40 protein-coding genes, 4 pseudogenes, 1 riboswitch and 2 other annotated features (2 of these 47 running past the window's edge) are annotated in these 57,671 nt (G+C 38.5%); of the genes and pseudogenes, 16 read left to right on the top strand and 28 right to left on the bottom strand.

The window, feature by feature from the left end:
- Together GHT08_RS05260 and GHT08_RS05255 are read left to right on the top strand one after the other, a co-directional pair.
- On the top strand, nt 1-258 hold the final stretch of the coding sequence (locus GHT08_RS05260) for an ABC-F family ATP-binding cassette domain-containing protein (RefSeq protein ID WP_163580393.1). The gene continues 1,362 nt to the left of window position 1, outside the view; 258 of the gene's 1,620 nt are visible here — the last part of the coding sequence; its start codon lies off the left edge, out of view; it ends in the stop codon at nt 256-258.
- 346 nt (nt 259-604) lie between these two features.
- Nucleotides 605-1,213: a YesL family protein gene (locus tag GHT08_RS05255; RefSeq protein WP_163580392.1), complete on the top strand. Its 609-nt coding sequence runs from the start codon at nt 605-607 to the stop codon at nt 1,211-1,213.
- Between the two features lie 7 nt (nt 1,214-1,220).
- On the opposite strand, the gene GHT08_RS05250 is transcribed toward GHT08_RS05255, so the two are convergent.
- Together GHT08_RS05250 and GHT08_RS05245 are read right to left on the bottom strand one after the other, a co-directional pair.
- On the bottom strand, nt 1,221-2,135 hold the full coding sequence (locus GHT08_RS05250; RefSeq protein WP_163580391.1) for an NADP-dependent oxidoreductase: 915 nt from the start codon (nt 2,133-2,135) through the stop codon (nt 1,221-1,223).
- A gap of 42 nt (nt 2,136-2,177) precedes the next feature.
- Complete coding sequence (locus GHT08_RS05245; RefSeq protein ID WP_163580390.1) at nt 2,178-2,516, bottom strand: VOC family protein; 339 nt, start codon at nt 2,514-2,516, stop codon at nt 2,178-2,180.
- 148 nt (nt 2,517-2,664) lie between these two features.
- Here GHT08_RS05245 and GHT08_RS05240 point away from each other — a divergent pair, with 148 nt between their 5' ends.
- Nucleotides 2,665-3,546, top strand: a complete 882-nt coding sequence (locus GHT08_RS05240; protein WP_163580389.1) for a LysR family transcriptional regulator — start codon at nt 2,665-2,667, stop codon at nt 3,544-3,546.
- A 78-nt stretch (nt 3,547-3,624) separates the two neighbouring features.
- Here GHT08_RS05240 and GHT08_RS05235 read toward each other — a convergent pair whose 3' ends face one another.
- From GHT08_RS05235 to GHT08_RS05160, 15 genes are all read right to left on the bottom strand, one after another.
- Nucleotides 3,625-4,539, bottom strand: a complete 915-nt coding sequence (locus tag GHT08_RS05235) for a carbohydrate ABC transporter permease (RefSeq protein ID WP_163580388.1) — start codon at nt 4,537-4,539, stop codon at nt 3,625-3,627.
- Between the two features lie 33 nt (nt 4,540-4,572).
- The gene (locus GHT08_RS05230; RefSeq protein ID WP_163580387.1) at nt 4,573-5,523 is read right to left on the bottom strand and encodes an ABC transporter permease; all 951 of its coding nucleotides are present in this window, start codon (nt 5,521-5,523) and stop codon (nt 4,573-4,575) included.
- Nucleotides 5,524-5,587: 64 nt separating this feature from the next.
- The gene (locus tag GHT08_RS05225) at nt 5,588-7,201 is read right to left on the bottom strand and encodes an extracellular solute-binding protein (RefSeq protein ID WP_163580386.1); all 1,614 of its coding nucleotides are present in this window, start codon (nt 7,199-7,201) and stop codon (nt 5,588-5,590) included.
- A 675-nt stretch (nt 7,202-7,876) separates the two neighbouring features.
- Entirely contained in the window at nt 7,877-8,662 is a 786-nt protein-coding gene (gene trpA / locus GHT08_RS05220) for a tryptophan synthase subunit alpha (protein WP_163580385.1), read from the bottom strand.
- Nucleotides 8,655-9,860, bottom strand: coding sequence for a tryptophan synthase subunit beta (gene trpB, locus GHT08_RS05215; RefSeq protein WP_163580384.1), 1,206 nt, complete (start codon nt 9,858-9,860; stop codon nt 8,655-8,657). Before trpB ends, trpA begins: the two co-directional genes overlap by 8 nt.
- On the bottom strand, nt 9,835-10,473 hold the full coding sequence (locus GHT08_RS05210; RefSeq protein ID WP_163580383.1) for a phosphoribosylanthranilate isomerase: 639 nt from the start codon (nt 10,471-10,473) through the stop codon (nt 9,835-9,837). The genes trpB and GHT08_RS05210 overlap by 26 nt, the downstream gene beginning before the upstream one ends.
- Before the next feature lie 2 nt (nt 10,474-10,475).
- Entirely contained in the window at nt 10,476-11,255 is a 780-nt protein-coding gene (gene trpC / locus GHT08_RS05205; RefSeq protein WP_163580382.1) for an indole-3-glycerol phosphate synthase TrpC, read from the bottom strand.
- Nucleotide 11,256: 1 nt separating this feature from the next.
- The gene (gene trpD / locus GHT08_RS05200) at nt 11,257-12,282 is read right to left on the bottom strand and encodes an anthranilate phosphoribosyltransferase (RefSeq protein WP_163580381.1); all 1,026 of its coding nucleotides are present in this window, start codon (nt 12,280-12,282) and stop codon (nt 11,257-11,259) included.
- Entirely contained in the window at nt 12,279-12,866 is a 588-nt protein-coding gene (locus GHT08_RS05195; RefSeq protein ID WP_163580380.1) for an anthranilate synthase component II, read from the bottom strand. Before GHT08_RS05195 ends, trpD begins: the two co-directional genes overlap by 4 nt.
- Nucleotides 12,863-14,242 carry an anthranilate synthase component I gene (gene trpE, locus GHT08_RS05190; protein ID WP_163580379.1) on the bottom strand — a complete coding sequence of 460 codons (1,380 nt, stop codon included), beginning with the start codon at nt 14,240-14,242 and terminating at the stop codon, nt 12,863-12,865. Before trpE ends, GHT08_RS05195 begins: the two co-directional genes overlap by 4 nt.
- A 75-nt stretch (nt 14,243-14,317) precedes the next feature.
- Nucleotides 14,318-14,538: a binding site (T-box leader), on the bottom strand.
- Between the two features lie 163 nt (nt 14,539-14,701).
- Nucleotides 14,702-14,941 (bottom strand) — a binding site (T-box leader).
- Between the two features lie 85 nt (nt 14,942-15,026).
- Complete coding sequence (locus GHT08_RS05185; RefSeq protein ID WP_163580378.1) at nt 15,027-15,575, bottom strand: 3-dehydroquinate synthase II domain-containing protein; 549 nt, start codon at nt 15,573-15,575, stop codon at nt 15,027-15,029.
- A gap of 524 nt (nt 15,576-16,099) precedes the next feature.
- The gene (locus GHT08_RS05180; RefSeq protein WP_163580377.1) at nt 16,100-17,392 is read right to left on the bottom strand and encodes a Gfo/Idh/MocA family protein; all 1,293 of its coding nucleotides are present in this window, start codon (nt 17,390-17,392) and stop codon (nt 16,100-16,102) included.
- Between the two features lie 325 nt (nt 17,393-17,717).
- Nucleotides 17,718-18,497 (bottom strand): 3D domain-containing protein, encoded by a 780-nt coding sequence (locus tag GHT08_RS22370; protein WP_163580376.1) that lies wholly within the window; start codon nt 18,495-18,497, stop codon nt 17,718-17,720.
- Between the two features lie 201 nt (nt 18,498-18,698).
- Nucleotides 18,699-20,246, bottom strand: a complete 1,548-nt coding sequence (locus GHT08_RS05170) for a bifunctional metallophosphatase/5'-nucleotidase (protein WP_163580375.1) — start codon at nt 20,244-20,246, stop codon at nt 18,699-18,701.
- Nucleotides 20,247-20,850: 604 nt separating this feature from the next.
- The gene (locus GHT08_RS05160) at nt 20,851-21,417 is read right to left on the bottom strand and encodes a nitroreductase family protein (RefSeq protein ID WP_163580373.1); all 567 of its coding nucleotides are present in this window, start codon (nt 21,415-21,417) and stop codon (nt 20,851-20,853) included.
- Nucleotides 21,418-21,589: 172 nt separating this feature from the next.
- Nucleotides 21,590-21,695: riboswitch (SAM riboswitch) on the top strand.
- A 73-nt stretch (nt 21,696-21,768) separates the two neighbouring features.
- On the opposite strand from GHT08_RS05160, the gene GHT08_RS05155 reads away from it, so the two are divergent.
- On the top strand, nt 21,769-23,607 hold the full coding sequence (locus tag GHT08_RS05155; RefSeq protein ID WP_163580372.1) for a bifunctional homocysteine S-methyltransferase/methylenetetrahydrofolate reductase: 1,839 nt from the start codon (nt 21,769-21,771) through the stop codon (nt 23,605-23,607).
- Nucleotides 23,608-23,628: 21 nt separating this feature from the next.
- Complete coding sequence (gene metE, locus GHT08_RS05150; RefSeq protein ID WP_163580371.1) at nt 23,629-25,902, top strand: 5-methyltetrahydropteroyltriglutamate--homocysteine S-methyltransferase; 2,274 nt, start codon at nt 23,629-23,631, stop codon at nt 25,900-25,902.
- 298 nt (nt 25,903-26,200) lie between these two features.
- On the opposite strand, the gene GHT08_RS05145 is transcribed toward metE, so the two are convergent.
- A complete protein-coding gene (locus GHT08_RS05145; protein WP_163580370.1) occupies nt 26,201-30,937 on the bottom strand; it encodes a 5'-nucleotidase C-terminal domain-containing protein in 4,737 nt (1,578 codons plus the stop codon).
- A gap of 282 nt (nt 30,938-31,219) precedes the next feature.
- Here GHT08_RS05145 and GHT08_RS05140 point away from each other — a divergent pair, with 282 nt between their 5' ends.
- Nucleotides 31,220-32,392, top strand: a complete 1,173-nt coding sequence (locus tag GHT08_RS05140) for a galactokinase (protein ID WP_163580369.1) — start codon at nt 31,220-31,222, stop codon at nt 32,390-32,392.
- On the opposite strand, the gene GHT08_RS05135 is transcribed toward GHT08_RS05140, so the two are convergent.
- Nucleotides 32,389-32,649: a hypothetical protein gene (locus GHT08_RS05135; protein ID WP_163580368.1), complete on the bottom strand. Its 261-nt coding sequence runs from the start codon at nt 32,647-32,649 to the stop codon at nt 32,389-32,391. The two genes, GHT08_RS05140 and GHT08_RS05135, sit on opposite strands and share 4 nt — an antisense overlap.
- An 80-nt stretch (nt 32,650-32,729) precedes the next feature.
- On the opposite strand from GHT08_RS05135, the gene galE reads away from it, so the two are divergent.
- The 8 genes and pseudogenes from galE to GHT08_RS05095 all read left to right on the top strand — a co-directional run.
- Nucleotides 32,730-33,722, top strand: coding sequence for a UDP-glucose 4-epimerase GalE (gene galE, locus GHT08_RS05130; RefSeq protein ID WP_163580367.1), 993 nt, complete (start codon nt 32,730-32,732; stop codon nt 33,720-33,722).
- Between the two features lies 1 nt (nt 33,723).
- A complete protein-coding gene (gene galT / locus GHT08_RS05125) occupies nt 33,724-35,217 on the top strand; it encodes a UDP-glucose--hexose-1-phosphate uridylyltransferase (protein ID WP_163580366.1) in 1,494 nt (497 codons plus the stop codon).
- A gap of 17 nt (nt 35,218-35,234) precedes the next feature.
- The gene (locus GHT08_RS05120) at nt 35,235-36,281 is read left to right on the top strand and encodes an aldose epimerase family protein (protein ID WP_163580365.1); all 1,047 of its coding nucleotides are present in this window, start codon (nt 35,235-35,237) and stop codon (nt 36,279-36,281) included.
- Nucleotides 36,282-36,456: 175 nt separating this feature from the next.
- Nucleotides 36,457-37,251, top strand: a pseudogene (locus GHT08_RS05115) (ribonucleotide reductase N-terminal alpha domain-containing protein); the annotation flags it as partial.
- A gap of 103 nt (nt 37,252-37,354) precedes the next feature.
- A complete protein-coding gene (locus tag GHT08_RS05110; RefSeq protein WP_163580363.1) occupies nt 37,355-37,813 on the top strand; it encodes a hypothetical protein in 459 nt (152 codons plus the stop codon).
- On the top strand, nt 37,770-38,246 hold the full coding sequence (locus GHT08_RS05105; RefSeq protein ID WP_163580362.1) for a DUF559 domain-containing protein: 477 nt from the start codon (nt 37,770-37,772) through the stop codon (nt 38,244-38,246). The genes GHT08_RS05110 and GHT08_RS05105 overlap by 44 nt, the downstream gene beginning before the upstream one ends.
- A 240-nt stretch (nt 38,247-38,486) precedes the next feature.
- Nucleotides 38,487-39,131: pseudogene (locus GHT08_RS05100) on the top strand (ribonucleoside-diphosphate reductase); the annotation flags it as partial.
- Between the two features lie 310 nt (nt 39,132-39,441).
- Nucleotides 39,442-40,560 (top strand): annotated as a pseudogene (locus GHT08_RS05095) (ribonucleoside-diphosphate reductase); the annotation flags it as partial.
- A 159-nt stretch (nt 40,561-40,719) separates the two neighbouring features.
- Here GHT08_RS05095 and lacZ read toward each other — a convergent pair.
- The 5 genes from lacZ to GHT08_RS05070 are packed head-to-tail and all read right to left on the bottom strand — an operon-like array spanning nt 40,720 to nt 47,403.
- The gene (lacZ, locus tag GHT08_RS05090; RefSeq protein WP_163580359.1) at nt 40,720-43,842 is read right to left on the bottom strand and encodes a beta-galactosidase, LacZ type; all 3,123 of its coding nucleotides are present in this window, start codon (nt 43,840-43,842) and stop codon (nt 40,720-40,722) included.
- Nucleotides 43,843-43,860: 18 nt separating this feature from the next.
- Nucleotides 43,861-44,484 carry a bifunctional 4-hydroxy-2-oxoglutarate aldolase/2-dehydro-3-deoxy-phosphogluconate aldolase gene (locus GHT08_RS05085; RefSeq protein ID WP_163580358.1) on the bottom strand — a complete coding sequence of 208 codons (624 nt, stop codon included), beginning with the start codon at nt 44,482-44,484 and terminating at the stop codon, nt 43,861-43,863.
- A gap of 21 nt (nt 44,485-44,505) precedes the next feature.
- Nucleotides 44,506-45,459 carry a sugar kinase gene (locus GHT08_RS05080; RefSeq protein ID WP_163580357.1) on the bottom strand — a complete coding sequence of 318 codons (954 nt, stop codon included), beginning with the start codon at nt 45,457-45,459 and terminating at the stop codon, nt 44,506-44,508.
- A gap of 11 nt (nt 45,460-45,470) precedes the next feature.
- On the bottom strand, nt 45,471-46,619 hold the full coding sequence (gene dgoD, locus GHT08_RS05075) for a galactonate dehydratase (protein WP_163580356.1): 1,149 nt from the start codon (nt 46,617-46,619) through the stop codon (nt 45,471-45,473).
- A 19-nt stretch (nt 46,620-46,638) separates the two neighbouring features.
- Nucleotides 46,639-47,403 (bottom strand): IclR family transcriptional regulator, encoded by a 765-nt coding sequence (locus GHT08_RS05070; protein ID WP_163580355.1) that lies wholly within the window; start codon nt 47,401-47,403, stop codon nt 46,639-46,641.
- A gap of 478 nt (nt 47,404-47,881) precedes the next feature.
- Here GHT08_RS05070 and GHT08_RS05065 point away from each other — a divergent pair, with 478 nt between their 5' ends.
- Together GHT08_RS05065 and GHT08_RS05060 are read left to right on the top strand one after the other, a co-directional pair.
- The gene (locus tag GHT08_RS05065; RefSeq protein ID WP_238343504.1) at nt 47,882-48,697 is read left to right on the top strand and encodes an AraC family transcriptional regulator; all 816 of its coding nucleotides are present in this window, start codon (nt 47,882-47,884) and stop codon (nt 48,695-48,697) included.
- Between the two features lie 501 nt (nt 48,698-49,198).
- Complete coding sequence (locus GHT08_RS05060; RefSeq protein ID WP_163580353.1) at nt 49,199-51,331, top strand: glycosyl hydrolase 53 family protein; 2,133 nt, start codon at nt 49,199-49,201, stop codon at nt 51,329-51,331.
- Nucleotides 51,332-51,617: 286 nt separating this feature from the next.
- On the opposite strand, the gene GHT08_RS05055 is transcribed toward GHT08_RS05060, so the two are convergent.
- The 4 genes and pseudogenes from GHT08_RS05055 to GHT08_RS05040 all read right to left on the bottom strand — a co-directional run.
- On the bottom strand, nt 51,618-53,669 hold the full coding sequence (locus tag GHT08_RS05055) for a beta-galactosidase (protein WP_272953884.1): 2,052 nt from the start codon (nt 53,667-53,669) through the stop codon (nt 51,618-51,620).
- A gap of 309 nt (nt 53,670-53,978) precedes the next feature.
- Nucleotides 53,979-55,169, bottom strand: coding sequence for an ROK family transcriptional regulator (locus GHT08_RS05050; protein ID WP_163580352.1), 1,191 nt, complete (start codon nt 55,167-55,169; stop codon nt 53,979-53,981).
- 45 nt (nt 55,170-55,214) lie between these two features.
- Nucleotides 55,215-56,783 (bottom strand): FMN-binding glutamate synthase family protein, encoded by a 1,569-nt coding sequence (locus GHT08_RS05045; protein WP_163580351.1) that lies wholly within the window; start codon nt 56,781-56,783, stop codon nt 55,215-55,217.
- A gap of 233 nt (nt 56,784-57,016) precedes the next feature.
- A pseudogene (locus GHT08_RS05040) lies at nt 57,017-57,671 on the bottom strand (aldo/keto reductase); it runs 329 nt beyond the window's last position.

The following is a 57,671-nucleotide window of genomic DNA, read 5'->3' as shown; positions in this document are numbered from 1 at the left end:
TTATCGAATGCCAATGTGCTTGTATTAGATGAACCGACAAACCACTTAGATCTAGAATCCATTACTGCATTAAATAATGGTTTAATTAAATTTAAAGGTTCGATTCTGTTCACCTCACATGACCATCAGTTCATTAACAGTATCGCCAATCGCCTGATCGAAATCACACCAAAAGGTATTGTTGATAAGGAAATTAGCTATGATGAGTATGTAGCAGATCAGAAGTTACAAAAGGAAATTAGTGCGATGTATGCATAATATTTAGGCTATCTCTTTTTAAGAGGTAGCTTTTTTATTGCGGAAATTTAGTTTGATTATTGCGAATTAGATCTGATTTATTGCGAAATCCTGCTTGATTATTGCGAATAGGACCTCCTTTATTGCGAAATCCTGCTTGATTATTGCGAATAGGACCTCCTTTATTGCGAAATCCACTCTGATTATTGCGAAATTCGCTTTAATTATTGCGAAACCTCTTTGAACCTATTTATCCTAATTTTAGAATCTATATCTTTTCTTTTAAATTTCTCCTATAAAATTTACCATTCTAATATTTTTGTGTATGCTTAATAGATAGATATATGAGAATGGGAGGTTCCTTGCTATGAATAAAGGTATTTCAGTTTATATAACGGTTGGAGAGTGGATTTTTAAGATTCTGCTTTTAAACCTGTATTGGTTCATTTTTTCGGTACTCGGATTATTTATAGTTGGAATTTTCCCTGCTACCGCAGCCTTGTTTGCAACAATCAGGCAAGATATCAAATCAGAGGATGATATCAAACTTTTTCGCGAATTTATTCACTATTACAAACAGGAGTTTATCAAATCTAATATCCTTGGGTATATACTCGCTATCGCCACAGCTATTTTACTGTTGAACATTCAAATCTTAGGACAGTTAGACAGTTCACTATTAAACTCTACATTAATGGTGATGACCTATATTTTATTAGCTATTATTGCACTTGTTGCTGTGTTCATTTTCCCAATCTATGTGCATTATCAATTTTCCGTGCTTGGTTATCTTAAATATTCTGCTATATTGGTTATTGGTAAGCCACTGCATACGATTGCCATGCTCGTGTTAATTGCGGCGACTTTTTACCTTTATTATTTAGTACCAGGTTTTATACCTGCTTTAGGAGTTAGTTTACTAGCTTATATTATTATGCGGACGGCTTATTCTTTTTTTGCAACACCTGAACAATAGAATATGCTTAATCAATTGTAAGAACCACTTTTCCGTATCCGTGTCCTGTTTCGACTTCCCGGTGCGCCTCGACCACTTTGTCAAGCGGAAATGATTTTCTAACATGAATAGTTAATTTTCCTTTCATATAAAGGTTAACTAGTTCGGAAAGGCGCTCCGTTGAACGTTGACTTCTTATAGGGCGAACTCCAAGTTCCTCTACTAGGTCGAATGCAACAATTGTCCCAATACGGTCTTTGTGTGCGACAATGTCTATCGAAGCGATCAGAGCCTCGCTTCCCGCGGCATCAAGAGCTACGTCTACTCCATCAGGTGCGAGAGAACGGACTCTGTTAACAAGCCCATCTCCATAAGTGACAGGAACTACCCCAAGTGATCGCAGGTAATCATGGTTGTATTCACTTGCGGTGCCGATGACAGTTGCTCCCCATGCTTGAGCTATTTGTACTGCGAAGGTACCAACTCCCCCAGCTGCTGCGTGAATCAATATGGTGTCTCCCTTACCAACACCAAGTTCTTGTAACGCAGTGTGGGCTGTTTGACCTGATGCTGTTATGACACCTGCTTCTTCCCAAGTCATCTGCTGTGGCTTTTTCACGATTTGATCTGCTTTAACTACTACATATTCTGCATAACAAGCCATTAACTCCCAGCCTAAAACCTCGTCCCCCACTTCAAACCCTAAGACCTCTTTACCTACTTGATCAATCACTCCTGAAAACTCGTTACCAAGAACTTGCGGAAATTCCACCGTCAATCCTGGAGGTGTCCAGTCTCCCTTTCGCACAGCACAATCAAATGGTTGAATACCAGCGGATTTGACCCGAACGCGTACTTCATCGTTAGTTGCTTGTGGGTCATCAACTTCCATTACACGCAAAACCTCTGCAGGTCCATAATTAGAAAACGCTGCTACTTTCATATACCACTCATCCTTTGTTAGTGTTTATTTATATGACAATAATCATTTAAAAACCTCGACTGTAAAGCCTCCTGGTGCTTTCATATAAAATGTCCAACGATGTGCTCTTTTAGGAGCCTTTACATCAAATCCATCATTTTTCATACGTTGATTAATTTCATTTACCTGTTCTTCACTCTCCTGTTCAAAACCGATATGAAAGGAGTTAGGATAGTTGACCTTAGCCCCCTTCGTTAAAGCAAGCAATAGTCCATCATCATCTACCAACAAGGCAAAGGAATCTTTATAAGTGCTTCTAGTTTGTACATAGAAATATTTTTCTAAAAACAATCGGGTAGCGTTAACATCAGTAACAGTTAAGTTAATATGGTTTAACTTCATACATAACACTCCATTTCTAGGCTTCTGTTGTTCGTTATTTTTGTTGTCAACTTACAGTATTTATTTTAATATCATAATTAGATAAATGATAATATATATTTATTCATTAATATATATACTTGAGTATATGAATAATGGAGGGATATGGATGGAAATGTTGCAGTTATATTATTTCCGAACAGTTGCCAAACTTGAACATATGAGTAAAGCAGCAGAAGAAATTCGCATTGCGCAACCTGCTCTTAGTAAAACGATTGCCCGGTTAGAAGAGGATTTAGGCGTACCTTTATTCGAGCGCAAGGGAAGGAACATCAAACTGAATTCATTTGGGAAAGTATTTTTGAAGAAAGTCGAAATGGCACTGGGAGCTCTTGAAGAAGGGCGAAAAGAAATAGCAGACCTTGCAGGAATGGAACAGAGGCGAGTCTTTTTATCCACTTCCACTCATAAATGCTTTTCTGACATTATTGGCTCTTTCCTATCTAAGTATCCTGATATAAAACTTCAAATCAGCCAAGCCTCAACTCAAGAAAAGGTAAAACAATTAAGAAATCGTGAGATTGATTTTTGTATTACTTTCCCACCATTAGAAGAGGAGGGGATAAAAGGAAAATCCTTTCTCACTGAAGAAATATTATTAGCTGTTCCTTCTACACACCGATTTGCTAATCGAAAAAGTATCCATCTGAATGAACTGGCAGACGATTCATTTATAAATATAAAAGAAGGGAATCCTTTTCGAGCAATGACGGACTCTTTTTGTAAAGAAGCAGGTTTTACGCCGAATATAGTTTGTGAAGTTGACGAACTTTCTGCCATCAGTCATTTCCTTCGCACAGGTATTGGTGTTGCCTTATTACCGCAAACCTTCTTTGAAGATAATAATCCACCATTCCACTTGGTGCATATCGATGAACCCGTATGTCAGCGAACCTATCAAATCGCATGGCTTGAAGATCGTTATCTAGCCAAGGCAGCTTGTACATTTCGAGATTATGTAGTTGATTATTTTAACGATTTTTATAATTAAATATAAGATGTCATTTGCTGGCGAGATATCTAAACTTATCTCGCCAACAGATTAAATTATCTCATAAGTAGACTAGTTTTATCCTTTTACAGATCCAATTAATACTCCTTTCTCAAAATATTTCTGGATAAATGGATACAGGATTAATACAGGTAGGGAGGATACGATAATAACACCATATTTAACCTGATCGGCATAACGTTGTGCATAACCTCCACCTGTTCCACCGCTCCCCGCACCTTCGGCAAACACTTGATTAGATAACAAGATATCTCGCAACACAATCTGCAATGGCTGTAAATCGTAATTACGGATATAAATTAACCCAGTAAAGAAGTCATTCCAATGCCACACTAGATAATAAAGTCCGATTACAGCAGTTACAGCTTTGGACAATGGCAATACGATCGATGAGAAAAACTTAAAATGGGAGCAGCCATCCATTGTAGCAGCTTCAAACATTTCATGTGGTATGTTGTTCTCAAAGAATGTTCTCGTAATAATTAAATTAAATACATTTACAGTAAGTGGATTAAAGATAAATACCCATGGAGTATCTATTAAACTTAAATCTCTCATTAACATATAAGTAGGAATTAACCCACCATTAAAAAACATTGTGAAGATAAAGAAAAACATCAAAAATCTTCGAGCTTTAAACTCATGACGTGACAACACATATGCTGCCGGTAAAGTTAACAGCAAATTAACGAATGTCCCAAAAAGAGCATAAAACAATGTATTGCGATATCCAATCCAAACTCTCGAATCGGCAAAAATTTGTTCATATCCAAATAAACTAAAACCTTTCGGAACAAAAAGTACTCTTCCGGTAGAAACATAAGTAGGGTCACTAATCGATGCTATGATAATAAAATAAATCGGATAGGCCACAATAAAAAACATTAATATACATATCGCCACAACGGTAACATCAAATAGTAAATCGGTTGGTTTTTTATTTCTTATTCTATTCATTGTGATAGAAGGCATTTCGCTTCCTCCTTCAAATTGATTTGAGCTAACTTACCACAGACTAATGCGAGCCACTTTCTTTGCAATGGTATTGACAATAACTAGCATCATAAAATTAATCATCGTATTAAATAGACCAATCGCAGCGGCATAGCTAAATTGATTGGATACAATACCAGTTTTATAGACATACGTTTCAATCACTTCTGATATTGGTAAGTTGAGAGAATTTTGCATTAGGAATATTTTTTCAAATCCTGTACTAATAACTGTCCCCATGTTTAGTATTAATAAAATGATGATGGTCGGAATGATAGCCGGTATCTCTACATTTCTAATGATTTGCCATTTATTCGCTCCATCAATTTTGGCTGCATCATATAGCTGTGGATCAACAGCAGCCAATGCGGCTAGATAAATAATGCTGTTCCATCCGACATGCTGCCACACATCTGATAATACATAGATTGGAACAAATGCTTTTACAGACGCTAACAGGTTGCCTTCCACACCTAGTTTTGCTAATAATAAACCGATAACTCCAGTATTTGGAGATAACATTACATTTAATAACCCTACTAATACAACGATGGAAATAAAATGAGGCAAATAAACAGTCGTTTGTAAGATCCGTTTTCCTCTTTTCCATCTGATTTGGTTTACTAATAATGCGAGCGCAATTGGTGCCGGGAAACCAACAACAATCGTCGTGATACTGATGAGTAACGTATTACGAATCAGATCCCAAAAAAGGTGACTATTGATAAACTGTTCGAAATATTTAAGTCCTGCCCAATCTCCACCCGTCAAACCAGCCGTGAAATCATATTCCCGAAATGCTAATTGAATCCCATACATCGGAATATAATTAAATATAATTACACAGATGATTGCAGGTAAAATCATTAGCCACAATTGATAATCTCTTCTTAACGTATTAAGAATGGTTGCTTTTTTCGCCTTGGGCAAAGTCTCCGTATTCGTTCCTTGGATCAAGGCCATGATAAGACTCTCCTTTTTTATAGAGAGATATCAGCCTTTAGCTAATATCTCTCCTTCTAGTTTTCTAGTTTAATTGTTCGTTGTAATCATCATAGTAACCTTGGATAATCTCAATATTAGATGGTAAGCCCATCTGTTCTACTTGTTGCACATAGCTATCCCATTCATCTTCAATACCACCTGAGGTGATCCACTCGCCAAACTTGGAGATTGCAATATTCATAAAGTCTGTATTAACAAGCGTCATTTGGTTATGATCCTCTTCGGAATATTTCAGCATCATTCCCGGGAACACATCATTTTGACGATCCAATGATTCAAATACATCATTAAATGGTGCTTGTTGTTCATCTACTGCCTGCATATCCACAGGTAATTCAACATCTAATTGATCAGAGATAAACATTGGACCATTATCTGCCCAAGTAGAAGTCCATTTCCATGTACCTGGATCCATTTCTTCATCTTGAGGTTCGAGAATTTTGTAGGAGTTATCTCCAGTTTTTTCAATATTAGGACCTATAGATCCGAATAATACTTGTAGACTAACTTCAGGGTCGTAAAGTTCATTGATAAACTTCATGGCTGCTTCTTTATTACTTGTCGCTGATGACATTTGAATAAAGTTAACACCGAAGTTCAATTCATTATAGTCATAAGACCAGCTTACTTCCCCATCATAATCAGCCGAAACTTTCATCGGATCAAACGTTTCATATTGATCTGCAACACCTAAACCGAATCTGTCTGTTTTTTCCCAACCAAATGTATAACCTATTTTGGCATCTTCACCTTCACCACGTGCTAAAGCCTGATATTGTGAATAATCTTGTGTAAAAGCTTCATCATTTATTAAACCGTTTTCATATAGTTTGTTTAAAAAGGATACAAATGTTTTGTATCTTTCATCGACAAAGAAGTTTTTCACTTCGCCATCTTCTAGGAAGTAACCTTGGCCACCACCACCAGTTACTGTCATGCCCATGCTGCCAAGTAACACCGTTGGATGGAAATAACCAAATCCGGTTTCCGCAACTGGGGCAAAGTCCATTGGAATCTCATCATTTGGGTCACCATTACCATTGGCATCCTCTTCTTTAAAAGCCATTAATACGTCAAACAATTCATCCCAATTCGTTGGGATATCTAACCCTAGATTGTCTAGCCATTGTTGATTAATAAATTGCATGGTAGCTGTTTCTGGCCAAAACTGTTGATACTTCGATAAGCCATAAATTTCTCCATCCGTTTGTGTTGAAAGTAATTCTGTTTCTGGGTGCTCATCAAACATAGCTTGGATATTTGGTCCATGTTCTTCTATCAATGGTTTTAGGTCTTCAAATAAACCTGGAAACTGTGCAAAGTCTGCATCTGTGATCGCATTTGGACCGACGATAATATCAGGAATATCACCACCTGCTAACATCGCACCTTTCTTTTGATCCCAGTCAGCGGTAACTTCTTCCCATTTAATTTCTACACCTGCTCGTTCTTCCACTTCTGCTAACCATTCCATGTCTTCAAGGTCTTTGGTTAATGGGTGCTTTGTAATCAGCCCTGTTAAAACAACCTTTCCATCTTCGGTTTCTTCTGGCTCATTACTTGTCTCGTCATTACTACAAGCTGCTAATATAAGCATCAAACAAATTGTGATAAATAAAATTATTTTGTTCTTCACACCTAATTCCCCCTCATTCATTCTTCACTACTAAACTAATTGATACGCATATTTTTCAGGTCAAACTATGAATATATAAAACTAAAAATGAAGTATTTAAAGAGTTTACAAATGTACATAATGGAAAATCACAGAATATTATGGTTAGCTAAAACTCTTAAATATCCGCCACCTCCTCGATAAATCAAACCATTAATGATATCGCTTACAACTTTTGGATAATAAATAAGTTTCTTTATTTCTTGTTCGTACATATTTTCGATCTATTGCAATAGAACTTATTTACAGTATGCCATGATATACATAGTGTGTGAATTCACTTTTTTTATAAAAACATATCCTTTTTTTAGATTTAACTATATTTTTTCTTTAATATCAGTCCGTTTGATTAATGAATATACTAACTAAACACTAGGAATAGAGATAGACTAAAAAAGTTGTTTGGATAAGAAGATAAGATAATGTGAAAATTTGTGCTTACAAATTTTTATGCTTTACTGATTAGATTTCGGGGGTTTATTTGTAACTTGGGGATTTTATTTGCAACTTCGGGATTTTATTTGCAACTTCGGGATTTTATTTGCAACTTCGGGATTTTATTTGCAACTTCGGGATTTTATTTGCAACTGAAAAAAGCGCTTGAGGTGCGGGCACCTCAAGCGACTTTTTTCAGGGTTACTGCTTTGACAGGCGGGCGGAACCGATTAATTCACGAATTGCAGCTCGATCATTTTTATATAACGAATCAACAATTTTACTTCCGACTACGACTCCATCACAATGCTCGGTTAATGAGCGCACATGTTCTGGACTGGATACACCGAATCCTGCGAGAACAGGAACGTTACTTTTTGCTCGTAATGACTCTAAATGAGTTCCGAGATAGTCTTTGAAGGAAGATCGTGCACCAGTAGTTCCCGTTACTGTTACCGCATAGAGAAAGCCTTCCGTACGTTTAGCGATCTCTGCTAAGCGTTCTTCTGTACTGGTTAGGGCTGCTAATCGAATAAGAGCAATGTCGTTTTCCATTAAAGCTGGAACAATAATTCCTTCTTCTTCTAAAGGTAAGTCAGGAATAATTAAGCCGTCTACTCCTGCTTCTGTACAGGATTTAGCGAAGTTATCCACACCATATGCATGAATCGGATTTATATAGGTCATCAGTACAATTGGGATATTTCGCTCTTCTTTTCCTTCTTTTAATTTATCTAATACAGCATGAAGTGATACACCATTTGCTAATGCTCGAAGGCCCGATTCTTGAATAGTAGGGCCATCTGCTACTGGGTCGGAAAAGGCAATCCCTAATTCGATGACCGTTGCACCTGCTTCTTCTAAAAAGGCTAATTGCTCATCTAATTTGTCTAAACCGCCATCACCAGCCATAATATATGGTACAAAGGCTTTGTCTCCTCGTTCTAATACGTCATGAAATGCTTGATCTATTTTTTTCTTACCCATTTGCTTCACCACCTAATGCATCTCTCACTGTTTCCACATCTTTATCGCCACGGCCTGATAAACAAATAACCATAACCTCATCTTCGTTCATTTCCTTGGCAAGTTTCGTCGAATATGCAATCGCATGCGAGCTTTCCAATGCTGGAATAATTCCTTCTGTTCTTGATAATTCCTGTAATCCCTCGAGTGCTTCTTCGTCAGTAATATCCACATAGTTGACACGACCAATATCTCGTAAATGACTATGCTCTGGGCCTACTCCAGGATAATCAAGACCAGCTGAAATCGAGTGGGCTTCTTGAATCTGTCCGTTCTCGTCTTGTAATAAATAAGTCATCGTACCGTGTAAGATACCTTTTTTTCCATAACTTAATGTAACAGCATGCTGGTCAGTATCGACACCTTTTCCGCCTGCTTCTACTCCATAAAGCTTGACTTCTTCATCCTCGACAAATGGAAAGAACATGCCCATTGAGTTACTGCCGCCACCGATACAGGCAACTACAGCGTCTGGTAGGCTTCCTTCTTTTTCTTTTACTTGTTTCTTCGTTTCAGTACCAATCATGCTTTGAAAGTCTCTTACTATTTGCGGAAACGGATGCGGTCCTACTACAGAACCGATAATATAATGGGTATCTTCCACATTACTTACCCAGTAGCGCAATGCCTCGTTTACAGCATCCTTCAACGTACCGCTACCCTGATCAACACTTTCAACACGAGCACCTAATAACTCCATGCGGAAGACGTTCAATTTTTGACGACGCACATCTTCTTTCCCCATGAAAATCACACACTCTAAACCAAGCAATGCACATACCGTAGCTGTTGCCACACCATGTTGACCTGCCCCGGTTTCTGCGACAACTTTTTTCTTACCCATTCGTAATGTTAAAAGCGCCTGACCTAATGCATTATTAATTTTGTGAGCACCGGTATGATTTAAGTCTTCTCGCTTCAAGTAAATCTTTGGTCCTCCTAATTTTTTGGAAAAACGTTCAGCATAGTATAATGGTGTTTCTCTTCCTACATATTCTTTTAAATAATAATCGAATTCTGCTAAAAATTGCTCATCTTTAATAGCTTCTTGATATGCTTTTTCCAACTCTAAAACGGCTGGCATTAACGTTTCCGGTACAAAACGACCACCGTATTCACCATAATGGCCTGTTTCATTTGGCGCCTGATAGTTTGCCATTTCCATCACCTTTCTTTGCTGCATCTATAAATGCTTTTATTTTCTCTAAATCCTTTTCTCCACTTGTTTCGACTCCACTGGAAACATCAACACCTGCAGGCGCCACTTCTGCGATCGCTTCTTCAATGTTTTCGACTTTAAGTCCACCTGCAAGCAAGATCTTTTTATTTAAAAAGTCAAACTCTTTTGCTACTTGCCAGTCGAATGTTTCACCTGAGCCACCACGGTATTTACCACTCGGGCTATCCAGTAAATAGTACGCACAGTCATAAGAACCGATTTTATCCAGGTCACTCGCCCCGCGAACCTCAAATGCCTTAATTACCGGTAAGCCAATTTCCTGACAAAAAGTTGGCGATTCATCCCCGTGTAATTGCACATAATCTAAACCGACATCTTGAGCAATTTTCCGAATCACCTCGATATCTTCATTAACAAAAACACCGACTTTCTTCACATTGGACGGAACAAATTGTGCTAGATTTGTTGCCTGTTCTTTCGTTACTCGTCGTTTGCTTTTGGCAAAAACAAATCCGATAAAATCTGCACCTGCTTCTGCCGCAGTTTGAATTGCCTGTTTATTTTGTAACCCGCAAATTTTAACTTGAACCATATTTATTCTCCTAACGGTACTCGTAAACTATCGAATGTTTCTTTTAAATCGACAGAACGCATCATCGTTTCACCAACTAAAATTCCTCTTGCGCCAACTTTCTGCACCCGTTCCACATCTGATTTTTCCTTCATCCCACTTTCACTAATTAATAGCGTCTTCGTTGTATCGATTTTTTCTGCCAGCCTCTCCGTTGTAGCAAGATCGACTTCAAATGTTTTCAAATCACGGTTATTAATCCCGATAATTTGAGCACCGATTCTTTGAGCAACAGCTAATTCTGCTTCATTGTGTACTTCGAATAATATTTCCAGCCCTTTTTCACTTGCATACTGATATAATTCCGCTAATCTTCGTTCAGAAAGTGCGGCTGCGATTAATAAAATTAAATTTGCACCGGCATCATACGCACGATCAATTTGGATTTCATCAATAATGAAGTCCTTGTTTAAGACGGGAACGTCAACCACTTCTCTAACTTCTTGCATATCTTCCATTGTTCCTTGGAAAAAGGGTGTATCGGTTAACACCGAAATTGCACCTGCTCCACACGTTTCATAGATACGTCCTTGCGCACTAGGTTCGACCCCATCATTAATTAACCCTTTAGACGGAGACGCACGTTTCATTTCTGCTATAATACTCATTTTGTTTGCGTTCATAAAGCTATCATATAAGGAAACATTCACTCGTTTTGCTTGGATCTGCCCAGGCTGATAGCTTTCTTTTAAATTTGCTACTTCCTTTTCCTTCTCTGCTAAAATCTTATCTAGAATAGTCATATTACACCTCTTGTTTCAACTTATTGCTTATGGTAATAAGATTCTCCAATTTGGCTAAGGCAGCACCTGAATCAATCGACTCTCGTGCTAATTCTACTCCTTCTTGCACCGTGCCTGCCTTACCATTAGCGAAAATACCTAACCCTGCGTTTAATAAAACAGTGTCACGATGTGGTCCCTTATTTCCTTCTAATACACTGCGTAAAATCTCTGCATTTTCTTTCGCATCGCCACCTCTGATTGAATCATTTTCTACCATTGGCAAGTTCACTTCTTCTGGTTTAAGGGTGAATTTCATGATTTCTCCTCGATCTAATAATACCAAATGATTCTCACCTGCTAAAGATGCTTCATCCATATAACCAGCACCATTGATAATCAATGCTCGCCTGCGACCTAATTTATGCAGAACAGCTGCCATTTTTTCTAATGAATCACGACGATAAGTCCCCATCAATTGCGATGTTAGTTTTACAGGGTTCGTTAATGGCCCAATTACATTAAAAATGGTCGGCACACCTAATTCTCGTCTCACTTTCATCGCACGCTTCATTGCTGGATGTACATTCGGTGCAAATAAGAAAGCAATACCATTTTGTTTTAAGATCTCATATGTTTCCGGTCTTGTAAATTCTAATGGTACACCGAGATGCTCTAAAACATCTGCACTTCCTGTTTTACTAGAAATACTACGATTCCCATGTTTTGCGACGGTAATACCTGCACCTGCGATAACAAAAGCAGACGTTGTACTGATATTAAAACTTTGAGAACCATCGCCTCCTGTGCCACAGTTATCCATTGCCTCTGTCAGGTCATCTGGCAATGCAAGTGGAGATATTTCTAACAATACGTTGACTAATCCAGTAATTTCATCAACTGTTTCTCCTTTTGTCTTCAACGCTGATAAAAAGGCACCAATCGCTATATCACTTGTTTCTTCTGAAAAAATATACCTAGCTGCTTCTTCCATTTCCATTAATGTCAAATCTTCTTTTTCCATCACTTTTTTTAAAAATGTTTTCATGCTTGTTGCCCCTTTCTAATCGACTCAAAGAAATTGTTTAGTAATTGCTTTCCTTTTCCTGTTCCAATGGATTCTGGATGAAACTGCAAACCATAAACAGGTAAATAAGTATGTTTCACCGACATGATCTCCTGATCATCCATTGCCGTTGCTGTTATTAACAGCTGGTCAGGAAGTGTATCTTTTTCAATAACAAGAGAGTGATAACGCATCACCTCTAATGGTTGTTCCAAATAATTAAAGATTTCATCATTTTGATGACGAATCATCGAGGTTTTACCATGTTTGATCTGTCCGGCATGTGTGACAGTTGCTCCATACGCGGCACCTATTGCCTGATGCCCTAGACAAATTCCTAAAATCGGAAACTCACTTGATAAACTTTTGACTATATCGATACAAATCCCAGCTTGTTCTGGAATTCCAGGTCCAGGTGATAAAATAATCGCTTCCGGCTTTAATTGTCTGATTTCCTCAATGGTTATTTTGTCATTGCGGACGACTTTCACTTCTTTGCCAAGCTCTGACATATATTGAAACAAGTTGTAGGTGAAAGAATCATAGTTATCAATTAATAAAATCATTTTTTACTAACCTCCAATAGCGATTTTGCCTTATTTAATGTCTCCTGGTATTCTGATTGTGGATCAGAATCATAAACGATCCCCGCTCCTGCTTGCACATATGCTTGCCTTCCTTTAATGACCATCGTACGAATCGCTAACGCTAAATCTAGATCACCATTCATATTGATGTAACCGACAGCCCCTGCGTAGACGCCTCGCTTTTTGTCTTCGAGATCATTAATAATTTGCATCGCCCGAATTTTCGGTGCTCCTGAAACCGTTCCTGCCGGCAGGGTCGATACCAGGGCATCTAATCCAGTGTAATCTTGTGTTAATTCACCATGCACTTCAGAGACAATGTGCATAACATGTTGATAACGTTCAATCACCATGTATTTCGGAATGGTGATCGAACCAATTTCACAAACGCGACCTAGATCATTTCGACTTAAATCTACTAGCATTTTGTGTTCTGCTAATTCCTTGTCATCTGCTAATAATTCTGTTGCTAATTGCTGATCTTCTGCTTTTGTTTTCCCTCTTGGTCTTGTACCTGCAATCGGGTTTGTCACAACATTTCGTCCGGTTGTTTTAATTAAACTCTCTGGTGAGGCGCCAAGCACAATATAATCATCAAAATCGATAAAATACATATAAGGTGATGGATTCGCTACCCTCAACCTACGATAAAAGGTAAACGGGTCAGCATCGAAGCTTGCTTTCATCCGTTGTGATAAGACCACTTGGAATATATCGCCGTCTTTAATATGTTGTTTAGCTGTTTCGACCATGTTTAGGAATGTTTCTTTTTCAATTGATGGTTCGAAACTAACGAGTAACTCTTCATCAGGTATTGTCGGCTCTGGTGTTAAGATTTGATCTTGTAACTGAGCTAAGTTGGCCTCTAATTGGTCATCATCTCTTGAACCATCCAAATTGACTGTCATGATGGTAACTTTTTGTTTGATATGATCAAAAACGATAACATCCTGGTAAAACATCATGTGAACATCTGGCATATCCATTTCGTCATCTAATAGTTCACCAATGTATTCATATTGTCGAATCGCATCATAACCGATATATCCAATTGCTCCACTGTAAAAGGCGTATGATAATGGTAATTCTTCATTTGGAATATGTGCTTTAACAACTTCTAATGGCTTCTGCTGGACCGTTTCAGTTATTCCATCGGTATAGTTCGTAACGATTGTGTTGGTTGCTGATCCAATAATTTCTTTGTAAGGATTGAGTCCAATGAAAGAAAATCTCCCTTTTTCATCGTGACTGCCAGAACTCTCCAGTAAAAATTTCTTCTTACCTTTGACTCTGTTAAATATCGAAATCGGTGTGATCGTATCTCCATTTAGTTCCGTGCTTTTATAGTTAACCATTTCCCTCGACTCCTTTTTTTGAAAGTTGATGATCCGAATATAAAAAACCGTCCTTATACAAACTTTACAAGTCTGCATAAGGACGGTTTGGTTACCGCGGTGCCACCTTTTGTTGAGGGCTATTTTCTAGCCTTCCGCTCATTATCCGTTAACGGGGATCAGCCGTTGCCGTGTACTATCATTTCCAAGGCGCTCTCGAAGGTCCATTCCAATTTCCGTGTATACCGGATTCTCAGCATCTCCGGCTCTCTGTGATACAGCAGGGAAATTGTACTCTTCCTTTTCATCGATTTTTCTTTTATATTTTATTGGACACTTTTGTGGTTTTACTGGACACTTTTTTTCATTTATTGGACACTTTCGGGTGTTTTCTGGACACTTTACCTCAATTACTGGACACTTTTCGTCATTTACTGGACACTTTACTTTTCCAACAATACAAAAAGGGTTTCCACATCCGAAAAGGACGAGGAAACCCGTGGTACCACCTTTATTAGCTGCACATTCATACAACTCACTTATCACGTCTGATCAACGCTACCCTTTTGCAACGAGTGGGTATCTCGCCAAAGCCTACTAGATGATCGTTCGGTTTGGGGCTCAGAAGTCCATTCACCTACCTTGCACACTGATTCGCACCTACCATCAGCTCTCTTTAGTGCTTAAGTATAAGCTACTTCTCTTCGTCAATGCCATCACGTTTTTAAATGTTGTTACCATCATAGTACGCTCTTAATATTTTGTCAACTACTTTCTTTTGAGTTTTCGGAAAATTTACACAATATTAAAACTCAATTATCTCTTCCTCTATTTTCTCACCAAGATGCCGACCAGGTTGATCAAGTTTTACTAGAATTCGTTCACCTTCTTGGAGTGTGATGGCTGGTTTTTCCTTGTGTTCAGGAGTTAATAAATGAACACTGTCTGCTTCTTGAAGAGTCGCTGAAACCTCGGTGTCGCCAACTTTTGCTACCACACGCATAAGGGGGCGCTTTTCTATTTTTACTCGGCCGATGGCAATTTTTCGCATTTCCTCTTTTTCATTATATACCATGATGACATCACCCGGTTTCAGTTCCGCTAAATAAGCTGTCTTTTCATCCTCTTTAAGAACATAATGATGAATGGCTCCACTATTTATCCGAAATGGTCTGGCTGGATATGTATCGGTTGTCCGATTTTCCGCTAATATCAAAAAGTAGCCATGCCCTGTATTTCCCAACAATATTCCTTCAGTCGGGGCAAGATGATCCACTAAATCTAAACAGACCCGTGATCCTTCTCCTATACTCTCTATCCGGACTACCTCTGCTTCTTGCAGGTTATTTACCAATTTTTATCCTCCATTCATAATTTTGTGCGTTTTTCCACAGAAATTACATAGTTATTATACCGATTATCATATACAATATAGATTGGATTTACAAATTAGGAGGGATAACAGATGAGAAAATTATTAGTAGTGTTATTTCTTCTATTAATCGCATGCTTCGGTGTGATTGGATTTTCTACTAACGAGCAGTCTATAAATGATGATGTAATTGAAATGGAGCAAGATCAATAGAAGAAATATACAGTGAGACTTTGATCAGGTGTATCGATAAAAGAGGATGGGACAAAAGAGGAATTAGATAGAAGAAATCCGAACATTAAAGTCTGAGCACACATACCGCTTCGGCAAAATACTTCGCTTTCCGTAGGCACGGCCTCAGCTAACTGTGTGAAGAAAAACACGTCACACAGTGGATCTTCAGCTCGTGCTCTTCCCACAGGAGTCTACGTATTTTGCCTACGCTTAGTTCAGATTGTTCGGATTCTCGTTCTACCTATTAGTTATGTCCCAGCTCCTTTTGTCTATTATTTCCTTTTTAAATCTACTAGATCATCGACTTTTACTGCTTGCCCTGTTGCTAACGATTTATTTCCAGCAATTCCAGTTAAAATCGAAATGGCACCATCAATATGTGATGCAGCACGGTTAAATTCATCCTCTTTTGGTACCCCAAATAAATCATTTAATAATTCCGGATCGCCGCCACCATGGCCACCTTCTTTTTCTTCCACTTCTACTTCATATGGTTCGCCAAACATCGGTAATACTCGGATTGATTTACCGCTCAGTTTTCCCTCATCACTCTTATTACCACCTGAATTAATATAAGATTGCTCACGTACCTGTACTTCAATTCGTCCTTCTGTACCATTAAAGGCAATCTGGAAGCCTTCCCACGGTAAGTATGCATTTAAGGAATAAGTTAGAATCGCTTTGTTTTTGTAAGTCACATTTACACCTAATGTGTCTTCAATGTTAATTCCATCTCCAAACACACTTTGATCACGGTGATATCCGTCTTCTTTTTCAGCATCTAAATACATCGATTTCAAATGTTCATTAGATTCTAAGTCAATCGCAAAAGGGTCATCTTTAGCATACTCACTGCCATATGCTCGTTCATAGAATTTCGTCACGCCACGTTCTTCGGCATTTTCTTTTCCGTAAAAACGAAGTCCGCCTGTTGCATACACTACTTCTGGTTCTGTGTTGAGCCAGAAGTTAACCAGGTCAAAGTGGTGTGTGGATTTGTGAACGAGTAAACCACCACTGTTACGTTTATCACGGTGCCAACGACGAAAATAATCTGCTCCATGCTGTGTATCCAATGCCCACTCAAAATGAACAGAATTAACCTTACCAATTACACCATCGCGAATTAACTCACGGATCTTCGTGTTATGAGGTGCATAACGATAATTGAATGTAACACGTACATTTTGACCAGTGCGTTCAATTGCAGCAATAATTGCTTGTGTTTTCTCTTCATCGACTGTCATCGGTTTTTCCGTAATCGCATCACAGCCTAATTCCATTGCACGAATTATATATCGATGATGTGTTCTATCCATTGAGGTAACAATGACAATGTCTGGTTTTTCTGTTGCAATCATTTCATCAAATTGATCAGCTGTATACGTATTAATTTCTGAAACTCCATATTTGTCTTTTAATAGTTTGTTAGCATAGTCTAATCGTGTTTGATTGGAATCACAAAAAGCTACTAATTCGCATGTTTCCTGAAAATCACGCACCATTGCTCCATAGAAAAACTCTGCACGGCCACCGGTTCCAACTAAAACATATTTTTTCTTCACTTCGCACACTCCCAATGTTATTTTTTGTAATCGTTTGCAGTTTTATAATAACAACGTTGTTAAAATTATAAGATATTTACCTTGAAATAGCAACTCTTAATCTGTGGGTTTTTTTAATTGTTTTTGATTCTATTTGTTTTTGTGCAAATTTGTTAGAAAAGCGAACCGATGATAACTTATCGTAGGGCACTTTCGGGAAGTTGCCTAGTTTTTGGCGAATTGGAGCTAGACATCCAAGTTTAACACGGTCATTGTGCTGATTTTATACGTTCTTAACAACAAAAAACTCCCCCGCATCAAAACGAGAGAGTTTCCAATTACTTTACTAGTCTAATATTGTAACGTCGACAGTGCGGACGCCCCAGTCGTAGGCTTCGTCTTTCGTTGGAACATGAATGTCGATCTTGTTCCCTTTGATTGCTCCACCAGTATCTCCTGCAATTGCTTCTCCGTAACCTTCCACATGTACTCTAGTTCCAAGTGGAATAACGTTAGGATCTACTGCAATTACTTTCATGTTAGGATTTTCTAATAAATCAATCCCTGTAGAAGTGACACCTGAACAACCATCACATTCTGCAGTATATGCAGTTGCTGATACTGAGATGGTTTCACCAGTTTGGTCGTCAGAAGATTCTTCCTTTGCTGTATTCGCTTGTTTTTCGACCTTCGGCTCTGTAGCTTCTGGCGTTTCTTCTGTCTGATTTACTTCCTTTGTTTCCTCATCTTGATGTTCTTCAGACTGTTCTTTGTTTGCATCCTTGATGATTAATTCTTCATCAATAATAATTAAATCTGTTTCGAGGTTATTCCATTCTTTTAAATCGCTAACCGTTACTTCATACTCATTAGCGATTTCACTTAATGAATCACCTCTTTCGACAGTGTAATTAATTTCTCTATCTATCTCTAAAATTTGTTTTGGAAGAATTAAGTCTGAATCTAGCTCGTTAATCTCCTTTAAATCTGCAACTGTTGTGTTATGTTCTTGTGCAATTTCCCACAAACTATCTCCTTTTTCTACCTCGTATTCTGCTGCCGAAATTGGTAGCACAAAAAAGAAGCTAGTTGTAACAAAACCTACTGACACTAAAAACCTTCGCATCATAGTTGCCTCCTTTCAATGTTGACAAGCACCAATATAACACATCGAAATACCCTTTGTGGTTACAGTGAATTTAAGAGTCTGTAACAAAAATTACGATGTTACAAATGCTTGTCACATTTGTCATTATGGGGCAACAATGGCGTGTTTTATACGTCAATTCGTAATATTTTTCTATCTTTATACTATTTTTTTAATCTATCATTGTGCGATTATACGAAAATAACTAGTTTGATCAGGAACAAGTTCATCCCGTTTCAAAAGATCGTCAGTAATCAATTCTGTCATGTCTATTGGGATATCTTTCACCACTTCTTTATTTTTAAACATATAATAATCTCCGCCACCACTGGCACGATAATTGTTCATAACGACTTGAAATTCCTGATTTAAATCAAGTGGCTCACCTTGATATTCCAACCTTATCACTCGTTCACCAATTGGATTCGACAGCTTCACTTTGTAGTAAATACCTTGCCACATATCATAATTATAAGGTTGTGGTTTTGGTTTCAAATAAGCTGGATTAATCTCTATTTGATTATTTTCCACTTGAAAGAAACTAGCGGATTTCTCTAATGCATCTTTTATATCTTGCCCTGTTAGCTTCAGTACTTTTAACGTATTGGGATAAATATAATTCGATACAATATCTCTCATCGTTATTTGCTGAGGAAATCCTGGTGATAGATCATGAAATAAGGCGGTACACGAAATGTCTGCTTCCGCTACATCCATCTGCAATTGATTAATATAATTAATAAAAGGATGACCATGTAATCGTACTTTCATCGGATCACGTATTTCCATATCACCCTTTACCGTTGTAATGGTTTGATCTAGGAAAGCTTGAACTTGTCTTTCCTCTTCCCGTATACTATATTCCACTTCGCGATCTACTTCTGTCTGTTCATCTAAACGATGCAATGTAGATGTAACCGATTGGATCGTTTGATCGAATTCTACCTTTATTTCTGCGATCGCTTGACCATTATTGCCAGGTTGAACAACTGTTACTCCATTAATCTTCTCTGTTAAATAACGATGTTGATGACCTGTAATACAGATATCTATTCCTTCTACTTCCTGACAAATTTGATAACCTTGATTTTCTCCTGTGAGCTCTTCGGTCGGTTCACCTGTTTTTGGATCACGTTCTAATCCACCGTGATAACTGACAACCATCACATCTGGTACTTCTGTTTCACGAATTTTTGCTACCCATTTTTTTGCAGTCTTAACAGCATCGTCAAAAGTAAGGTTTTTAATATGGTTGGGATCCTCCCAATTTGGTATGTAATGTGTGGTTAACCCTAATATAGCAATACGTATTCCCGCTGTTTCTTTGATGATATAAGGCTTACCTAAAAAAGGTTGATTCGTACTATTATCTACTATATTAGCGGAGAGCCAAGGAAAGTCAGAAGCTTCGACAGCCTCTTGTAAATATGGCAATCCATAATTAAATTCATGATTTCCAATTACCGCTAGATCATAGTTTAGTTGGTTGGCAACTTTAATCATAGGACTAGGTTGATCTGCTTGCTTTTTGGCAAAATAATAGGTGAATGGACTTCCTTGAATAAAATCGCCATTATCTATTAAGATTGTATGGTTTTTCTCTCTTATTTTTTTCAAAATTGTAGCTGCTTTTGCTAGACCGAGCTGTTCTTCTTGATTGTTGCGATAATTCGTTGGCATGATATGACCATGCACATCACTTGTTACACAAATCGAAACTGTCTTCATGTTAACTCCTCCTCTAAAACTATTATCTACATTATAACGATTTATCGTAGATTCAGGAAAAACTTTACATGATCTTAACTAATACTTAACACCAGCTTTTCATTCATTTGATATATTAAAAGTGTTCCAAATTGAGCAATGCTGCAAAGATTGCTTTCTCACAAAATGATAGCCCCTTTTTCTTTTGGCCGATGAGATATGTCATCGGCTTTTCTTTTTGCATTTAATAGATATACTTACCCTAAACCAAACCAATCACCTTTCTAGATTTAATGATATATTACACAGTAGATACAAACTGCGAAGTAGCTTAGTTACAAAGTTAACAGGACTTCTCTTCCGGGGATATCTCTTTCTCTTCCGAGGATACCTCTTTCCCTTCCCTGGATATCCTTTGCTGTTCCGGGGATATGCCCTTCTCTTCCCTGGATATAGTCGTTTATCCTCGAAAGAGAAGATCTTTTCCCTGGAAGAGAAGCCTTTTTCCTCGGAACAGATCGGCGCTTCCGGGGATATCTCTTTTCCATATCCTAAGTTACTTCGCAGTTTATTAATACTGTGTTCTACAGCAAAAAACGCATCGGGATACGGCATCCGATGCGTTTTACTCTATAACGGTGATTCTTTCTTTTACTGATGTTCTCGGAACTGGAGATAGGTTTTTGGCTGGATAACCTACCTGAATTTGTCCAACTACTCTTTCATCTTCTTTTAAACCAATCAATTCTGCTGTTTCTTCACAGAAGGCCAGTTTTCCTGTTTTCCAAAAAGTACTTAACCCTTGTTCCCATGCTAGTAAACTAAAGTTCTGGATTAAGCAACTAGAAGACGCATAATCCTCTTCTCTTAACTTTTCTTGTGGGTGTAGGGTATTAACGACAAAAAAGATAAATGGTACATTCATAATTTTATGATAAGCATTATCGCTTACTATTTTTAATTCTTCATCTGAATTACTAGTTGTTTTGGAGATTGCTACTTGCCGGTTAATGTTTGCCAGTTTTTCTTTAGCCTCTCCTTGAATAAATACAAAGCGCCATGGTTCTGTCATTTTATGATTCGGAACCCAAATAGCTGTTTCTAATAGTTCTTCGATCAAACTTTGTGAAACCTCTTTATCTTGATAAACGGCTATCGATCGACGTTCTTTAATAAGCTGATGTAAGTTCATGGAGATACCCTCCTTGTTATTGATAATCATTTTCAACTAAGTTTTATCATATCATACTTATAAGATCCGTCAAGTTTTCCCGGGCACCTCATACCATTATTTTCAAAATGTACTTGAAATTGGTTTGTCATTGTTGTAAACTACTAACAAATGTTACTAACTAAATAGCTTTTTCTTATCCAGAGAGGTGGAGGGACTGGCCCTACGATGCCTCAGCAACCGTCATTCATTGACAAGGTGCTAATTCCAGCAAGCATGATGTGCTTGAAAGATGAGAGTCTTTTTCCAATAAATCTCCGTCTTTCTATAGCCGGAGATTTTTTATTTTGTGCAGAAGAGAGGTGAAATTTTATGTCCAACTTAATTAGTCATTTGCAAAACAGGTTAATGGTCGCTGATGGAGCAATGGGAACTTTACTTTACTCCCATGGCGTAGATCGATGTTTCGAATCTTACAACACTACCCATCCCAATGAAATCCTTCAAGTTCATCAAACCTATCTTGATGCTGGAGCAGAAATCATTCAAACCAACACATACGGGGCAAATTATATCAAATTAGCACGTTTTGGTTTAGAAGATCAAGTACATCAATTGAATACCAAAGCAGTTCAACTTGCCAATACTGCTGCCAAAGACCGGGCATTTGTGTTAGGAACGATTGGTGGAATTAGAGGAGTTCAAAAAATAGTAGCTTCTAAGAAAGAAATTATCCGCAGCTTTAAAGAACAACTCTTTTCACTATTACTAGAAGGTGTGGATGGCATATTACTAGAAACATACTATGACTTCGAAGAAATCAAACAAGTCTTAGAGATTGCTAGACAAGAAACAGATCTGCCTATCCTAGCGAATGTATCCATGCATGAACCCGGTGTGATGGAAAATGGCATCCAACTTCCCGTAGTACTTCAAACACTAGAAAATATTGGGGCGGATGTTGTAGGAGTGAATTGTCATTTAGGTCCTCACTATATGATCAAAGCATTAGAATCAGTTCCGCTTCTAGAAAAGGCATTTTTGGCAGCATACCCTAATGCAAGTCTTCCAGCTTATCAAAACGGGAAGCTAGTGTACAACCAGCATAGTCACTATTTTGAACGATGCGCGAAGGAATTCCGTGATCAAGGTGTCCGGTTAATAGGGGGATGTTGTGGTACAACACCGGAACACATTCGTGCCCTTAAAGATGGTGTTGCAGACTTAGAACCTATTACGGAAAAAGAAACCAAGCAAGTAACATTCACCAAAAACACAACAGAACAGCAACCCCCATTACGAACAACACTTGCAGATAAGGCTCGAAAACGACATACCGTTATTGTCGAATTAGACGCACCAAAACATTTGGATACAGCCCCATTCATGAATGGTGTATTTGCTTTAGAAAATGCTGGGGTTGACGCAATTACATTAGCAGATAATTCCTTAGCTACTCCACGTATTAGCAATCTAGCAATGGCTGTAAAAATGAAGCAAGCAGGTTGTCATGCAACACCACTTATCCACTTGACATGTCGTGACCGTAACTTAATCGGGCTTCAATCCCATCTAATGGGACTGCATACATTAGGACTGCATGAAATTCTAGCTATTACAGGGGATCCAACTCGTATCGGCGGTTTCCCGGGAGCATCATCGGTCTTTGATGTCACATCTTTGGAATTAACAAAACTGATTAAACAGTCTAATCAAGGTCTTTCATTTTCTGGTAGTTCTCTGAAAACAAACACTCAATTTCAGGTAGCTGCCGCATTTAATCCTAATGTAGCCAATCTCGAAAAAGCAGTAAAAAGGATGGAACGGAAAATAAAGCATGGTGCGGACTACTTTTTAACACAGCCGATATTCAACCATGAGCAAATTATCCAATTACATCGACTGACTAAACATATTGATCAACCTATTTTCATTGGTATCATGCCACTTACCTCTCACCGAAATGCAGAATTTCTTCATCATGAAGTGCCAGGCATGAAGCTGTCTGACGAAGTACGAACAAGAATGCAGCGCCATGATAACCGCCAAGACAGTTTACAAGAGGGAATACAAATTGCCAAGGAGTTAATTACAACGGCTATGAATTATTTTAATGGTATTTATATTATCACGCCATTTATGCATTATCCGTTAACAGTGGAACTCACGAAGTATGTTCATCAGCAAGCTAAGTTAGTAACAAAAATATAAGATTAAAGGAGTTTTTACACAATGACAACAATTCTTAGTGCCAATTTAGGTTATCCACGGATAGGGGAAAAAAGAGAATGGAAAAAAGCAATCGAAGCATTCTGGCAAGGAGACATTAGTGAACAATCATTGAAAGCACAAACCAAAGAATTACGACTTAACAACTTAAAAAAGCAAAAAGAACAAGGAATTGATCTTATTCCTGTAGGGGATTTTTCATTTTATGACCATGTATTAGATACAGCTGTTGCCTTTAATATTATTCCAGAGCGATTTCAGCATCATGACCCAACAGACTTGGCTAGTTATTTTGCGATTGCTCGTGGTGAAACAAATGCTGTGGCAGCAGAAATGACCAAATGGTTCAATACCAATTATCACTATATAGTGCCAGAACTAAGTGGAACATCACCAAAATTAATCGAGAACCGAGCATTATATTATTATCAGGAAGCAAAAGAGGAATTGGAAATTGACGGCAAGCCTGTCATTGTCGGACCAGTCACATTTGTCAAATTAGCAAAAGGCTATCAAGAAGATGAATTAGAAAGTTGGGTTAATCGCTTGCTTCCATTATACGAGCAAGTTCTTAACGAATTAGCAGCAGCGGGAGCAAGTTGGGTACAGATAGATGAACCAATTTTGGGTACTAACCTTTCTGAAAAGGAAATACAACTTGTGGAGCAAGTGTATCAATCGATCGACAACAATGTATCGGGAATTCAAATCATTTTACAAACCTACTTTGAGACGGTTCAACATTATCAACGTATTACTGCTCTACCAGTAAAAGGAATTGGATTGGATTTTGTACATGGTGACCACTTAGAGTTGATCCAAAAGTTTGGCTTCCCTTCTGATAAAGTTTTAGGTGCTGGTATTATTAATGGACGAAATGTTTGGCGTGCTAATTTAGAGGAAAAATATCAGTTCTTACAAAATATCCAACAGAAAGCAAACCCGGAAACGTTAATCGTGCAACCTTCCTGTTCCTTATTGCATGTGCCTGTCACGAAGCATTTAGAAAATAAGCTAGATGCTGTTGTCAAAGACGGATTAAGTTTCGCTAATGAAAAGTTAGAAGAACTGCAAACCTTAACAACCGCTTTACAAGCAGGGAAACAGTCTGTTGCTGACGGTTTTGAAGCAAGCCGACAAGCAATAGAAAAATTGGATCAATCGGAGTACCGCAGTCAAACACCTACTATTGCAAAACATAAAGCGAAACGGGAGATCTCTTTTGTGGAGAGAAAGAAACGTCAACAAGAATCGTTAAACCTACCGTTGTTACCGACAACAACAATTGGAAGTTTGCCGCAAACACCTCAAGTAAAGCGAACAAGAACAAAATGGCGTAAAGGTGAAATCTCTGATCAAGCGTATGAAGAATTTATTGAATCAGAGACGAGAAGGTGGATTCAAATTCAGGAAGACTTAGATCTAGATGTACTCGTTCACGGCGAATTTGAACGGAACGATATGGTTGAATATTTTGGTGAAAAATTAAAAGGCTTTGCGGTAACTGAATTTGGCTGGGTTCAATCTTATGGTTCACGGTGTGTTAAACCGCCTTTATTAGCTGGAAACGTTGAGTGGGAACAAGCGATTACCGTCAAAGAAATAGCCTATGCACAATCTTTAACTGATCGGCCTGTCAAAGGTATGTTAACGGGACCCGTTACGATTTTAAATTGGTCATTTGTTCATGAAGAATTACCTCGATTCACCGTCCAAGATCAAATTGCTTTAGCATTGGAAAAGGAAGTATTAGCACTTGAAGAAGCAGGAATAAACATCATTCAAGTAGATGAACCTGCATTACGGGAAGGGTTACCATTAGATCGTTTAAAATGGCCAGCCTATTTTGATGCAGCTGTCAATGCTTTTCAACTTGCAACGGCAACAGTCAAACCTGAAACCCAAATTCACACGCATATGTGCTATTCTGAATTCGGTGAAATATATGAAGCTATCGATGGATTAGACGTTGATGTGATTTCTATCGAAACTTCTCGGAGTCACGGAGAAATGGTGGAAACTTTTGAGAAAAATGATTATAAGAAGGATATTGGGCTTGGTGTTTATGACATTCATAGCCCACGTGTTCCAACATTACAGGAGCTTGAAGTAAACATTAAACGTGCCTTGGAAACCATTGATGTCGAACAATTCTGGATTAATCCAGACTGCGGGCTGAAAACAAGAAGAGAAACGGAAACCATCGCTGCTCTGGAAAAAATGGTGGAAGCAGCTAAGAAAATAAGAGAGCAGTATACTACTATTAAGCAACAGTAAGATTAAATAAGAAAAGCGCAGAGCGCCCGATTAGAAACGTAGCGACTGGAACGAATTAACTGAGATAAAGGAATCACGGTAAGCTTGCGAACCGATGATGACTTTCACCTAAAGGCATAAGTGCGACTAAGCCTCTGGTTTCACCAATCGGCAAGTCTTCTTTATCGTAGGGCAATTCGTGAAGTCGCCTAGTTTCTGGGCGCTCGGAGCTAGACAAATACCTGAATTTTATACTTTCTTACCTTACAGGAATAAAGGCTACATTCAAGATGCTGAATGTAGCCTTTTTTCAATTTCCTTATGAGTTTAATTTTCTTTTACGAATCAGCAATAATAATCCGAATGCGATTATGACGACACCTGCTACCACGTAGTTAAACATAGAGGTGGCGGTATCTGGCAGCTCATTCTTTTCTGTTGATGTGTCCTCTGATTTCTCTTGATCTTCTGATCCATTGGAGTTCTCATCGTTATCTTTTGAATCTCCATCGTTGTTATTGGTTTCACCATCGTCATTATTTCCAACATCGTTGTTGGTCTCGTCATCATCATTGTTTCCACCATTGTTATTGGTCTCATTACCATCATTATTTTCATCATTGTTATTGGACTCATCACCATCATTATTTTCATCATTGTTATTGGACTCATCACCATCATTATTTTCACCATTGTTATTGGTTTCATCATTATCATTATTTTCATCATCATCACTAGCTTCCATTACAGTAAAAATCGAGAAGTGAGTAGTTGTTGCTGTCACAATACCGTCTTGATACTCACCGCCAATTTCTACCCATTCATCTGTTTCCTCATTTAGGTAGAATACTTTCAAAAGGTCTGAGTTCTCCACATGTTCGTCATGGATATTAAAGGCTAATTGAACACCTTCTGTTTCAGAAAAGTCACTTATTACAGTTTCGCCTTCCACAAGGGTAAAATCATAAACAGCACTTTTCGCACCTTCTACATCTGCAAGCTTTTCGATAATAATCGTAGCATCCTGTTCCCCACTAAACAATGCTGCTGGAAATTCTAGTGTTACATCATTTTTTTTCACAGCTAAAACCGCATCTTTTTCTTTTAATTTACTTAATTGCGACTTTGTTACTGTAATTTCTAATGGTTTGCTTTCGTCAATATTTTCTACTTCGGTAAAGTCAACGGTAGCTTTACCCTTTGCTGCTACTTGATCAAAAATAACCTCTTTTACTTCCGCCTTATTATTTACAACATCTGGCAATGTCACTTTAGGTACAGTAGAGATACGACCCTCTGTACCATATAACAGTGGTCTTTCCTCTGTTGTTTCTAACGAAATAATATAATTCTCAAGCGCCTCTACATCGACAGGTCCTTCTTCTCGCTCAGAATCGATCGATGCGAATACACCTCTTGATGCTAAATAGCTATTTGTTGTTAAGGTATAGGTATCATTCTTTTTCACTTTCTTGCCGTTTGGAAGTGTTATAGATATCACTTTATTTGCAGCCTTATTATAGCGATATTGGAACCCAGATACACTATAATCAGAACCGTTATCAGAAAGCTGTGCATTTAAAATATCTTCTAATTCAGCACCTGTCACTTCCATTTTCACTAATGTATTGCCATGCGTTAGTATTTGTTCTAATGATGATGTCATGATCGGACCTGCTAATAATGAAGACCGAATCCCCCCACCATTTGTCACAGCAAAATCACTGTCCATTTCCACTCTCATACTATCTGTAATTAAATTACCTAGACCGTGATCGATACCATTTGTATAACTACCGACTAAATCCTGTGCATTATAGCCGATCGCCTCGCCTTGATCATCCATGTCTGGAATTTCATCTGTTTGCGCAATACGCCCCTCTGGTCCGATCACTAATGGATTTTCTTCAGACGTATCTAGATACTTGATGTAATCTACCGCAGCATCAACATCGACAGGACCCATGATCGGATTCTCACCTAGATTTTTAATTGGCCCATCCTGTGTACCAATATAATTGTTCGTTGCCAATACATATGTTTCATCTGGATCAATCGGAGATCCGTCCGGTAAGGTAATATCTACTACATGCTGATAATCATAATTGTAGGTGTAGTGTAATCCGGACACACTATAATCTGAACCGTAACTTGATAAATTGTCATTTAGAATAGGAATTAAATCTTTCCCTTTGATTTCCACTGACATCACATTATTAGCAAAAGGTAGAATGTTAAACACTTCACCCCAAGTTATTGGACCCACGTTTAGGGAGTCGCGGATACCACCACCATTGTGCATCGCAAAATCAGCATCCATTACCCATTTCATACCATCTGCAATTAAATTACCTAAACCATGATCGCCATCATTCGTATATTGACCAGTTAATTCCTGTGCATTATAGCCAATTTCTTCATTTACAGTGGACTCGATTTCAGCTTCATACTTATTAAGAATACTTTCAACAGCTGGTTCAGGCTGGTAATCGTCTTGCTTCACAAACACAATTTCTGATTCTACATCTACAATATCTTTTGTTTCACGATCAATTTGAATATCGACATCAGCAAAGGCTTTTCCATATTCCGATGCTTGAATAATCCATTTATCATCAACAACGGCATCTACTACCTGGTGGTTATGGGCTGCGAAAATAATGTCTACTGCATCGTCGGTATTTTTAGCTAAATCTGCAGCTGCTCCTGTAGCAGTTGATCCAGATTGTGTGGCTGGCATGTGCGCAAGAACAACAATGGCTTCCACACCTTGTTCCTGTAATTCATCAACTGCATCATTAACTGCTTCTGTTTCATCCGTAAATGCTACATTTTCTAAAGAAGACGGCATGACCATGTTCATTGTCTCTTGTGTATTCACACCGATAAAACCAATTTCTACACCGTCAACTTCCTGTATCGCATATGGTGGTAAATAGGTTTCACCTGTATCTTCTTGAATACAGTTGGCACAAAGCATATCAAAGTTCATCCCTTCGTAACCTTCTGTACCAAGACCTTCAGGGTGATCGCCACCATTTACCATACGTTTCAATTCATCTAATCCTTCGTCAAATTCATGGTTTCCTACTGTGCCCACATCGAAGCCCATTTCATTCATAATTTCTACGGTAGGCTCATCTTGAAGTAATCCAGAAATAGGTGAACTTCCGCCGATCATATCCCCAGCATGTACGAGTAAGGTGTTCTCATTTTCTTGTTCTCGTTCTTTAATCGCTTGTGCTGTATAATCCATACGACCATAAACCGCATCTTCGCCATCAACATCTAGTACATATTCCTGATCAATCTTACCGTGTAAGTCATTCATACCTAATAGTTGTACTTCCAATATATCATCAGATGGTTCTTCACCAGTTGTTACTGGCGTATAGCCTTGTTCTTCTGCTTCTTCCGCACTTGCAAAGAAGATACGTTTCTCTACGGGAACCTCTGCATATTCGGTTGGTTCTACATATTCTTTCGAATCGGAGTTCCCTACATAACGATGGAAATCTCCACCTTCACTAATGGCACGATACTCAAATGGTAACTCTGTTAATGGGTTTTCAGGATTCCAAATCCCGCGTTCATTATCTATTGCTTCTTTGACTGTATCCTGATAAAGCTGATAATTATCTTCATCACCAATTGGCCAGATAAAGTAGGTTGTTGCGAATCCTTCTTTAACTAATTCCAGGTTCGTATTTACGCCCTCTTCATTGATGACTTCCGCTAGTAGTCTACCATATTGATCAGTAGGTTCTTCACCAATTTTTAATGTTACGGTTGAACCTTCTGGTAATAATTCTTTTAAGCGCTCTGTTGCATATTGACCATGTTCTTTTTGGTTTTCTTCATCTACACCATTTGCTCCAGATACACTTGTTTCCGGAGTGTCTATGTTAACAAAACGTACTCGATCAGACCCTAAAACTGGTGTTGTTAACCGAATGGTGTCACCATCAGAAACATACTCAACAGTGGATGTGTATTCGCCACCAGCATCTGGCGCGTCCGGTTGCTCCTCCGCTAATGATAGATCACTAGCTTTTCTAGGTAATAGTTGATAGCTGTTGTATTGACTTAAAACCGCTGTAATATCATACCATTTTCCTTCTTCTAGCTCAGCAACATCCAACGTACCTTCCATCACTCTTAATGTCGTACTATTAAAGTCACTATCGATTAAGGAAATATTATAGCCTCCACCAGCTGGATCAGATGGAATACTTTGAATATATCCAGAAACAGTAACTAGTTGACCTTCTAACGGTTCAGCTACTGCTTCATCGTTTAAGTCTGCTATCGTGATAGCTGTTGCTGATGGTAGCGATTCATCATTAGAAATCACTTCTATTTCATTTGGAATAATTTCAGTTAAACCACTATAAACATCAATTTCTCCTGTAACTTGTACTATATCTCCTTCATTTAATGTTGGAAAAGAAGATCCATCAAATGCAAAAAGATTAATACCTGCAGTTTCATCTTGTATGTATGTGGATAATTGACTGCTATTTGGATCTGCTAGATTACTAGAAGTTACCACACCTTCAATGGTTACGACACTTCCATTGCTTTGTTGACGTGCTTCTACAATCGATAGGTTAGACGGAACCGGGTCTTCATCCTCTATTGCATCACCATCAGCAAATGTAATACTTGTTACATCTTCAATGGATTCCTGATTGGAATAAAGGTCCCTTGTACCTGTCACAATAATTTTCTGTCCTAATGCTGCTTCATTTAACTGTGGACTAAATTGATCACGTTGATCTGATTCCAACTTAACAATAATAGACGTAGCTTCAGCATTATTCTCTTCTGCTACTTTAATGGCATAGTGATTATTAAAAGGGGCTACTATATACCCTTCCATTGTCACTTCTGTATCATGGCCTTCTGCCAATGCATCAGATACAGAAATAGCATCCGTCTCTTGTTCTTGGGCATTTACTTCTACTATAGGTATAAATGCTGTTGAGAGTTGAGTAAATACAAGTAAAAATGCCAAAAATATGCTAGATATTTTTAAGCTTGAATGTCGCTCCATTCTCTCTCCTCCTCTATTATTTTGACTATCTTCCACCTCTGATTCTATCAATTCAAGATTGATATTAATTAAACTCTGCGTAAAGTGTTTGTTAACTTTTCTCAAGATAACTAATGAGCACTAAGGTTAATTCCAATTTATGTGAAGTCGTTATAAGTGACTGTTCACTTCAATCAATTATTTGCATTTTTAGTCTTGTATCTGATGATGAAATCACGTACAATATAGTTAATAAATTAATTTAATTAAGTCGACAAAATATTTCAAAGGGTGAAAATTAAAATGGATGTAAAAAGATTAATTGCCAAGTTTCAAGATATGTTCCAAACAACTGAACAGCCAAGAGCATTTTTTGCACCGGGTAGAATTAATCTGATCGGAGAACACACCGATTATAACGGCGGGCATGTCTTCCCTGCTGCAATTTCCTTTGGTACGTATGCGTTAGCAATACCAAGACAGGATCGAAAGGTACGACTCTATTCGGATAATTTTCCTGATAAGGGAATAATCGACGTTTCACTAGATGAACTTTCCTACAAAAAAGAAGACGATTGGACTAATTTTCCGAAAGGGATGATGCTTTACTTCCAAGAAGAAGGATTTAGCATTGATAAAGGATTTGACGTATTATTCTATGGAAATATTCCTAACGGTGCAGGGCTCTCCTCCTCTGCTTCGATTGAACTTGTAACTGGGGTTTTATTAGAAAACCTTTACCGACTCGAGATAGATCGTATTCGGATGGTCCAACTTGGACAAAAAGTTGAAAACGATTATATTGGTGTCAACAGTGGCATTATGGATCAATTTGCAATTGGTATGGGAAAAGCAGATCACGCAATGTTATTAGATTGTGATACATTAAACTATCAATATGCACCAATAAAATTGGAAAATCATGATATCATTATCATTAACACGAACAAAAGACGTGAACTCGCTGATTCCAAATATAATGAGCGTCGCAGCCAATGTGAAGCAGCACTTGCCGACCTGCAAAAAGAACTTTCTATTAATAGTCTTGGCGAATTAACACTGGAACAATTCGAGAATAGCCGTTCATTAATCAGTGATGAAATAAACCAAAGACGGGCAAAACATGCTGTATATGAAAATGCTAGAACGATCGATGCTTTGAAAAAGTTAAATGCTGGTGAACTCGAAGAATTTGGTCAATTAGTGAACCAATCGCATGTTTCATTACGCGATGATTATGAAGTTACAGGTATGGAGCTTGATACCATTGCCGAAACTGCCTGGCAACAAAAAGGTGTTCTTGGTGCCCGAATGACAGGTGTTGGATTTGGCGGATGTGCGATTGCTATCGTAGAAAGGACAATGGTTGAAGCTGTCAAAGCAGCCATTGGCAAAACCTATCAAGAAAAAGTAGGTTACGCACCCACCTTTTACGTAGCCGCAATCGGAGACGGCGCTAAAGAAATATCACTTTAGGCTCTTACTGGTTTGTAGTTGATATAAACTGCGAAGTAGCTTAGTTGCAAAGTTAACAGGACATCTCTTCCAGGGATATCTCTTTCTGTTCCAAGGATACCTCTTTCCCTTCCCTGGATATCCTTTGCTGTTCCGGGGATATGCCCTTCTCTTCCCTGGATATAGTCGTTTATCCTCGGAAGAGAAGATCTTTTCCCTGGAAGAGAAGCCTTTTTCCTCGGAACAGATCGGCGCTTCCGGGGATATCTCTTTTCCATATCTACGTTACTTCACAGTTTATCTATTTTGTGAATGGTTACTATTTTAATATTTTTTAAGTTAGAAAGGATGATGACAAATGCGTATTTTAGTTTTAGGCGGAGCAGGTTATATCGGTTCACACGCTGTATATCAATTAATTGATCAGGGATATGAAGTAGTAGTGATTGATAATTTATTGACAGGGCATGCGGGAGCAGTTCATCCTGACGCAACATTTTATAATGGCGATATTCGTGATATTGAATTCTTGCGCGAAGTATTTACACACGAAACGATTGATGGAGCACTTCATTTTTCAGCAAACTCTCTAGTAGGAGAATCAATGGAAGACCCTCTCAAATATTTTGATAACAATGTTTACGGAACACAAGTATTATTACAGGCTATGACAGAATTCGATATCAAACATATTGTCTTTTCTTCTACCGCCGCAACATACGGTGAACCAGAACAAGTACCAATTACCGAAACAATGCCAACAAACCCCACTAATACGTATGGTGAAACAAAATTAACGATGGAAAAAATGATGAAATGGACCGAAGCAGCTCATGGTATCCGTTTTGTATCACTTCGTTACTTTAATGTTGCCGGTGCACGAAGTACAGGTGAAATTGGTGAGGACCACCGACCTGAAACACACTTAATTCCGATTGTATTGCAAGTAGCGTTAGGTCAAAGAGAGCATATCTCTATTTTTGGTGATGACTACAATACTGCAGATGGAACCTGTATCCGTGACTACATTCATGTTGAAGATTTGATCGATGCTCATATACTAGCACTTAAATATTTAAAAGAAGGCGGAGAAAGTAATGTCTTTAACTTAGGAAGCAGCCAAGGCTTCTCTGTAAAAGAAATCATCGATGCCGCACGCAAAGTAACAAATCATGCGATTCCGGCAGAAGTAGCACCAAGAAGAGCTGGAGATCCTAGTACGTTAATTGCTGCATCAGATAAGGCAAAGCGTATTCTTGGGTGGAACCCGACCAGAACAGATATTGATCGCATTATTACCGATGCATGGAATTGGCATCAGGCAAATCCAACAGGCTACAAGGAGGATTAACATGGCCACTATTTCAAGCTTAGTGAACACATTAGTCAACAAAGCTATTGAGAAAGAATTGATCCAGAGCAGTGATGAAATTTATGCACGTAATCAAGTGTTAGGCCTGCTTAATGAAGCAAGTTATCAAGATGACGCAGAACTGCTAAACCTAGATATTCCAGATATTTTAGAAGAATTAACGGAGCTGGCAGTAAACAAAGGATTAATCGAGGGCTTACTTGACGAAAGGGAACAACTAACAGCGAAAATTATGGACGTTTTTATCTCAAAACCTTCAGAAATAAACCAAACCTTTTATTTGAAATATCAAAGGTCACCAGAGCAAGCAACGGACTATTTCTATCAATTGAGTAAAGATAGTAATTACATTCAAACGAAACGGATTGCGAATAACATTCATTTCAAAACAGCATCAGATTATGGAGATTTAGACATTACGATCAACCTGTCAAAACCGGAAAAGGATCCCGAACAAATTAAGCGCGAAAAGGAAATGAAACAGGATATCGCTTATCCAAAATGTTTACTATGTGCGGAAAATGAGGGCTATGTAGGACGGATCGGTCACCCGGCACGTTCTAATCACCGGGTTATTGAGGTTCCATTAGAAGGGGAAGATTGGTTTCTACAATACTCTCCTTATGTCTATTACAATGAACACAGTATACTGTTCGCAAAAGAACACCGGCCAATGAAAATTAATCGAGATTCTTTTGCCAGACTTACTGCTTTTGTTGAGAAATTTCCACATTACTTCATTGGTTCAAATGCTGACTTACCGATTGTTGGTGGTAGTATTTTATCACATGATCACTATCAAGGTGGTTATTATACCTTTGCGATGACAAATGCTGAAGAGGAATTCAGCTTTACATTAGACGATTTTCCCGATGTGGAAGCGGTGGTAGTCAAATGGCCATTATCAGTGATTCGCTTATGCCATACTGATCGCAACAAACTAGTGGATGCATCTGATTACATTTTACAAAGATGGCGAGAATATAGTGATCCTGCTGCAGATATTCTTGCTTATACAGATGATACGCCACATAACACGATCACACCAATTGCCCGCAAACGTGACGAATTATACGAAATCGACCTCGTATTACGTAACAATCGTACAACAGATGAACACCCGATGGGGCTCTTCCATCCACATGAGGATGTTCACCATATTAAGAAAGAAAACATTGGACTTATTGAGGTGATGGGGCTTGCAGTACTTCCTCCCCGTTTAAAAGAGGAAATGGAGACAATCAAAAAACACCTGCTCGGCGAAAAGGTAACGGTTGCAGAATACCATCATGATTGGGTACAATCTATTGAAGATAGATATTCACCTATTACAAAAGACAACGTTAACAAAATTGTAGAAGATGCACTAGGACAAAAATTCGCACGTGTTTTGGAAGATGCCGGGGTGTATAAAACAAACCAGACCGGAAGAGATGCGTTTAAACGATTTTTGTCACACTTAAATGAAAGATAACTAGGAGGAAACGGGTAATGGAAGTAAAAACGGATGTAGTCAAAGTAAAAGACCAGCAATGGAAAGAGTTTACCTTAGTCAATGATAATCAAATGGCTGTTTCTATCCTCGATTTTGGTGGTATCATTACAAAGATACTTGCACCAGATCGTGACGGAAAGCTGGAAAATGTCGTAATTGGCTTTGAAAACTATGAAGACTATCTTGACAATCCTGGGTTCTTTGGAGCGTTAATTGGTCGTGTAGCCGGACGAATTGAAAAGGCGCAATTTGAAGTGGATGGTAAGACATTTACACTACCGAAAAATGAGGGAGAACATCACTTGCATGGCGGTGAACCAGGATTTCATAAATCAATCTGGAAGGTCGTTCCTTTTGAAAATAATGATGAAGTAGGACTAACACTGACATTAAAAAGCGAAGATGGTGAAAACGGCTATCCGGGCAACTTGCAGATGACGGTGACTTATACCTTGAATAATGATAATGCTTTTACGATTACCTATGAAGGTGTAGCTGATCATAAAACGGTTCTAACCAGTACTAACCATTCATATTTTAACCTTAGCGGTAATTTGAAATCCGATATTCAAAATCATGAGATTACATTGGACAGCAGTCAATTTGTTGAATTGGATGAAGAATTAATTCCAACTGGTAACATTTTAGAAGTAGATGATACTGTCTATGATTTCCGGAATGGCCGCCTGATGAAAGATGGCGTGACATCCAATTATAAGCAAAATTTGGTGGCAAATCATGGCTATGATCACTACTTTATCTTTGACCATTCCAAACAGGAAAGTGCTGTTGTTCGTGAGAAAGAAAGTGGTCGTCAATTAACGGTGATAACCGACCAGCCTGGTGTGGTGATGTATACTTCTAATAATCTGCCAGAAGGATTAGGGTTACGCGAAAGAGAGTCGGTACAATATTTAGGACTCTGCCTTGAAACACAAGGTTCACCGGCATCAGTCCATCATGAAGGATTCCCTTCCATTTGGTTAGATAAAGATGAAAAATATTTTGCCAAAACTACTTTTATTTTTGATATAATAGACTAAGGAAAAGACACTCTTTTACCTAAGAGAGTGTCTTTTTTACGCTTTTTTCAATATATAGTATGCTCTTTTGCTAAAAACACTATATATTGAGAAAACACATCGATTCTGATACGATAGAATAGATTTAAATAAGTTATCATTTTTCGCATATATAGATAAAGGAGGCTACTACCCAATGCAATCGACGAAAGAACGGTCATTGGCAATCAATGTGGAGCAGCTGAATGAGGATATTAAGGAATTTCCTCAAGTTCACCCGATTACACCTGAGATGCATACAACACATAAAGGTGTATCTCGACTTGTTATGCTCGACCGATACGCATTCAAAGATACAGAGAAAAAGACATTAAAAAAAGGTGACTTTGTCGTTTTAACGATTAAGGAAGACCCGAAATTCCCTGCAAGAGGTACTGGTTTCATCTTAGAAATTAATGAAACAAATGGTAAAGCCCGTATTCAGGTTGAGGAAGATTATGTTCACGTATTAGAGAAAGATGAAGAGCGTGAAACCGGCGTAATTGAACGCTCCTTAAGCACAATCGATAAACCATTAGAAGTGTATTACGAACAAATTGCCAAACGTAATGCGACAGGTCTAGCGGCAGTGGAAACTACAAAAGAAAAACAAGATGAATCGTTTGAACATTTTTATCAAGAACTATCTAGCATGAATTTCGTGCCCGCTGGACGTGTCCTATACGGTGCAGGATCTGATACCGATGTAACATACTTCAACTGTTATGTGATGCCTTTTGTAAAAGATTCACGTGAAGGTATTAGTGATCATCGCAAACAAGTAATGGAAATCATGTCACGCGGTGGTGGTGTTGGTACTAACGGATCAACTCTTCGCCCTCGAAACGCTTTAGCTAGAGGGGTCAATGGTAAATCATCTGGTTCTGTCTCTTGGCTAGACGATATCGCTAAATTGACACATCTAGTTGAACAAGGTGGATCAAGACGTGGTAAATTGGAGTGCCTCGTCTATAAAAAAACCTCGTGAATTGCTGAGAACTCTTTAAGTTATAAATGGTAATTTAGACCCTAACTTATATTAAAAGGGGATTATCATGAAAACATATGATGCAAAAAATAATCAAAGTTGTAAACTGTGTGGGTATAAAATATCTCATAATAAACAAGGATGGTTTACACTACATTTAAAAAATGATCATAACTTATCTTTAGAGGAATACTTATTACGCTATTACTATTTGCCTGAAGATTTAAAATGCTCTTATGAACTTTGTCAAAATACTGTAGGTCTCTACAGGGGAAAACCAAAAAAGCATTGCAGTTCCAAATGTTCTGGATTAAGCAAGGGAAAACCTCTTACTTGTGTCATTTGTGGTATTAAGTTTGACACCACAACAAGATCTAATAGAGCAACAAAAACCTGTAGCAAAACTTGCGCAAAAACACTCAAATCAGCAAAAATAAAAGAATGGCATAAATCGATGAATCTAGAGGAAAAAGAGAAACATTTTGAAAAAATTATTACTAAAACAGCCAGAACAAAAAAAAAATAACACCCCTTCTTGGAATAGTGGTAAAAAAGGAATCTATAGTAAGAAGACAATTGAAAAAATAAGAGCCGCAACTTTAAAGCAAATGCAAGATGGTAAATTTAAAAAAACTCAAATCGAGAAAATTATGGAAAGATATTTAAATGAAATCAATGTAAATTATAAGTATTCCTTTATATTAGAAAAAAGACAATATGATTTTCATTTAATGGATTTCAAGGTAATAATCGAATGCGACGGGGATTATTGGCATGCTAATCCTAAGTATTATCCCAATCCTGAAAATTGGCAAATTGAAAGAATAAGAATTGATAAAGAAAAAAATGAGATAGCCAAAAACAATGGATTTCAAATTGCCCGCTTTCGGGAAGACGATATAATAAACAACTTTGATTATGTAAAAAGCATTATAGATGACTTGTTGGCTACAACGTAACCGGAAACGGTAGGCGTGAAAGCTGAAAAACAACAAGTCGAGAAAGACAATCAGCAGCCAAGCTCCTGTGAAATGGAGAAGGTTCAACGGCCATCGAAACCACACGTTTTTCGTGGAAGGGAGTAGAGTAGGAAGCAAGTGTTTCCGAAGCGCGAGGGTATCTAATAAATACAAGATATGGTCTGAACTCTAAGGTGACTTAGAGAGTTGATCTAACGAATCAACGCAACATTTTATATGGCTCAAATGATTATGCTAAACGATTGGCATCCTGATGTGATTGAATTCATCATCTCGAAGATGCAAAATTCGAGAATCTTACGTTATTTAATGGAAAATACCGAAGACGAAACCATCCAGCAATTAGCTAGTGACAAATTAAAATTCACACCACTTTCTGCTGATGAAGTACAACTATACCAAGGGGTAGTTAATTTCAAAAATATGCCTGGTCAAGGTGGATTCACAGACGCCAATATCGAAAAAGCAGAAGCAGAATTACGCGATGGCGGTTCTTACTCTGTTCACACCCCTGATTTTTTAACAGGGGCAAATATTTCGGTTTGTATTACCGATGAATTTATGGAAGCTGTTGAAAATGATCTTGAGTACGATTTACGTTTCCCGGATGTTGAAAATTACGATGCTGAGGAAATGGAATACTACAACAAGCATTGGCATGAAGTTGGCGACGTTAGAGAATGGGAAAAACTAGGTTTCGGTGTAAAAGTTTATAAACGCATCAAAGCAAAAGAATTATGGGACTTGATAAACGTCTGTGCCACTTATTCTGCTGAACCAGGTATTTTCTTCCTTGATAATGCCAACAAGAAAACAAACGCAACTGCATATGGACAAAAAGTAGTAGCGACAAATCCATGTGGTAAAATAGCATAGTTTGCCTCATGTAAAACACTGCGGAATGAAGCGGGGAGGCTGTGATGCTAACCCGAACCGAAGGCTAAGGTAAAAAATTAGTCAGGGGCAACGCATACTCGGTGATCCTACTTTAGTAGACTATAATCCGGGCAAGAGGCCGCAGCATTGTACACAACTGCAGTTTTTGGTGAAGATCGTGGAAGAAAAGAATTATTAAAATTCATGAAAAAGGTGTGCAATGAAAAGGTATGCTGAACTTACACGAAAGTGAAGTGTAAGAACTAAAGGATAAAAAGCCTTTAGGATAACAAAATTGGAACAACCCCTCGCTCCGTATTCTGTCTGCAATTTAGCGGCAGTTAACTTAGCGAATGTAGCGGACAAAGAGAAGAAAGCACCCGACTTTGATAAACTAAAACAAACGGTCGAAATCGGTGTACGGATGCAAGATAATGTGATTGACTCCACACCTTACTTCCTAGAAGAAAACCGTGTACAAGCTCTAGGTGAGCGACGTGTTGGTTTAGGTGTGATGGGACTTCATGACTTACTAATTTACTGTGAATCAGAGTACGGTTCTAAAGAAGGTAATGAATTAGTAGATAAAATATTCGAAACCATTGCGACAACCGCTTATCGTACATCAATCGAATTAGCAAAAGAAAAAGGAAGCTTCCCATTCTTAGTTGGTGAAACAGAAGAAGAGACGAGAAGCTTACGTGAAAACTTTGTCTCTACCGGTTATATGCAAGATATGCCGGAAGATATTCGTGAAGGTGTCTTAAAATACGGTATTCGCAACTCACACTTATTAACTGTTGCACCAACAGGTTCAACTGGTACGATGGTTGGTGTTTCTACCGGACTTGAACCTTACTTTTCTTTCACCTACTATCGTAGCGGAAGATTAGGGAAATTTATCGAAGTGAAAGCAGATATCGTTCAGGAATATTTAGACAACAATCCAGAACAAGATCCAGATCATTTACCGAAGTGGTTCGTAACAGCAATGACCTTATCACCAGAAGCACATGCTGATACGCAATGCGTAATTCAACGTTGGGTAGATAGCTCTATTTCTAAGACGGTCAATGCACCAAAAGGATATAAAGTCGAACAAGTAGAGCAAGTGTATCGTCGTCTATACCGTGGTGGTGCAAAAGGTGGTACGGTTTATGTAGATGGAAGCCGTGATTCACAAGTCTTAACATTAAAAGCAGAAGAAAATAACTTCTCAGAACAAACCGAACTATTTGAAGATGAAGAAAAGAAAGTTGTTATCGTTGATACAGTAAACGAATTAGACAAAACAGACATGTCAATCGGCTCAGAAGTTGGTGACACATGCCCTGTTTGCCGTAAAGGTAGTGTCGAAGATATCGGTGGCTGTAATACGTGTACAAACTGTGGTGCTCAACTTAAATGTGGATTGTAAATAGGAAACCCGCTTCGATCTGAAGCGGGTTTTTGCGATAGTGTCCAGTAAATCTCCAAAAGTGTCCAGTAAATGCTTAAAATTGTCCAATAAACCTCTGAAAGTGTCCAGTAAATGCCCTAAAGTGTCCAATAAATCTCCAAAAGTGTCCAATAAAATTTATAAGCTATTTGACAATATCGTTTTGGCTAGATGCCAGGGATCCTCATTAGATGAAAAAGGGATAAAGCGAACAGTAAACACAAAGTCCTCTGCACGTAATTGATATTTATCTAAGACATCTGGACCACAACTGGCAGAACCTAAGCCATGCTGTTTATAGTCAATATTTAAAGTAAGATTCTCCTGTCTGATCAGCTCATGTGTATGTCTTGCTTGATCGATATTTTCCATATCATAACGATGGACACTAAAATCAAAGGTTGGCTTTCCTGTCACCAAAAGTCCAGTTCCAGATTCACGATATAGAGACATCCATTTTACTTGATGGCGATTGCCATTCTCTTGAGGGACAGCATAATTCGTAAATAGCTGATCGACAGTACTTTTCCAAACACCGAAACGATTAGCCTCTTTACTATCAGCATAAGCTTCACCAGGCCCTCTGCCATTCCATCGCACATGATCAAGCGCATCTGGCACTTTCATTTGCAAGCCAATTCTTGGAAGAGTATCTGGAGTATCTCCCTCAACTTGACCAGTGACCGTAACTTGAACATCTCCGCTAGCATAAACATCATAGGTATAAGTTGTTAAGACCGCCCATGCTAGTTTAGGTGGGGCGATTCTTACTTTTGCTATTATCTGTACTTGTTTATTATCATCTGCAGTTCGATAGCTAAAATCATCAAGTCGATGCTGTAACCAATGTAAACCATATTTCTGCCAGTATGCTTTATTGCTGATAGGCTTCCACTGGTTTGTTTCGTAAATATCATTATCTATTAGCGCACGCCAAAAGTTTAATTTCGGGGTGCTTTCAATAACTTTCTCCCCAAGATAATTCCATCCTTCGACAAGACCGGTAATCTTGCTGAAAGAAACGTCGAATTCACTTCCTTGAACATGTAATTGATTACGTCCGTCCTCAATAACTAAAGTACCTGATTGCAGTCGCTCCACTGCTGGTTGTGTTACTTGAACAGGTATCTCAAATTGGGACCAGGCAACTTCATAGCCTACACTCGCCCATTCGGTATCCTTTGCTAATACTACTTTTACATGAAGCATATAATTAGTATGAGCGAATACATTTTCAGGTGTAGAAACATCGATGCGTACCTCTTCCTTAACTTCTGGCATAATTCCAGAAAGAGCTACTGATCCACTTTCGACAATGTTGCCATCTGCTTCAACCGTCCATACTAATTGCAGATGACTTAAATCGATGAAGTCATATCGATTGGTTACAGTTACTGTTTTGCCCTCCCAGTCAACAGCACTTATCTTCACTGGTTCTAATATTTTTTTATACTCATATAACGCTGGTGATGGTGTATGATCAGACATGACTAAGCCATCGATTACAAAGTTGGAGTCATTCGGCTCGTCTCCAAAGTCTCCACCATAGGCAAAATATTCTTCTCCCTCTTCGGTTGTTTTGCGAATACCGTGGTCCATCCATTCCCATACAAAGCCACCTTGGAGTCTAGGATAACGGTAAAATGTTTCCCAGTACTCTGTTAGGGCACCAGGACTGTTCCCCATCGCATGGGCATACTCACATAGAATATGAGGGGTTTGTAGAAAATCCTTTTTTCCTAACCGTTCTAAAATCTCGATATCGGTATACATAGTCGTAAAAACGTCAGAAGATACCGGGTCTTTTTCCGGATCCATATTACTGCCATTCATAATGGTGCGACATTCACCTTCGTAATGGACAAGACGTGACGGATCGCGCTCTTTTGTCCATTGATACATGGCATCATGATTCTGACCGTAGCCTGATTCATTTCCTAACGACCACATCATAATCGATGGATGGTTTTTATCGCGCTCTACCATTCGAATCATTCGATCAAGGTAGGCTTCCTGCCATTCTGGATCATCACTAATCAAATGAGGCTGCCCAATATATTCAAAGCCGTGACACTCTAAATCTGCTTCATCAATGACATACAATCCATACTGATCACATAATGCGTAAAAACACGGATCATTTGGATAATGGGCTGTTCTCACAGCATTGATATGATGGCGTTTCATCATTTTAACATCTTCGACCATCCAGTCATATGGGACAGCTTTACCGAAATCAGGATGATGATCATGGCGGTTAACTCCTTTTAATTTAATTGCTTTCCCGTTAACTAGTAACAAACCATCTTTTAATTCAATGGAGCGAAAGCCGACTCTTACCGGAATAACCTCGATGATTTGATCAACTCTTTTTAAGATAATGAACAACTGGTATAAGGATGGATTTTCTGCACTCCATTTCAATGGGGCTTCTACTTCAATTGTTTGTACATTTTTCTGTTGATCAATAGTTGCCTCTGCCTGCTTTACCAGTGACCGCTCTGGGTGATATAACTGATATTCTATGTTGTAGTTTTCGGTCGGCAACTCATTCAGCACTGTTTCGATGTTTAACTTCGCATGATGATAGTCTTGATCCAACTTCGTTTCTACAAAAAAGTCTTGCACATAACAGGCTGGACGAGCTAGTAAATAAACATCACGAAAAATGCCGCTCAGCCACCACATGTCCTGATCTTCGATGTAGCTCGCATCTGACCATTGGTATACTTTCACGGCAATAGAATTCTGACCAGTTTCGACGTAATCCGTCACATTAAACTCTGCAGGAATACGACTTCCTTGACTATATCCTCCTTCCTTGCCATTGATAAAAAGGTGAAAAGCACTGTCTACTCCTTCAAAGCGGAGAAAGATATGTTGGTTCTCCCAATCTGGATCTATATAAAAATGGCGACGATAAATACCAGTCGGATTTTCCGTCGGAATTTTCGGTGGATCAATCGGAAATGGATACTGCTTGTTCGTATAATGTGGAATCCCATAACCTTTCATTTGCCAGTTAGATGGCACATACAACTCATCCCAATCACTTGCATCCCCTTCGCAAACATCCTCAGGCACTTGTTGAGTTGTATCAAAATAGGCGAATTTCCAGGTGCCATTGAGAAGCTGAAAGCGATCGGAATGGCTTCTTTGATTGGTCCAGGCTGATGCTTGATTTGCAAAAGGAATATAGTATGACCTGGCGTTTTCTCGGTTTCGTTGTAAGACGGATAGGTTCTCCCAGTCTTTCGTCATCTTGTTCACTCCATTCCTCTAAACTTTTGCCACAAATTGTTTTGCTCTTTGTGTTAACGCTCGTAAATCCTCTTTAGAATATGTCTGTTGTTTTTTCACTAAGGAACTGCCTAATCCTGCCGCCACTGCTCCTGCCTGAAAATAAGCAGATATATTATCAAGGTTAACTCCACCTGTCGGCATCAACGGGATATGTGGTAATGGTCCTTTTATGTCTTTGATATAGGTTGGCCCTAACACTGTTGCAGGAAAGACTTTGATAAGATCCGCACCATTTTCATAGGCGGTTAATATTTCTGTTGGAGTCATGGCTCCCGGAATACTGACAATGCCGTACCTTTTTGTTAACTTAATCGTATCTATGTCAACGGTTGGAGAAAAAATGAATTGCGAGCCTGCCATCATTGCTGCCCTAGCCGTTTCCGGATCTAAAACAGTTCCGGCACCAATGATCAGCTCTTGCTCAAATTCTTTGCTTACCTGTTCTATTGCATCTAACACATTCGGCGTATCGTCCGTAATCTCTAATGTTCTAATTCCTCCTTGATGAAGTGCATGTGCTACATCAAGAATATGTTTTGGTGGTACACCGCGAATGATTGCGACTAATTTATGTTGATATATACTTTGCAAGACATTCATAAACCATGAACTCCTTTCGTATTACCTGCTCACATCTTCTTTTGTATCCTGAACAAACCGTTCCATTTCTTCGATATCGGGCAATCCTTCTACATCACCATTCACCATCGTTACCATTGCACCTATGGCATTAGCTCTAGCTAGCGTCTTTTCAAGCGGTAGTTTTTCCAGTAGTCCAGAAATCACTCCTGCGGCAAATCCATCCCCTGCACCAATGGGATCTACGACACGTTCGATCGGATAACCAGGAACAAAAGCCTGTTCCTCTTTTGTAAAAAAAGAGGCACCTTTACTACCTTGTTTAAGGATGACAACCTTGGCACCGTTTTCAAGAAAGAGGCTGCCATACTGATCAAGTTCATGTTGACCAAATAAATACGCTGCTTCACTTACTCCAGGCAGAACAATATCGGCTTCCGCTGCAATTTCTAATAACACTTGTCTTGCTTTTTCTTTCGATCCCCATAATTTTTCGCGAATATTTGGATCAAATATAATCGTTATGTTATGTTTCTTAGCGTATTCGATCGCTTGTTTGACTGCCTGATAGCAACTTTCACTTAATGCTGGTGTAATACCAGTTAAATGAAGATACCTCGCACTAGCAATATAATCTTCATTGATATCGGTTGGACTTAATTTACTGGCAGCAGATCCAGCACGATAGTAATAGACACGAACATCTTGTTCACTTCTTAGTTCTTTAAAATAGAGACCTGTCTGTGCTTGCGTATCTTTTTTCACTTGAGAAATATCTACTCCTTCTCCTCGAACAAAAGAAATAAGTGCTTTTCCTAATTCATCATTACCTACGCGACTTATCCACCCAGCTTGTAAGCCGAGACGTGTAACACCGATTGCGACATTTGTTTCTGCTCCAGCAAATTTACGAGAAAATTGCGAAGCATAGCGCATTTTCCCTGTTGTATCAGGTGTAAAAAGAGCCATTGATTCCCCTATTGTTACAACGTCCATGAGATCCCTCCTTACCATTCTGCTACCGTTCCATCTTGATGACGCCACACAGGATTTCGCCATCTGTGTCCATCTTTTGCCATTTCCTTTACTTTTTCTTCATTGATTTCAATACCAAGACCTGGCCCTTGAGGAATTTTGACGTGTCCGTCTTGGTAATCAAATACGGTTTTGTCTGTAATATAATCTAGTAAATCATTCCCTTGGTTATAATGAATGCCTAGACTTTGTTCCTGAATAAACGCGTTGTGAGCGGTTGCATCCATTTGTAAACAAGCAGCTAAAGCAATCGGACCTAGTGGACAATGTGGTGCAACAGCAATATCATACGCTTCTGCCATCGAAGCAATCTTTTTCACTTCAGTAATTCCGCCTGCATGAGATAAATCTGGCTGAATAATATCTGCGTAACCGGATTCAAATAGCGGTTTAAAATCCCAACGAGAATACATTCTCTCACCAGTAGCAATCGGAATGCTTGTATGTTTCGTTATTTCTGCTAATGCTTCATTGTTTTCTGGCAAAACGGGCTCTTCGATAAACATCGGACGAAATGGCTCCAGTTCTTTTGCCAATATTTTAGCCATCGGTTTATGAACCCTGCCATGAAAATCAATTCCTATTCCGATATAATCCCCGACCGCTTCACGTACAGATGCAATTCGTTCGATAACGTTATCAATTTTTTCATAACTGTCTACATATTGTAGTTCTTCTGTTCCATTCATTTTTACAGCAGTAAAACCTGCTTCCACTACTTTTTTGGCAGCCGCTCCTACATCACTCGGGCGATCCCCGCCAATCCAGGAATAAACACGAATCGAGTCACGACAGGCACCACCTAACAGTTGATAGGCTGGAGCATTAAAGTATTTCCCTTTAATATCCCATAATGCTTGATCAAGCCCAGCAATCGCACTCATTAAAATTGGACCACCACGGTAAAAACCAGCGCGGTACATCACATTCCAGTGGTCCTCAATTTTTAGAGGGTTCTTTCCTATGAGAAAGTCAGCCAATTCAAGTACTGCTGCTTCCACTGTTGCAGCCTTTCCCTCAACTACAGGCTCTCCCCAACCTGCAATACCTTCATCTGTTTCCACTTTGACAAAACACCATCTTGGTGCTACAACAAATGTTTCGATATTGGTAATTTTCACTCTCTAACACACCTTTCAGCTAGTTTTTTATATAACCTAATTTTGCGGATATCTGTTTACTTTGCGTTAAAATAGCTTGTGCTAAATCCTCTTTAATTCTTTCGTTTGTTACTCGATCAGCAGGTCCTGCAATACTGATAGCAGCAACAACATTACCATCATGATCATAAATCGGAGCTGCAATACAACGAATACCTTTTTCATGTTCCTGTTCATCGATTGCATATCCTCTATCTCGAATTTCCCTTAATTCTTTTTGCAGATTCGCTTTATTGGTAATCGTGGTCTCTGTAAATTTCGGCAATCTTTTTTCTGCAATTAAATGATCTAATTGCTCTTCTGTGCAGCCTGATAGTAGTGCTTTTCCTACCCCTGTACAATGCATTAATGCTCTTCTTCCAATTTGGGAATACATTCTTAATGTTTGGTCACTTTCCACTTTATCGATGTAAACGACTTCATTATGATCATGAATACAAAGGTGCACTACTTCACCTGAGCTTTTAGCTAAATTGTGTAATGCTTCTTTCGCAACTTTTCGGATATCCAGTTGATTTAACAAGGAACTCGCTAAAACGAGACATTGAATACCAAGCCTATAATGACCTGACTGTTCATCTTGTTGTACATAGCCATTTGTCATTAATGTGCTTAACAGGCGATGTACGGTGCTTTTTGCTAGTGATAATTCCTTAGATAGATTCGCGATACTTAAACCTTTCGGATATGCTGATAATATTTCTAAAATAGAAAGCGTTCGTTCAACTGATTGAACTTGGGACATAATTACTTCTCCTTTTAACTCGTTTCGTATTATGGAACATCATTCTTATATGTGGAACACCTTAATTCTACCTGTTTATTTGTAAATTCGTCAAGTGGCTAATCGCAAGGGCAAAATGCTGTTCTCAAGAATAGTTATTCTTCCGTGTTCTTGATGCTACGTACGTTTAGTCAAAAAATGTTGGAGCTTTTTTAGTTGAAATAATATTGATAGATTTTGTCAAAACACTTATTGCTTCATTGTTTTTAAGGTATGATGAAAGCAGTTTCACAAAGAGGAGGGAAACATTATGTATAAAAATAGACTCTGATGAGTATGCGTTATACTAAAATAGGTAAGCGGATTCATTTCCAATGAAGATTTTTTTACCTACCATGGCTAAATTATTGTAAAAAAAAACGGATAAATAATATTATCAATTTACCAAAAGAGTTGGTGAAAAATGTATAACAGAAAAGTTAGATATGAGTACATTTCAATGGAAGAATCTTTCCCTTTATTCGTGGAGAGTATCGGCTACAACCCATATGAACAGGATTTTAATAGACCTGAGGGTTACCCATACTATCACTGGTTGCAAACAGTTGAGGGCAATGGGCGGTTTTCATTTCATGGGCAAGATTATCTCTTATCTAAAGGCAGAGGGATATTATTAAAGCCATATACACCTCATATGTATTATTCATTAGGAAAAAAGTGGTCTACCATTTATATTACTTTCGGTGGAAAATCAGCTGGATCTATATTGGATGCATTAAATATGAACCATTCTAGTATATATACAGATTTAAGGAATTTACAAGTAGAAATCATGATGCAAGATATGCTACAGAAAATAAAGTTAGATTCAGAGTTTTCCAAGATAGATTTATCAATCTACCTGTATAATTTTTTACTAAATTTAAAAAAGTATGGAAAGATGAATAGCCAACCATCCTTATCTTATCTTTATGATAAAGTAAGGAAAATTGTAGATTGGCTTGAAATTCACTATGCTGAGGATATTACTTTAGATGAAATGGCAAAGCAATTAAATGTAAGCTCCCAATATTTAAACAAATTGTTTCAAAAGACATTTCAAATAAGTCCCTATACATTTTTAATCCAGCTGAGAATTAGAAAAGCAAAGGAAATATTGCTACAGAACCCTGAAGTACCTGTAAAAAATGTTGCTATCCTAGTGGGATTCAATAATCTTAGTTACTTTATTTCTACCTTTAAAAAGAGAGAAGGTGTCACCCCTAAGAAATATAGAGATATGTACGGAAAAGACAATAAGATGACCGTAAAATAAGAAGAAGCAGTTTTTAAATTTATCCTGTAATCATTCTTAAAAATAGTATTTAATAGGTATTTATCGCTCTAAAATATAGCGAATGTCAAGTGAATATAGAATAATAAAGAAATGGACCGTATGCCGATTTAGAAGGCCAACTTTCGCGAATGAAAAGTTGGTCTTTTTATTGTTTTTAGATAAGTTTCATCAGTGCAACAGCAATTGAGTAATTTCGTAAGTTTCATATATTTATATTTCGTGTAGAACATCGTTGTACACCATAATAAAAAAATAATATAGATTAATAACAACTTCTCTAGTTTTTTATTAAAGCGAGATAAAGAAATCTAGCTTTGATATACCCTAAATAAAGGGAGAAAACATAGTTTACATCAAAAACGGAAAGGAGGCTGTAGGATCCGTGTGACCTGCATTAAAGATGTCGATAACATAGCAGATGTTCTCGCTTTTGTAGTTTAGCTTTTATGATTCCTTGATAAAAATAGGAGGTTACATGCAATGAAACAATACTCATTTGTAAAGAAAGCAACGATACTCTCCATGGCTGTATTGCTAGTTGGGGCAATTTTTTTTAGTATGCCAACAGCTGCGTATTATGGAAATGCAGATATTTCTCCAGCATATACAAACCTACCGACGAAGAGCTGGGTCACTGCTGAAGCAGGAACAGGAGATGCTAGTTTCGCTATTGATCAGGAGGAAGCTACTTATTGGGATGCTGGCTCAGTTTCCGAAGACAGCTGGATAAAGATCGATCTAGGTGGAACTTATCCTGGAATGAAAAAAGTGGAGGTTGTTTTTCCAACACTAGATGGCGAATACAACTATAAGCTTGAGGCATCTAGTGATGGAGAGCAATGGTTTACGCTTTCCGACCATTCCAGAGAGCCAATAACTGGAGGAGAAGATGTTCTTATTCAAAATACTCCAGAAGTTAGGTATTTGAAAGCAACACTATTAAATGTTTCAGAGGGTGCCATTGCAGGGATATCAGAAATTAACGCAAACAATTATCTACTAAAGGACAATCTTGCAGTTGGAGCAGATTTATCTTGGGATACAGCTTTTTTAAATAATACGTATACTACAGATAGTAATACAGATGTACCATCATCTGATGGTCGCATGATCGGAACAATGCAGGAAACAGGCATGACATCTGCTAGATTCCGAGTTTGGAATGAACCAAGATCCGAGAACACAGGGGAACCGGTGACAGAAGTTGATGGAAGTATGAACCCAGAGGATACACTAAACAAGTCTTTATACGCAGATGAACTTGGTATGAACGTAGGAATTGACTTTCACTATTCGGACAGCTGGGCAGACCCAGGAAAACAGATAAAGCCAAAGGCCTGGAAGGACTTGCCGTTTGATGAGCTTGTGGAAGCAGTGTATGATTTCACCTATGAAGTCACAGCAGATCATGTAGCCGCAGGAGTAAACCCGTATTATATCCAGGTTGGAAATGAAATAATTAATGGAACACTTTGGGGCGCGGAAAAGGTTCCAACAGGAAATGAGCCAAGGTATGCAAGTGAAGACCCATCCTATACTGCCCAACCAGGTGGTGAACTGTTGTGGGAGTATTGGGAATCAGAGGATCCAGATGAACAAGCTGCCTATGATGCCTCATGGGATCGATTTACCGCAATTGTAGATGCTGGCCTACGCGCTGCTCAAGATGCGTCACCTGAATCAAAGACTAAAATCCATGTAATCGTCGATAGAAACCGATTAGCGAAAACAAAAGAGTTTTGGCGCCAGCTAACGACAAGACTGAAAGATGACTATCAGAATAATTTTGATATCATGTCCATTTCTTATTACCCTGAATGGCATGGTACGATGGAAGATTTAAGTAATAACTTACATGCATTAGCAACAGAGTTCCCTTCATACGAATTAGCCGTATCAGAAACTTCTCATAGAGCGTCTGGAGGTCCTTCTGATTCTGGATATCCTAACTCCATACAAGGTCAAGCAGACTTCATGATCGATGTGATGCGGACTGCCAACGATACGATTAATAATGCCGTGTCCACTATATTAGTGTGGGAACCAGCGATTTGGCAATCAATGTTTACTTCAAAAGGTGATGGGTGGTACGAAGCAAATGATTCAACACGGGTGTTCCATGCAGCATTCAATGATTTTATTGCGAAAACGAATGACTATCTCTTGACCTCACTATACGAGGTACCAGCATTGCCGGATACTATCGAGGTATTAGATATTGAAAACGACACACTCGTAGAGACTGATGTGATATGGGAGGTAATCGAAGAAGAAGATTATTCCACTCTTGGATCTTTCACTGTTCAAGGTACAACAGAACATGGTGATGTTACTGCACATGTTGCTGTAGTGATGACAGTGGAGGTATTGCAGCGTTTAACAAAAGAAAAGATAGAATCAGGCGACCTATCCGGACCATTAGTACAACAATTAGAAAATGCATTAAAGCAAGTAACACATCACTTAGAAAAAGGGTCAAATAAAAAGGCTAGTAAATTCTTAGAAAACTATTTATCTCATCTGAACCGTAAGGCAAATAAAAGAAATGTTTCTCCAGAGGCAAAGCGAGTTCTTACGGAACATGCGGAGTTAATGCTACAAACCTTGAAATAACAGTTACTTGCTTATAAAAATTGTGATGCCAATGGTTCTCTTATAATAAAGAGCCTGGGACAAAAGAGTAATCAAATAGGAGAAGTCCGAACATTGATGTCTGAGTCCACGTAACGCTTCTGCAAAAAGCGGCGCGGACTCAGTTAACACTGTAATAAAGGAAACTTCATACAATGGATCTTCTGAGAATTTCACAGGAGTCTGTATATTTTGTCTATACTTTATTCAGGTTGTTCGGATTCTCGTTCTACCTATTTAGCTATGTCTCATCCTCTTTAAACTCGTTTTATTTTTTCAATACTTTAACACCGAACCCATCCAGCGAGACAGTTCCTAGTGCTTCATTGTTTGCGAGCAAATCTCGATAAGTCTGACCATTCAAGTTAATATCTTTTATCTGATTTGAAAAGTTCATTAAAAACAAGAATTCATTTGTGCCATCTGTACGAACTTGAGCACTAACGCCTTTCGGTAACAAGCCACCAGTCGCTCGTTTCAATGATAGCTGATCCGCTAACTTTTCAAAAAACGCACGATGGAATGCCTGATCATTTCTCGAAGCAATATAATAGGCTTTTCCATCACCATATTGATTCACCGTAAGTGCAGGTCTTCCTGCATAAAAATCACTGCCATACTGTGCTAATGCTTCCGCACCTTCTAAATGGATTAAATCACACAATTCTTTTGCTTCAAATTCACCACGCAACTCTAATTCATTATTGCCTACTACTTTAATGCGATTAGTTTCGCCATCATATAAACCATCGATTTCTTCAGACCAGATTCCTAACGTTTTACGTAATGGACCGGGGAAGCCACCGAGGAAACAGAGGTCATTTTCATCGACAATCCCGGACCAGTAAGTCGTGACAAATGTCCCGCCATTTTGGACAAATTTTTCAATATTTTCGCCGACTCCAGATCTGACCATATAGAGCATTGGTGCCACCACTAATTCGTATTTAGAAAGATCTTTCTCCGAATCAATGACATCAACGGCGATACCTTGCTCCCAAAATGCCTGGTAATGCTCTGTCACGGTACGTTCATAATGAACACCTGCATTACGTGGCCCTTGGGCATCTTTGACTGCCCAACGATTTTCGGTATCAAAGATAATCGCCACTTCTGCATCAACCGTTGTCCCTACAACTTCATCTAATTTAGCTAGACCATCGCCAAGCTCTTTCACCTCTTGGAAGACACGTGTATGCTCATGCCCTACATGGTCGACTACCGCACCGTGGAACTTCTCACTGGAGCCACGGCTTTTACGCCATTGGAAGTATTGGACGGAATCAGAGCCATGTGCTACCGCTTGTAATGATGATAAAACATGCATACCTGGCTTTTTCAGCTTACTGATCGGCTGCCAATTCGTTAAACTTGGCGTACTCTCCATTAATAAAAATGGCTTGCCATCTTTTAAGGAACGGAACCAGTCGTGATTCATCGCTGTATAAGCAGCAAGATAGGACGCATCTTGCTGATCATGCCATGTTGGATAAGAATCCCATGAGATCACATCGATATCATCAACAAATTTTGCGTAGTTTAATCCTTCAAATGTTTCCATAAAGTTTGCTGTTGCTGGCATATCAGGTTTAACAGCTTTTAATGGCTTTACTTCATGGCGATAAAAATCTAATGTTTGATCCGTGACAAAACGTTTCCAATCAAGGTTTTGGCCATGAACCATTGTTTCTCCGTGTGGTGCAGGAGATTCCACCTGAGACCAACTCGAATAAGTATGACTCCAAAACGTTGTCCACCAAGCATCATTTAATGCCTCTAATGTTTGATACTTTTTCTTGAGCCATTCACAGAACGCACCTTGACAATAATCGCAATGGCACTCCCCACCATATTCGTTGGACACATGCCAGCCGATTACTGCTGGGTGATCAGCATAGCGTTCTGCCAATTTACTATTCATTACCTCTACTTTTTCTCGATATACAGGTGATGTAAAGCAGTGATTATGGCGCATTCCGTGCAGATTACGTACACGGTTAGCCCCTACTCGTAATACTTCTGGATACTTTTCCGACATCCATGCCGGTCTTGCACCACTCGGTGTCGCTAAAAATGCATAAATCCCATTTTCGTGAAAAGTATCCAGTAATTTACCCATCCACTCAAACGTAAATCTTCCTTCTTCAGGCTCTAATTTCGCCCAGGAAAAGATCCCAACGGACATCACGTTACAATTAGCAAGCTTCATTAAGCGAATGTCTTCTGCTAATACTTCCGGATATTTCTCCCATTGCTCCGGATTATAATCTGCACCGTGTAGCATTTTTGGTATTTTGTCACTTACCGGGTTAAATCTCATCATATCATCTAACTCCCTCTTGTTGATTTTTTTAGACCATGCATCTAGCCCCATTAATTTAATTGTCCTAAAGCGTTTTCATAATAATCTATATATCAAATTATTCTATATTACTTTCAAATAATGAAAAGCATCCTATAACATGATAGAAAATAATCGGAAGGGATATCCCTCCGGCCGATTAAAGTCCAATTCATAAGGATTATAACCATTACACTCAATATATAAGGATGAACCTCTCATCACTAAAGTGACGAGTTTTCTGGTGAACATTTATAAAGGGTTTTCAGAAATAGAAAAAGGATACTCCTACTCTACTACCGGCTCAAACAATTCACTTAAAATTAGTGCGACTGCCCCGAGTGAAGAACCATATTCTCCTAATTTAGATAAATAGACTGGTGTTGTCTGTGCTCTTTCCGAGATCGCTCTTGTTTTAATCGTGTCAATAACTGGATCCAGAATATAGGAGTCAGCATTTGAAACCCCGCCACCAATAATAATGGTACTAGGGTTACAAACGTGTATTAAATTGGTCAGTGCAATCCCTAAATAAGTTCCCGCTTCCTTTAACACATCCTGGGCTAATCGATCTCCCTCCATCGCCGCTTGATGTACTACTTCCGCTGTTATTGTTTCACGATACAGCAATAAGCTACTTGCATTACCTTGCTCTAATAATTCGATTGCTTTCTCTGCAATGGCAGGCCCTGAAGCAACCGTTTGTAAACAACCTTCATTTCCGCACGAACACTTTTTACCATATAAATCAACTGTCATATGGCCAATTTCACCAGCAATGCCATGTTCTCCACTATATAACTTGCCATCAATTACAAGACCGGCACCGATACCTCGTCCGACATTTACCGCTATCATACTTTTGTTAGCCATTTGATTCTCAAACCATGCTTCTCCTAAAGCTAATGCTTTCGCATCATTTTCAACTTTTACATCCATCTCAAATGCTGCTTCTAAATGATCTTTGATCGATATATGTCGTAAATTTAAATTAGGTGCAAAGATTGAAATGCCTTGCTCTGAGTCTACAACACCATGCATCGCCACACCAATCCCGATATATTGTAAGGAAGACTGCTTCGTTACTAATTGCTCAACGCCAATAGTAAGCATGTTTAAAAAGCTATCGTTAGTTAATTCTTCTGCTATTTCTTGTTCTACTTCATCCACGATTTCCCCAGCCAAGTCTGAAATAATAAAACGAATATCACTTGGACCTACGTCAATGCCAATAATATGAAAACCATTCGTATTAAGCACTAACATCGTTGGTTTTCTTCCACCCTGTGAAATACCGAGCTGACTTTCTTTGATTAGCCCTTGTTCCAACAGTTCTTTTACGATGCTTCCAACAGTTGGTGGTGTTAACTGGGTCTCTTTAGCAATTTGCGCACGTGAAATAGTGCCTGCTGTCCGAATTTTATTTAAAATAATAGATTTATTGATTGATTTCATCCATTGAAAGCTACCACGTTGCATCTTCTTCCCCCAACTTTCTTAATATACTTTAATAAGTATACCACATTATTTATTGGTCATTAAATGATTCTCGTATACTACATCATACAGATCTTTATAAGCAACATGTTTCTCTCTTAATTGTGTTGGGGATTCTAATCCTGCCGCTGCCGCTATATTATAAAGCCCTTCTCTAATCGATATCACATAATTCGTTACGCGATAAGATTTCTCTTCTATATCCAATCCTCTTTGCAGCTTCGAATCGGTTGTTGCTACACCTACAGGACAATGATTCGTATGACAAACTTGTGCCATAATACATCCTGTTGTGATCATAAATGCTCTCGCAACCTGGACTAAATCTGCCCCTAGTGCTAAAGCAAAGGCAATTCGATCTGGAGTAAACAATTTACCAGATGCAATAATTTTCACTCGATCACGAACTCCTGCCTGAACTAATGCATTATGAAGGATCGGAATCGCAGACTTAATCGGAAGCCCGACACTATCCGTTAGCTCCTGGAAAGTAGCGCCTGTTCCACCTTCTCCCCCATCGACAGAAATAAAGTCTGGTTTCTTCCCTGTTTCTTTCATCGTCTCTGCTAATTGGTACACATCCTTTTCTTGCCCGACAACTATTTTTATGCCAACCGGTTTTTCAGTTACCTCACGTATTTGTTCAACAAAATCTAGCAAACCATGAACATCTGAAAATTGCTGGAACCGATTCGGGCTGTCATTCGATTGAAATGGCACAATACCTCGATCCCTAGCAATTTCTTCCGTTACTTTTTCCGCCTCAAGATGTCCACCACGTGTCTTTGCACCTTGGGCAAGCTTTAATTCAAAAGCTTTTATTTGATCAATAGTAGCCTTCTTTTTTAGTTGTTCCCAAGACATTTCTCCATCAGGTGTGCGCACACCGTATAAACCGGGACCAATTTGTAAGACTAAATCTACATTCCCTTTTAGATGATAGGAAGATAGACCACCTTCTCCGGTATTCATCCATGTACCACCAGCTCGCCCAAGTCCGATAGAAAGTGCGGTGATCGCTCTTTCACCAAGTGCACCATAACTCATTCCAGCCATACCAATTAATCCTCGCACATGAAAAGGATTTTCTGTTTCAGGACCGATCACAATTTCATGCTCGCTACCTAATAAATAAGGGGATACTTTCTGTGCCTGACGATGTTCTTTTCTGGCAAAAAGGTTTTCCTTATCAATGTGATATATTTTTGTATCCACTTTGGGTTCATGGTCAATCGATAGTTCTTCTTTCAACTTTGGGAACATCGTGTTTTTAATATAATAGCCTGGCTGGTCAAAGTCCCGCTTCGAACCAAAACCTTCTAATCTTTTTTTATACTTTGCCGGCATGACTATATGGAGATAATCTTTTCTAGAAAATGGCTTCCCTGTATCATCTTCGGTGAACAAGTATTGTCTTAGCTCAGGTCCGATATTCTCCAGAAAATAACGTACTCTCCCTATGAGTGGATAATTTCGTAAGACTGCGTGTCTTTTTTGATTTCGGTCTTTCCAAAACCATAGAATCATAAGTGCCCCAGGAATAATTAAAATCACCAATACAATTGCCAATAAAATAACGGAAGCAATATCCGCCATATTCCCCCTCCATTCTATAACTCTCTTTTTTGTATGATGTTTTTTAGAAAATAATCCTTACTACTGCTCTCATTATTAATAGTCAAATTAGGAAAAATAGATTTGTTGTAGATTATCGAAGAAGTTGCTGCTTGTGTACTCTTTAGATATGCATTAGAAAACTGAGCAGGCACCAATTTTATTACTTTCCTAACATATGAAAAGGTATGGAAAACTTCCATACCTTCATTGTATTAATAGGGACCACGAATATGATTGTGTACTTCATTTTTATAAAAGCTGCGTATTTTTTCTAACTCTTGGTCGGAGAACGCTGGAACATTAACTGCTGCCAGGTTATCTTCGACTTGTTTTACTGTTTTAAAACCTGGAATCACGGAAGAAACGGCTTCATGGCTTAAGATCCATTTCAATGTTGCTCTTGTCATATTGTCTCTTCCTTCTGCAATCCATTCTAATTGCTTACTTAACTCTACCCCTTTAGTAAAAGGCAGCCCAGCAAAAGTCTCTCCAACATTAAATGCTTCACCATTTTGATTAAACTTACGGTGATCATCATCTTCGAACTCGTGATTTGTCTAAAATTTACCAGTTAATAACCCACTAGCTAACGGCACTCGAGCTAATATACCGACATTCTTCTCCTGTGCAACTGGGAATAACTCTGTGATTGGCTTTTGGCGGAACATGTTAAAAATCACTTGTAAAGCAGCTACATTCGGATTTTTCATTGCAAGCAACCCTTCTTCAACTGTCTCGACACTTACACCATAGTGGCGAATTTTTCCTTGTTGCTGTAATTTATCCAACACTTCAAATACCGCTCCATCTCGAATGATTTCAATTGGTGGACAATGAATTTGAATCAGATCTAATTGTTCGCGTTGT

Origin of the sequence: Gracilibacillus saliphilus (assembly GCF_010994085.1) — a bacterium.
Taxonomy (GTDB): domain Bacteria; phylum Bacillota; class Bacilli; order Bacillales; family Amphibacillaceae; genus Gracilibacillus; species Gracilibacillus lacisalsi.
This window is presented reverse-complemented; position numbering and strand designations above follow the sequence as displayed.

Excerpts from the sequence above, each read along its gene's own strand:
- GHT08_RS05255 (WP_163580392.1), top strand. The coding sequence starts at position 605 with ATGAATAAAGGTATTTCAGTTTATATAACGGTTGGAGAGTGGATTTTT.
- GHT08_RS05250 (WP_163580391.1), bottom strand. The coding sequence starts at position 2,135 with ATGAAAGTAGCAGCGTTTTCTAATTATGGACCTGCAGAGGTTTTGCGT.
- GHT08_RS05245 (WP_163580390.1), bottom strand. The coding sequence starts at position 2,516 with ATGAAGTTAAACCATATTAACTTAACTGTTACTGATGTTAACGCTACC.
- GHT08_RS05240 (WP_163580389.1), top strand. The coding sequence starts at position 2,665 with ATGGAAATGTTGCAGTTATATTATTTCCGAACAGTTGCCAAACTTGAA.
- GHT08_RS05235 (WP_163580388.1), bottom strand. The coding sequence starts at position 4,539 with ATGCCTTCTATCACAATGAATAGAATAAGAAATAAAAAACCAACCGAT.
- GHT08_RS05230 (WP_163580387.1), bottom strand. The coding sequence starts at position 5,523 with ATGGCCTTGATCCAAGGAACGAATACGGAGACTTTGCCCAAGGCGAAA.
- trpA (WP_163580385.1), bottom strand. The coding sequence starts at position 8,662 with ATGGGTAAGAAAAAAATAGATCAAGCATTTCATGACGTATTAGAACGA.
- trpB (WP_163580384.1), bottom strand. The coding sequence starts at position 9,860 with ATGGCAAACTATCAGGCGCCAAATGAAACAGGCCATTATGGTGAATAC.
- GHT08_RS05210 (WP_163580383.1), bottom strand. The coding sequence starts at position 10,473 with ATGGTTCAAGTTAAAATTTGCGGGTTACAAAATAAACAGGCAATTCAA.
- trpC (WP_163580382.1), bottom strand. The coding sequence starts at position 11,255 with ATGACTATTCTAGATAAGATTTTAGCAGAGAAGGAAAAGGAAGTAGCA.
- trpD (WP_163580381.1), bottom strand. The coding sequence starts at position 12,282 with ATGAAAACATTTTTAAAAAAAGTGATGGAAAAAGAAGATTTGACATTA.
- GHT08_RS05195 (WP_163580380.1), bottom strand. The coding sequence starts at position 12,866 with ATGATTTTATTAATTGATAACTATGATTCTTTCACCTACAACTTGTTT.
- trpE (WP_163580379.1), bottom strand. The coding sequence starts at position 14,242 with ATGGTTAACTATAAAAGCACGGAACTAAATGGAGATACGATCACACCG.
- GHT08_RS22370 (WP_163580376.1), bottom strand. The coding sequence starts at position 18,497 with ATGCGAAGGTTTTTAGTGTCAGTAGGTTTTGTTACAACTAGCTTCTTT.
- GHT08_RS05170 (WP_163580375.1), bottom strand. The coding sequence starts at position 20,246 with ATGAAGACAGTTTCGATTTGTGTAACAAGTGATGTGCATGGTCATATC.
- GHT08_RS05160 (WP_163580373.1), bottom strand. The coding sequence starts at position 21,417 with ATGAACTTACATCAGCTTATTAAAGAACGTCGATCGATAGCCGTTTAT.
- GHT08_RS05155 (WP_163580372.1), top strand. The coding sequence starts at position 21,769 with ATGTCCAACTTAATTAGTCATTTGCAAAACAGGTTAATGGTCGCTGAT.
- metE (WP_163580371.1), top strand. The coding sequence starts at position 23,629 with ATGACAACAATTCTTAGTGCCAATTTAGGTTATCCACGGATAGGGGAA.
- GHT08_RS05145 (WP_163580370.1), bottom strand. The coding sequence starts at position 30,937 with ATGGAGCGACATTCAAGCTTAAAAATATCTAGCATATTTTTGGCATTT.
- GHT08_RS05140 (WP_163580369.1), top strand. The coding sequence starts at position 31,220 with ATGGATGTAAAAAGATTAATTGCCAAGTTTCAAGATATGTTCCAAACA.
- GHT08_RS05135 (WP_163580368.1), bottom strand. The coding sequence starts at position 32,649 with ATGGAAAAGAGATATCCCCGGAAGCGCCGATCTGTTCCGAGGAAAAAG.
- galE (WP_163580367.1), top strand. The coding sequence starts at position 32,730 with ATGCGTATTTTAGTTTTAGGCGGAGCAGGTTATATCGGTTCACACGCT.
- galT (WP_163580366.1), top strand. The coding sequence starts at position 33,724 with ATGGCCACTATTTCAAGCTTAGTGAACACATTAGTCAACAAAGCTATT.
- GHT08_RS05120 (WP_163580365.1), top strand. The coding sequence starts at position 35,235 with ATGGAAGTAAAAACGGATGTAGTCAAAGTAAAAGACCAGCAATGGAAA.
- GHT08_RS05110 (WP_163580363.1), top strand. The coding sequence starts at position 37,355 with ATGAAAACATATGATGCAAAAAATAATCAAAGTTGTAAACTGTGTGGG.
- lacZ (WP_163580359.1), bottom strand. The coding sequence starts at position 43,842 with ATGACGAAAGACTGGGAGAACCTATCCGTCTTACAACGAAACCGAGAA.
- GHT08_RS05085 (WP_163580358.1), bottom strand. The coding sequence starts at position 44,484 with ATGAATGTCTTGCAAAGTATATATCAACATAAATTAGTCGCAATCATT.
- GHT08_RS05080 (WP_163580357.1), bottom strand. The coding sequence starts at position 45,459 with ATGGACGTTGTAACAATAGGGGAATCAATGGCTCTTTTTACACCTGAT.
- GHT08_RS05070 (WP_163580355.1), bottom strand. The coding sequence starts at position 47,403 with ATGTCCCAAGTTCAATCAGTTGAACGAACGCTTTCTATTTTAGAAATA.
- GHT08_RS05065 (WP_238343504.1), top strand. The coding sequence starts at position 47,882 with ATGGAAGAATCTTTCCCTTTATTCGTGGAGAGTATCGGCTACAACCCA.
- GHT08_RS05060 (WP_163580353.1), top strand. The coding sequence starts at position 49,199 with ATGAAACAATACTCATTTGTAAAGAAAGCAACGATACTCTCCATGGCT.
- GHT08_RS05055 (WP_272953884.1), bottom strand. The coding sequence starts at position 53,669 with ATGAGATTTAACCCGGTAAGTGACAAAATACCAAAAATGCTACACGGT.
- GHT08_RS05050 (WP_163580352.1), bottom strand. The coding sequence starts at position 55,169 with ATGCAACGTGGTAGCTTTCAATGGATGAAATCAATCAATAAATCTATT.
- GHT08_RS05045 (WP_163580351.1), bottom strand. The coding sequence starts at position 56,783 with ATGGCGGATATTGCTTCCGTTATTTTATTGGCAATTGTATTGGTGATT.